Here is a 54,210-nt window from a genome sequence, read left to right as displayed (position 1 = left end):
CCTGATGACCATAGCAAGTCGGTCCCACCCCTTCCCATCCCGAACAGGACCGTGAAACGACTTTGCGCCGATGATAGTGCTGCAACCAGTGTGAAAGTAGGTTATCGTCAGGCTAGTTATAAAGCAAAGCCCGCTCAGTATCGACTGAGCGGGCTTTTTGCTTTTCTGCGTTCGAACGAACAAACATGAAAAAGGCGGGGCCGGGGCCCCGCCGGTCGCCCTGTCGGGGCGGTTTTAGACGCCCCAGAGGATGTCGGTATGCTGGTCGCGGGCAGAGCGCAGCATTTCCAGCAGCGGGAAGGCGCGCGTCGAGAAGCTCACGACTTCGATCGGCTCATGCTCGTTGTCCTCGGTTTCGCCATGGTGGGCCTGCACGTCGCGTTCGACCTGTTCCGACACCTGGTGTTTGCGGCTTTCTTCGATTTCGCCCTCGAGCAGCGCGACAGCGCGCGGCGCTTCTTCCGCGGTGATGACGCCGCGTTCCGTATCCTTGTGCAGCAGGTCCAGGATACGTTTTGCATGTTCCTGGTACATCAGGACATCAGGATAGGATTTACATTTAAAAGTAATCAACATAGCTCTGCCCACTGATTTGTTAGTGATTAAACGATAACACGTCTTGGAAATGCTTTCATCCCGCGCACGCACTCACGGACGTGGCCGACGAAAGAGCCAGGAAACGCCCAGCGTCGCCAGTGCACTGAGCGCCGCGAAGGATGCGCCGACGATGCTCCGATCGGATGGGCCGGTCGCGATCGACGCCAGGAACCAGGCCAGGGCGCCCCAGGACAGGCTGTTGAACATCCCGAGGATCGCGCTCAGGAAGTCGCCCTTCCCACGCGCCACATAATCGCTGCGCAGACCCGGCCGGCCGCACCAGTGCACGATCAAGGCAGCCGCGCACACCGCGCCGAGCACGGCCCCGGCCGCGCCCAGTCCGGCGAGCGGCGCGCGTACGATCAGCCACGTCACTGGCGCCAGCACCAGGAACAGGCAGGGCGACACCGCCGCCGCCAGCTTGGCGTTGCGCACCGTTCCCTGCGGTGCGGGCGAGAGGCGCAACAAGTCGGGCGCGTCTTCCGCCGACACGATAATCCAGGCCAGGGACGCCGTCAGTGAACTGCATAGCAGCGTCAGCCCGGCCGCGAGGGCGGGCAACTGCAGCTCGCTGCGTTTGAAGATGATGAAGAACAGCGGCAGCAGATAGATCAGCTGGAGCGCGACATGCGAGATGAGCTGCGGATCGCGCAGGATCAGGCGCCATTCCTTGAGCAGCATCGTCATGAACAGGCCGCGGCCAAAGCGCAAACGCAGGCCGCCCGCGGGCCGGCGCGCCGCGCGACTGGACGACGCGGCCTGCTGCAGGCCATGGACGAAGAACCGGTGTGTCCGCGCCGCGGTAAACAAGAAGGCTGCCGCCGCCACGGCCACGACGCCCAGCACCGGTAGTGGCTCGCCCAACAACGCACGGCCCGGCAACCATACCGGACTCCCGGCACCCAGCCCGCCGTCCTCGGCGAAGGCACGCGCAAACGCGGCCGCCGCGCGCGTCTCCATCGAGCGCGAAAGATGGGCGAACAGCTGGGACAGGATGAAGATCAGCGCACCGGCCAGGGCGCCGATCACCTGCGCGACGACGCGCGTGCGCTGCGCGCCAATGAGCCGCACCAGCCCGAGCGTCAGCAGCATGGCGGCGCAGGCGACGACTGTCGCGGCCCCCAGCAGGACCGGATAGACGGCGAGCCAGCCGACGTGGCCCAGCAGTGCGCCCGCGTGGGCGAAAGGCGCCAGAAAGAACAGGTAGAGGGCGGCCGTACCCGCGGCAACCGTGGCGAGGCGTACGGTGAAGATGCTGTGCGAGGGCAGGGGCGAGGACAGCAGCAGGTCGAGGTCGCCCCGTTCGAACAGCACCAGCACGCTCGACTTCAGGGCGCTGGAGAGCATGAAAGTCATGCTGCCGTACAGCAGTGCGCTCACGGCAACCAGTACCTGCGGGTCGCGCGGATCGATGCCGGCCGTGCGCGACACGACGAAAAAGGCGATCGCGTGCAGCGCCAGCCAGGCCAGCCCGATGAGCGCCAGCCCGGCCAGTCCGGGGCGCCGTTGCGACTTCTCCGATTTGGCGGATCCCGCGCTGAACCACCAGAGACGCAACTCGTGCCGGAACAGCCAAGGGATGCTACCCGGCGCTGCGCTCATGGCTGTGCGGTCAGCTGCAGGAACACATCCTCGAGGCTACCGCCGCTGGTGCGCTCGCGCAACTCGGCCAGCGTGCCTTCGGCGATCAGGCGGCCGTCGCGGATGATCCCGATGCGCTGCGCCAGCCGCTCCGCCACTTCGAGGATGTGGGTGGTGAGGATGACGGTGCCGCCCTTGGCCACGTGCGAGAGCAGCAGGTCCTTGACCTGGCGCGCGGCCGCCGCGTCGAGTCCGGTCAGCGGCTCGTCGAGGATGAGTAGTTCCGGTTCGTGGATCAGCGCGCCGGCCAGCGCCAGTTTCTGCTTCATCCCGCGCGAAAAGCCTTCGGTCAGCTCATGCGCGTGCGGGCTCAGGTCGAGCCAGTCGAGCAGCTCGCGTGCGCGCGGCTCGGCATCGCGCGCCGCCACGCCCCACAAGCCGGCCACGAACTCGAGGTATTCGGTGGGCTTGAGCTTCCCGTACAACATGGGGTCGTCGGGCAGGTAGGCCAGCTTGCGCTTGGCATCGAGCGGGGCCTGCGCCAGGTCGATGCCGAGCACCTCGATGCGGCCGGCATCGGGCGCCACCAGCCCGGTCACCATGCGCAGCGTCGTGGTCTTGCCGGCGCCGTTGGGGCCAAGCAGCGCGTACAGCTCGCCGCGGCGCACCTCCAGGTCCAGCCCGTCGACCGCCGGACGGCCGAAGGACTTCGACAGGCCGCTCGTGCGCAGGGCAGGGGAGGCCGTCATTGCGGCTTGAACGAGGACAGGAACTGCTCGGTTTGCTCGGGCGGCATGGCCCCCGGCTTGCCCAGCACGACCACCTGGTACACGCGCGTGCCTTTCGCAAGGAAGCGCCCGACCAGGCGCACCGGGCCGCCGTTGCCCTTGCCGACCGCGTCGACGTCGAGTGTCGCGCCGGCGGGCGCCGTGCCGCTTTCGTTCTTTCCCCCCGCATCGCCGGCCCCGATATTGCGCAGCAGGGCCTGGCGCATCGCGGGCAGGGTGGCCTGGGCCAGGGCCGCATCCGGCGCCACCGCGGTGCCGACGGCGAAGGTGCTGCCTTCCACCTCGGCGGCCGTCATCGTCATGTCGACCTGGATGCCGCCCAGGTCGATGGCGCGGGTGTGGGTCGCCGGCTTGGCGGGGAACAGCACCTTGAAGGCGCCGTCGGCGCTGGTGTAGTCGCGCCAGTTATACGTGGGCGAGCAACCCGCGAGCAGGAGCGCGGACAGCGAAACAAGGAAGCGTTGTTTGATGTGCATGCCACGATGGTAACAGGAGGCGTAGCCTGCGGATACTCCCTGGCTTCAGTGTTCCCTGAGCGCGCGCCGGTACTGGATCGCCTCCGCGACATGCTCGGCCGCCACGTCCTGCGCGCCGCCCAGGTCCGCCACGGTGCGCGCCACCTTGAGCACGCGGTGGTAGGCGCGCGCCGACCAGTGCAGCTGCTGCATCGCGCCGCGCAGCAGGCGCTCGCCGGCCGCGTCCGGGCGGCAGTAGCGCTCGATCTCGCGCGGCGCCAGGCCCTGGTTCGGCTTGCCCTGGCGCGCCAGTTGCCGCGCATGCGCCTGGGCGACACGTGCGGCGATCGCGGCGCTGCTCTCGCCATCTGCCTGGGCGCCGATGTGCTCGGCCGGCATGGCCGCCACTGCCAGCTGGATGTCGATACGGTCGAGCAGGGGGCCGGAGACGCGGTCCTGGTAACGCTGCGCGCTTTCTGGCGTGCAGCGGCATTTGCCGGACGCGTGCCCGAGCCAGCCGCAGGGGCAGGGGTTCATCGCCGCCACCAGTTGGAAGCGCGCCGGGAAGTCGGCCTGGCGGGCCGCGCGCGAGATCGTGATCTGGCCCGACTCGAGCGGCTCGCGCAGCACTTCCAGCACGCGGCGGTCGAACTCGGGCAATTCGTCGAGGAACAGCACGCCGTGGTGGGCCAGCGAGACCTCGCCGGGACGCGGCGGGCTGCCGCCGCCTACCAGCGCGACGCTCGATGCGCTGTGATGCGGGCTGCGAAACGGCCGCCGGCCCCAGCGCTGCGGCGAGAAGCTGCCGGCGATCGACTGCACCGCGGCCGAGGCCAGCGCTTCGTCTTCGCTCATCGGCGGCAGCAGGCCGGGAAAGCGCGAGGCCAGCATGCTTTTCCCCGCGCCCGGCGGCCCGATCAACAGGACCGAATGCGTGCCCGCGGCCGCCACTTCCAGGGCACGTTTGGCGCTCTGCTGGCCCTTCACTTCCGCGAAATCCGGATACTCGACCGACGCTAGCGGCGCCTGGGACTGGTGGCGCGCCAGCCGGGCAGCGCCGGCCCCGCGCACGAAGTGGGCGCACACCTCGAGCAGGGTGCGCGCCGGGTAGATCGCGGCATCGCTCACCAGCGCGGCCTCGTCGGCATTCGCCAGCGGCAGGATGAAGGCGCGCGCCTGTCCCGCGCTGTCGCGCCGCATGGCGAAGCTCATCGCCAGCGCGCCGCGGATGGGCCGCAGTTCGCCGGACAGCGACAGCTCGCCGGCGAACTCGTAGCGCGCCAGTGCCTCGACCGGAATCTGCTGCGACGCCGCCAGGATGCCGAGCGCGATCGCCAGGTCGAAGCGGCCGGACTCCTTGGGCAGGTCGGCCGGCGCCAGGTTGACGGTGATGCGGCGCGGGGGAATGGTAAAGCCCGAGTTCTGCAGCGCCGCGCGGACGCGGTCCTTGGCTTCGCGCACCTCGGCATCGGGAAGGCCGACAATGGTGAAGGCGGGCAGGCCGTTGGCCAGGTGGACTTCGACGCTGACGGCGGGAGCGTCCATGCCGGCGAGGGCGCGGCTTCGTAGCACGGCGAGACTCATGGGTTTCCTGGCAAGGTGGGACTTGCAGGATGGTGGCACCGCTGCGCAGGCGCCTCGTTGAGCGCACCCAAGCGTGCGCTCATCCAATACCGGCGCTTCAGACGTCGCGCAGGGTCACGACCGGCATGGTCAGTACGCGCTTGTCCTTGAAGAAAGAGATATCGAACAGGGCGGCCGCGCCGACCACCTCTTTGCCGATCTGGCGCAGCAGGGACGCCGCCGCTTCGATGGTGCCGCCGGTGGCCAGCACGTCATCCACGATCAGCACGCGCTGGCCCTTGATGCGTTCGGGCTGGATTTCGATGGTCGCGCTACCGTATTCGCGCTGGTAATCGATGCTGATCGACTTGCCGGGCAATTTACCAGCCTTGCGCGCCATGGCGAAGCCGACCTTGTGCTCGAGGGCAAGCGCACCGGCGATCATGAATCCGCGCGCATCCATGGACAGAATGAAGTCGAAGTGCAGGTCGTCAGTCCGCGCGTGCAGGGTGTCAATGGCGAGACGCCAATGTTCCGGGTTATCGAAAATGCAGCCGACGTCGATGAAATTGACGCCCGGTTCCGGGTAGTCCTGGAAGAATTCCAGTGGAACATCGTTGAAGTTGTTCATGTGAGGTGCTGGTGTGGGTGGGGCGAATGGGCTCGCATGCCAGGATTATCGCCGGTCTGGGGCGAAGCGGCGCGAACGCGTTCGCAATGGCCTGCCACGATCATGGCGCGAATGCTTATGCAGCCTGGATCAAGGTCGCCTTCTCGTTGTTCAGCAATGACAAAAAAACGTCATTCATTCCTGATTTCCCGTCGCTGGTCGCAAAAAGTCTGACATTGCTTTCAGCTATCTGTACATTATCTATACGGCAATATTTGCCTTGCCTCGTACCGCAGGCGTCAAGGCAGCGAACCATTCAACGGAACCCGGAGACCCAGCAGATGCTATCGATCAAGCAGCTCAACAAGACCTATGCCAATGGCGTCAAGGCCATCAACGATGTCAGCCTCGACATCCCCAACGGGATGTTCGGGCTGCTGGGGCCGAACGGCGCCGGCAAGTCCTCGCTGATGCGCACCATCGCCACGCTGCAGGATCCCGATAGCGGAAGCATCCATTTCCACGGCCTCGACGTCCTGAAGGACAAGGAAGGGCTGCGCCGCCAGCTCGGCTACCTGCCCCAGGACTTCGGCGTCTACCAGAAGGTCAGTGCCGAACGGCTGCTGAACCACTTCGCCGTCCTCAAGGGATTGACCGGCAAGGGCGAGCGCAAGGAAGCCGTCGAGGCGCTGCTACAGCAGACCAACCTCTGGGAAGCGCGCAAGCGCGCACTCGGCACCTATTCGGGCGGCATGCGCCAGCGCTTCGGCATCGCCCAGGCGCTGCTCGGCGCCCCGCGCCTGGTGATCGTCGACGAGCCCACCGCCGGCCTCGATCCGGATGAACGCAACCGCTTCCTGAACCTGCTGGCCAAGATCGGCGAGCAGGTGGTCGTCATCCTGTCCACCCACATCGTCGAGGACGTCACCGACCTGTGCCCGCGCATGGCCATGATCGCCAAGGGAACGGTGCTGCTGCAGGGCGAACCGCAGGCCGCCATCGACACCCTCCGGAACCACGTCTGGCGCCGCACCGTCAGCCAGGACGAGCTGGCGCTCTACCAGGAGCGTTTCAACGTGCTCTCCACCCGCCTGGTGGGCGGCCGCCCTCAGATCAACGTCTTCGCCGAGTCCCAGCCCGACGATGGCTTCGTCAGCGTCGAGCCGGACCTCGAAGACGTGTACTTCCTGCAGATCCGCAATGCCGGCCGCGCGGCGCCCGCCGCCAGCGCGGCATCGCCGGCAGCCGTGGCCGCACCCACCGTCGCGGCGTAAGGGGTGGCCATGTTGAGGGAATTCTTCAAGTTCGAACTGGCGACCCAGTTGCGCCAGCCGCTGCTCTGGGTATGCGCGCTGATCTTCGGCGCGCTGGCCTTCGGCGCCTCCACCACCGACGCGATCCAGGTCGGCGGCGCCATCGGCAACGTCAACCGCAACGCGCCGGTCGTGGTCGCGCAGATGCTCGGCGTCTTCAGCCTGATGTCGATGTTCGTCGTCACCATCTTCATCTCGGGCTCGGTGCTGCGCGACAGCGAGGTCGGCATCTCCGATATGCTGTTCGCGACACCCATGAAAAAGCGCGACTACCTGGTCGGCCGCTTCGCCGCCGGCCTGCTGGCCTGCCTGGTCATCTTCGCCGGCATCATCGTGGGCATGATGCTCGGCCCTTTGATGCCCTGGGTCGATGCGCAGCGTGTCGGCCCCTTCCCGGGCCACGCCTACCTGTGGGGACTGGCCGTGCTGGTGCTGCCGAACCTGCTCCTGATCGGCGCCCTCTTGATGCTGCTGGCCGCGACCACGCGCTCGATCATGCTGGTGTATGTGGGCGTGCTGGCCTTTATCGTCCTGTATATCGTTGCCGGCAACTTCACGTCGGACATCAACAACGAGTGGGTCGCCGTCCTGTCCGATCCGTTCGGCGGCAGGGCGCTGGCGCGCGCCACGCGCTACTTCTCCGCCGCGGAGCGCAACGCGGGCCTGCCCGGCATCGACGCTTACGTGCTGGCCAACCGGCTGCTGTGGAGCGCGGTCGCGCTGGTGCTGTTCGGCCTGACGCTCCTGCTCTTCAAGCCGCAGCGCGCCGGCACCGGCAAGCGCCTGTTCGGCAAGGCCAAGGCGCTGCCCCAGGCCACGCAGGCGCCGGCACATGTGAAGCTGCCGCGCATCGAGCCGCGTTTCGGGGCCTCCACGCGCTGGATCCAGTGCTGGCACATCCTCGCTTTTGACGCGGCCGCCGTGTTCAGGAGCGTGCCCTTCCTGGTCATGCTGCTGTTCAGCGTGCTCAACCTGGTGGGCGCGGCGAGCCAGATGGGCGAGATCTTCGGCACCACCGTGTATCCGAGGACCCACCTGATGGTCGAGCTGCTCAACGGCAGTTTCACCTTCATGCTGCTCATCATCGTCACCTTCTACGCGGGCGAATTGATCTTCAAGGAACGCCAGGCCAGGATCGCCGACGTGAACGACGCCATGCCGATGCCGAACTGGGCGCCGCTGGCGGCCAAGAGCCTGGCCCTGGTGGGTGTGGTCCTGGCCTTCCTGCTCACCGGTGTGCTGGCCGCGATCGTCATCCAGCTGGTCAAGGGCGGCGCGCCGGTCGAGCCGATGGTCTACCTGAAGGGCATGCTGATCGGCGGGCTTCCCTTCGTCCTGCTGGGACTGTTTGCGGTGGTGCTGCAGGTCGTGTCGAACAACAAGTTCATCGGCTACCTGCTGGTGATCCTGCTGATCGTGTTCCAGCTCGTGGCCAACGTCCTGCACTTCGAGCATAACCTGTACGACTTCGCTGGCCTGCCGCGCACCCCGTACTCCGACATGAACGGCTTCGGCCACTTCATCGAAGGGTGGGCCTGGTTCGCCGCGTACTGGAGCCTGTTCACCGTCGCGCTGCTGATCGTGGCCCAGGCTTTCTGGGTGCGCGGCCTGTCCTTCGCATGGCGCGAGCGCGTGCGCGAAGCGGGGCGGCGCCTGAAGGGCGGGGCCGGCGTGGCGCTGGCAACGTGCATCCTTGGGGTCTGCGCGCTGGGCGGATGGATCTTCCACAACACCAATACCCTGGCCAAGTACGAGGCAGGCGACGTCCGGATGGACAAGCAGGCCCGGTACGAGAAAGCCTATCGCCAGTACAAGGACCTGCCGCACGCCAAGGTGACCGACGTACGCGCCGCCGTGGACATCTACCCGGAACAGCGCCGCGTCATGATCCGGGGCAGCTACGTGTTGGAGAACAAGACCGGCAAGCCGGTCGACTCCCTGCCGTTGCAGGTCAACCCCGACGTCGTGACTACCTGGGGCGAGTTGCCGGCCCACCAGGTAGTGGTGAACGACAAGGAGTCCGGCTTCAGCATCCTGAAGCTGGCGCAGCCATTGCCGCCCGGCGCGCGCCTGCCGCTGGAATTCACCGTCGACGTGCGCCGTCCCGGCTTCACGAACGGTGGCGACGACGATGTGATCAACCTGAACGGGACCTTCTTCAACAACCGCGCCTTCTTCCCGCAGCTGGGCTACCAGCCAGGCGCCGAGCTGCAGGACCGCAACGAGCGCCGCAAGCGCGGCCTCGGCGAACCCGAGCGCATGGCCAAGCTGGAAAACACCGCGGCGCGCCAGCATTCGATGTTCGGACCGGAGGCGGACTGGATCAGTTTCGAGACCACGGTCTCGACCAGCGGCGACCAGATCGCGCTGGCGCCGGGCTACCTGCAGAAGTCGTGGAAGGAAAACGGCCGCAACTACTACCAGTACAAGATGGACCAGAAGATGATGCCTTTCTTCGCCTATCTCTCGGCCGACTGGCAGGTGAAGAAGGGCGACTGGAATGGCATCCCGATCGAGGTCTACCACGACCGCAAGCATGCGTACAACGTGGACCGGATGATCATGGCCACCCGGAAGTCGCTGGACTACTTCACCGCCCAGTTTACGCCCTACCAGCACAAGCAGGTGCGCATCCTGGAGTTCCCCAACTACCAGACCTTCGCCCAGTCGTTCGCCAACACCATCCCGTTCTCGGAGTCGATCGGCTTCATCGCCGACCTGCGCGACAAGGAAGCCATCGACTATGTGTTCTACGTGACGGCGCACGAAATGGCGCACCAGTGGTGGGGCCACCAGGTCACTGCCGCCAACGTGCAGGGCGCGAGCATGCTGATCGAGTCGCTGTCGCAGTACTCGGCGCTGATGGTGATGGAAAAGGAGTACGGACGCCACCAGATGCGCCGCTTCCTGCGCTATGAGCTCGACCGTTACCTCAGCTCGCGCGGCAGCGAACGGATCGAGGAGCTGCCCTTGTACAAGGTGGAGAACCAGGATTACATCCATTACCGCAAGGGCAGCCTGGTGTTCTACCGCCTGCGCGACGAGATCGGCGAGGCGGCGCTGAACCGCGCGCTGAAGCGCTTCTTGCAGGACAAGGGCTACCAGGAGTCGCCGTTCACGACTTCAAGCGAGCTGCTCGACTATATCCGCGCCGAGGCGCCGGCGGACAAGCATGCCTTGATCGCCGACCTGTTCGAGAAGATCGTCTTCTACGATAACCGCATCCTCGATGCGAAGGCGGTCAAGCGCGCCGACGGCCAGTGGGACGTGACCATGCAGCTGCACCTGGCGAAGATGGAAGCCGACGGTCGCGGCAAGGAAACGCCGCGCGCCTACGACGAGCCGGTGGAGATCGGCGTGTTCGCCCGCGCCGCCGGCGCCAAGGAGCAGGACGAGCGCGTGCTGCTGCTGGAAAAGCGCATGCTCAAGGGCGACAAGCCGGTGGTGACCGTCACGGTCAAGGAGAGGCCCTTCGAGGTCGGGGTCGATCCCTACAACAAGATGATCGACCGTGTGTCGCGCGACAACCGCAAGGCGGTCAGCGTCGACTGAAGGCAGGGCTGACGCGCGCTGGGCGCGCAGCCCTTTTCTCTGGTAACCAGAATAAGGACAGCATGGACATTGCAGTGTCATTCGGCGACCAGCTTGAACAGGACGAGGTGATCCGGCTGTACCGCGCCAACGGCTGGTCGTCGGCGGAGAAGCCGGCGCAGCTGATGGCCGCGCTACGCAACTCGCATGCGCTGGTAACCGCGCGCGTCAAGGGCGAACTGGTCGGACTCGGCAACGCGATTTCCGACGGCCACCTGGTCGTCTACTTTCCTCACATGCTGGTGCATCCCGCCCAGCAGGGGAAGGGCGTCGGGCGCCTGATGATGGAAGCCCTGCTGGTCAGGTATGCCGGTTTCCACCAGATGATGCTGACCGCCGACGGGGCGGCGATCGACTTCTACAAGGCGCTGGGTTTCGAACGGGCCGGCAAGACCGAACCGATGTGGATCTACGCGGGCAGCGAGCATTGAGCATCGCTGTGTCGCTACCCGTGCGTGACCGGGAACCGCAATTCGTTGACGAAAACCTGCAACTGGCGACATGACTGCACAAGCTGTGCGGGGTTGCGCGTATCTTGGCCTTGTTTCTTTCCATTCGGGCCAAGCATGGACATCTCGCTGCCGCACCTGTCGAATCTTGCCGCGCACATCGCTGCCGGCATCGCCGCGATCGGCCTTGGCGCGGCCATCCTGGCGAGCTCCAAGGGCACACTGCTCCATCGCCGGCGCGGACGCCTGTTCGTCGCACTGACCCTGGTCGTGTGTGCCAGCGGTGCGATCGGCAACCTGTTCTTCCGCTTCACGCCACTCTTTGCCGTGCTCACCGTGCTGGTGACCTATCAGCTGCTGAGCGGCTGGCACGTCGTCTACACCAGGGCGGAAGGCCCTGACCGGATCGACGTCCTGCTGGCCGCCTGCGCCGTGGCCTGGACCGCCGTCCTGCTGCCGTCCCTGCTGTCGAGCGGCGCCAGGGCGGACGCGGCGCCGGTGGTCGTCCACGCGTCGCTCGGCGGACTTGCCCTGCTGCTGGCCTACGATAGCGCGCGCTGGTGCTTTCCCCGGCACTGGCACGCATCGCTGTGGCGCTACGAGCATATCTACAAGCTGGTGGCCTCGCTGTTCGGGATGCTGTCGGCAGCGGCGGGCAACCTGGTCAGGATCGGCCAGCCCTGGTCGCAACTGCTGCCATCCGTGCTGGGCATGCTGGCGATCGCAGTGCTCATTTGGAGAGACTACGGCGCCCGCGTCAGACGATGACCAGCGGATTCTTCGTCACCGCCACCGCCACGATGTAGGCGAAGCAGGCCAGCGCGCTCACGAAGGCCGCCGTACGCACGCTCTGGGTCCGGCCGCGCTTGAGCGCAATGGTGCCGAGCACGACGTAGGCCACCAGGCCCACCACCTTGGCCGTCAGCCACGGCATCTGGCCCGGATACTGATGGCTCACCACCGCCAGGCCGATGGCGCTGGCGAGCAGCAGGGTGTCGACCACGTGCGGGACGATCCTGGCCCAGCGCTGCTGCAGGCGCGGCGAATCGCGCAGCATCCAGATGCCGCGGACCAGGAACAGCAGGCCGCTCAGGGCCACGAAAGTGACGTGCAGGTGCTTGAGTGCGATGTAAGGCATGGCGGGTTCAGGAGTTGGCAACCCGCCCAGTATGCCTCAGGTAGCCGCGCGCGGGTCGGCCGCGAACGGACGTTCGCGATAATCGAAATAATCGAAATCGGCATGCAGGCCTGTTCCGGCCATGTCCTGGCAGGCCATGCCGACGAAGGCCCCGGTGAAATTCGGCTGTCCCGGCGCCGATGCCTCGTCCGACAGGATGCTGGCATCGAACTGCTGCGGCAGCCATCGCCATTCTTCCCCCGGCAGGCGGTAGCCGAACAGCAGCCGCTCCTCGTCGACCTCCACGCGCAGCGCCACCGGCCGGCCTGCCGGCACGGGAATCGGCGCGCTGAAGGCATCGGACTGCATGTGGTTCGGCAGGCTGCTCATCACGCGCAGGTGCCTGCCCAGGTCCTCGTCGTGGCTCAGGTACAGGTAATGGAACTTGGCCGCGCCGTAGTAGCACACCAGGCCCGCCGCTTGCTGGTAGTGCTGCGGTTCGAAATCCACCACCGTGCCGGCGCTGTAGCAATGCGCCGTCTGCCGCCGCACCACCAGGGCCTGGCGGAACTGGCTGCCGATCGACTCGCGCCCGAACAGGCGCAGGTGGCCCGGGCGGGCGTCCAGGCTGAAAATCTCATCAGGCCACGGGGTGCGCAGCCACTGGAAGGCGAGCGGCAGCCGCGGGCCGTCGAAGTCTTCGCGTACGGGGTCGATAGGGAAGCGGTGCTCCGGGAGTGGCGGCGCCTCCATCCGCAGTTCGGGCGTGCCGCGGCCGTCGCGGGTGCGCAGCCAGCCGTCCTCGCCCCAGACCATCGGCTGGATCGCCGTCTCGCGCCCCAGCGTGCAGGTGCCGCGGTTGCGCAGCGGACGGCCGCACAGGTAGACCATCCAGGTCTCGCCATCCGGCGTGTCGACCAGGTCCGCATGGCCCGCGCGCTGCAGCGGCGCGTCCGGCCGGTTGCGCGAGCTGAGGATGCTCACGTCCGGGTGCAGCTCGTAGGGCCCGCGCAAGCTGCGCGAGCGCGCCATCGTCACGCCATGGTTCCAGCCGGTGCCGCCTTCCGCGGTGAGCAGGTAGTAGTAGCCACTGCGCTGGTACAGGTGCGGCGCCTCGGTCAGGCCGTGCGCCGTGCCTTTGAATATATTCTCGCGCTGTCCGACCAGCTTACGCTCCGCCACCGAATACTCCTGCAGCACGATGCCGGCGAAGCGATTGCCGCCGGGCCGGTGGTCCCACAGCTGGTTGAGCAGGTACTTGCGGCCGTCGTCGTCGTGGAACAGCGAGGGGTCGAAGCCGCTGCTGTTCAGGTACACCGGATCCGACCAGGGACCGTCGATGCTCGGGCTGGTCACGAGATAGTTGTGGAAGTCGCGCAAGGAGGCGCTGCCGGTCGCGCCGCCGGTGGAGGTGCGGCCGTAGCGCTTGACGTCGGTGTAGATCAGCCAGAACAGGCCGTCGGCATAGGTGAGGCAGGGCGCCCACACGCCGCAGGAGTCGGGCGCGCCGAGCATGTTCAACTGGCTGGCGCGGTTCAATGGACGGCTTGCCAGCCGCCAGTTGGCCAGGTCGCGCGAATGGTGGATCTGCACGCCCGGATACCACTCGAAGGTGGAGGTGGCGACGTAGAAATCCTCGCCCACGCGCACGATCGACGGGTCGGGGTTGAAGCCGGGCAGGATCGGGTTCTGGATCATGCTGTTTCCTTGACGGGAAGGTCGACGTGGCTTGGTTCGCGCACGATGGTCCACAGGAGCACGGCGGCGACCAGGTCCAGCACCGCCAGGCTGACGAAGAAGGGCGTGTAGCCCACGCTGCTCATCAGGCCGCCGATCAGGAGCGAGAAGATCAGGAGGCCCAGGTTGCCGAAGGTGCCGCACATGCCGGCGACGGTGGCCACTTCGTTGCGGCGGAACAGGTCGGAGGACATGGTGATCACCGTGACCGACAGGGTCTGGTGCGCGAAGCCCGCGAGGCTGAGCAGGGCGATCGCGGCATAGGCGTCGTCCACGAAACCGACGAACGCCACCCCCATCATCATGATCGCGCCCAGCGTGAAGGCGCCGCGCCGCGCGTTGATCAGGCGTACGCCGCGCTTTTGCAGCCACAGCACCACGGTGGGGCCGAACAGGCAGCCCAGGTCGGCCGCAAGGAAGGGCAGCCAGGCGAACATGGCGATCTGCTTCAGGTCGAAGCCGCGCACCGTGGTCAGGTACAGGGGCACCCAGAAGGCCAGCGTGCCCCAGGCCGGATCGGCGAGAAAGCGCGGCAGCGCGATGCCCCAGAAGTTGCGCTGCTTGAGGATGCTGGACATGGAAGGGCGCTTGCCGTCGCCCTCCAGGTGTCGCTCCTGGCCCGCGGCGATGTGCTCTGCCTCGGCTTTTGACAGGCGGCGGTGGCGCGCCGGGGCATCGTAGAGCAGCAGCCAGATCGCCACCCACACCAGGCCGAGCGCGCCGGTGATCACGAAGGCGGACTGCCAGTTGTAGTGCAGGATGGCCCACACCACCAGCGGCGGCGCCAGCATCGAGCCGAACGAGGCGCCGATGTTGTAGATGCCGCCCGCCATGCCGCGCTCCTTGGCCGGGAACCATTCCGACACCGCCTTCATCCCGGCCGGGTTGGCCGAACCTTCCGCCAGTCCCAGCAGGCCGCGCAGCACCGCCAGCGTCTGCCAGTTGGTGGCGAAACCGTGCAGCATGCAGATGATCGACCAGGCCACCGCGAACATCGCATAGCCGAACTTCAGGCCGATCACGTCAAGCACATAGCCGCACAAGGGCTGCAGCATGATCGCGCCCTGGAAGGCCGCCGTGATGTACGAGTATTCGGCGGTGCTGATGTCCAGTTCCTTCAGCACCGTGGGCGCGGCCACGGCCAGCGAACTGCGGGTGAGGTAGTTGATGACCGCCCCCAGCATGACCAGGCCGATCATCCACCAGCGCAGCCCCTTGATCTTCCGAGTGAACATGTTTGCGCAACCATTTTATTGGGTTGCCAACCATATCACACTATTCTAGAGAAATGTTAGCGCAATCTTTCTGGCCAGCCGTCGCTCGGAATGGATCCCATGTGCTTCGCATGGCAAGGTGGCGATCTCCTGCTGGACAGGAGCGAGGTCGCAAGGCCCTCAGCCGCATTCCCCCACGTAGTGGCACTCGTCGCAGCGGGTGCAACCATCGACCTTGCGCAGCGCCCGCGCGCCGCATTCCGGGCACCTGGCGCCGCTGAACGTGGGCAGGGCGCCCGAGCTGGTCGGCGGCTGCGGTTCGGCATCGCGCGCCGCGCCCTCGCCGCGTTCGGCGAAGCGGCGCGCCAGCTCCGGCACCGGCACCTGGTTGCCCCAGGCATCCAGGAAGCCGCGCCGGATCAGCACGCGCTGCAGCATGAAGGCGATCGCAGCCACTTCCGAGTCGTGGTAAACCGGCACCTGGGTGCCGTCCTCGCGGGTCAAGTGGCCGCAGCGCACCGGGCCCTTCTCCCAGACCACGTCGCGCATGTCGGCCAGCGCCCGCGCGATCGGCCCGCCGGCGCGCGCCACCATCGACAGCAGGCGCATCGAGGCCGTGATCCATTGCTGGCCGCCGGTACGCTGGTTCGAGGGCATGAAGAATTCGAAGGGGCGCTCGACCGTCACCTTGCGGCCTTCGTGCACGCCGTCGGCGCGGATGAAGCTGACGGTGAGGTAGGCGGTCTTGCGGCCTTCCTGGGTCGCGTATTCGATCTTCGAGGTCACCGATTCCAGCTCGCCCAGCGGGCGCCGCTCGAAGCGCTTCTGCAGCGGGTCGTCGTCGGGCGGGGCGGCCTGCGGCGCTTGCGGCGCCGCCGACAGCACGCTGCCCAGCACCGTGTTCGGCCGGTAGGTCGCCAGCCCCTTCAGGCCCGCATGCCAGGCCTGGCTGTACAGGTCGCGGAAGTCCTCGAAGGGATAGTCTTCGGGCACGTTGACGGTCTTCGAGATCGCGGTGTCGACGAAAGGCTGGACCGCCTGCACCATGCGCAGGTGGTCGAGCGCGCGCATCTCGAGCGCCGTCACGAATTGCGGCGGCAGCGACGACATGTCGTGCCCCATCTGGCGGTACAGGCGCCAGGCATGGTCTTCCACCTCGTAGCTGCGCATCGAGCCGTCCGGCATGCGTTTCTTGCGCTGGTAGGTCCAGGAGTAGGGCGGCTCGATGCCGTTCGAGGCGTTGTCGGCGAAGGCCAGCGAGATGGTGCCGGTCGGCGCGATCGACAGCAGGTGCGAATTGCGGATTCCGTAGTTGCGGATCGCGTCGCGCAGCCAGTCGGGCAGGCGTTCCACGAACTGGCCGTCCAGGTACTGCTCCGCGTCGAACAGCGGGAAGGGCCCTTTTTCGCGCGCCAGCGCGACCGAGGTCGCGTACGCCGCGTCGCGCAGCGTCTCGGCGATGCGCGCCGCCATGGCGCGGCCTTCGTCGGAATCGTAGCGCAGGCCCAGCATGACCAGGGCGCTGCCCAATCCCAGGAAACCGAGGCCGATGCGGCGCTTGGCTTGTGATTCGGCGGCCTGCTGCGGCAGCGGCCACTCGGTCGCGTCCAGCACCAGGTCGAGCATGCGCACGCCCACCGAGGCCACTTCGCACATGCGCTCGAAATCGAAGGACGGATTGGCGCCGAAGGGATCGTCCACGAAGACCGTGAGGTTGACCGAACCGAGGTCGCAGCAGCCGTAGGCGGGCAGGGGCTGCTCGCCGCAGGGATTGGTGGCGCGCAGCTCTTCCGCGTACCAGAGATTGTTCTCGTCATTCATGCGGTCGACGAACAGCACGCCCGGCTCGGCGTGGTCGTAGGTCGAGGCGACGATCTTGTCCCATAGCGCACGGGCGCGGACCTGGCGATAGACCCAGAGGCCATCCTCGCGGCGGTAGGCCTGGGCCGCATCTTCATCGCCCGGCTCGGCGCGGTGCACCAGCTCGAACAGCTCGTCGCCTTCCAGCGCGCGCATGAATTCGTCGGTCACGCCGACCGAAATGTTGAAGTTGGTGAGCCCACCTTCGTCCTTGGCGGCGATGAAGCGTTCGATGTCGGGATGGTCGATGCGCAGCACGCCCATCTGGGCGCCGCGCCGGGCGCCGGCCGACTCCACCGTGCGGCAGGATGCGTCGAACACTTCCATGTACGAGACCGGGCCCGAGGCGCGCGAGCGGGTGCCGCGCACCTTGCTGCCCAGCGGGCGGATCGCGCTGAAGTCGTAGCCGACACCGCCGCCGCGGCGCATGGTTTCCGCCGCTTCGGACAGGGCGGTGTAGATGCCGGGCAGGCCGTCCTCGCTGCCGGAGATGGAGTCGCCCACCGGCTGGACGAAGCAGTTGATGAGGGTGGCCTGCAGTCCCAGGCCGGCGGCCGAGTTGATGCGGCCGGCCGGAACGAAGCCCTGTTCCTGGGCCCACAGGAAGCGCGCCTCGAAATCGGCGCGCCATTCCTCCGGCTCGAGCGCCGCCAGCGCGCGCGCCACGCGCCGGCGCACGTCCAGGATGCTGGTCTCTTCGCCCTTGGCGTATTTTTCGCGCAGGACGTCCAGCGAGACCTCCTGCGGCGCCATCGCAGCGCCTGCCGGCCGGTCGACCGCATTCATGGCGCGGGAATCAAGGCTTGTCGAGGATGACGTGCGGCGCGGACGGATCGGTGGCGCCGGGGAGGGCGTCGCCGGCAGCCGGCGCGGCCGGCGTGGAGGAAGCCGCCGTGCCGACGGCGCCGCCCTGGGCGGCCAGGCGCGCTTCCAGTTCCACCACGCGCAGCTCGAGCGCTTCGAGCTTGGCGCGGGTCTTGGCCAGCACCTGGGCCTGGATGTCGAACTCTTCGCGGGTGACGAGGTCGAGCTTCGAGAAGCCCTGGGTCATCATTGCCTTGACGTTTTTCTCGATGTCCTTGGCCGGCGTGCTCTCCAGCGCCTGGTTGATCTTGCCCTGGATGTCATTGAAGAAGCTGTTCATGTCCATTTCCTTTCAGTCGGATCGCACTGCACCACGACAGTGCGCTGCACTCCGCTTTTGGTGCGCCGCGCCACGGCACATGCCTGGCGCTGGGGTTTCCCCGGTTATTCGAATCGCAAATGGGGCGGATGGCTGAGAAAACAAGCACTCCAGCAGCATTCCGGCGCCGTTTCGATGGGTTTTTTGAGCTGGCACGCATCCTGCTAAAGAGTTGTCAGGCGTGGTGCAATCCAGATTGTAAACCGCAACGGCCCGCGTCACGGTTCAGCCGTCGAACGCAGCCGTTGAAAATAAGGGGAATGTCATGAAGTGCAACACTATCGCAGCAACCGCCACCTGGGCCGTGCTGGCCTTGTCGAGTGTTCCTGCGTTTGCGCAAGAAGCTGCACCTGAACATCAGATCAGCTACAACGCCGCCATCACCAGCGACTACCGTTACCGCGGCCTGTCGCAAACCCGGTTGGATCCGGCGCTGCAGGGCGGCGTCGACTACGTGCACGGCCCGACCGGCCTGTACGTGGGCACCTGGCTGTCCACCATCAAATGGACCAAGGACCTCGGCGGCGACGGCGACATCGAATGGGACGTCTACGGCGGCAAGCGCGGCCAGCTCAGCGAGAACGTGAGCTACGACGTCGGCGGCCTGTACTACTGGTATCCGTCGAACGATTTGCAACCGCGCGCCAACACCTTCGAACTGTATGCGCGCCTGGGATTCGGTCCGGCCTACGTCAAGTATTCGCACTCGACCACCAACCTGTTCGGCACCGCCAACAGCAAGCACAGCGGCTACCTGGACCTGGGCGCCGACATCGACGTCCACGACGGCGTCATCCTCAACCTGCATGCCGGGCGCCAGGAAGTGAACAACAACAGCATCTATTCGTACACCGACTACAAGGTGGGCTTGAGCAAGGACTTCGGCCTGGCCACCGTGTCGCTGGCCTGGGTCAAGGGCAATACCAAGGCCTACCGCAGCCCGCAAGGCGAGAACCTGGGCAAGTCCTCGGCCGTGCTGACCGTGTCCAAGACTTTCTGAAACACATTTTGAACGAGACTGAGGTATCACCATGAAAATGATTACCGCCATTATCAAGCCCTTCAAGCTGGACGAAGTCCGCGAAGCGCTGTCGGAGATCAACGTACAGGGCATGACCGTAACCGAAGTGAAGGGCTTCGGCCGCCAGAAAGGCCATACCGAGCTGTATCGCGGCGCCGAGTACGTGGTCGACTTCCTCCCGAAGATCAAGATCGAGGCGGCGGTGGACGACGCCGTGCTCGAGCAGGTGATCGACGCCATCTCGGGCGCCGCCCGCACCGGCAAGATCGGTGACGGCAAGATCTTCGTGGCCGAGTTGGAGCAGGTCATCCGTATCCGTACCGGCGAGACCGGCAACGACGCACTCTAAGGGGAAACCGCATGAAGCATATCTTCACCAAAGTCTTCGCCGGCCTCGCATGTGCCGGCGTGGCGCTGCCGGCGCTCGCCGCGCCCACCGTCAACAAGGGCGACACCGCCTGGATGTTTGTCGCCACGCTGCTGGTGATCATGATGTCGATCCCGGGCCTGGCGCTGTTCTACGGCGGCCTGGTGCGCGCCAAGAACATGCTGTCGGTGCTGATGCAGGTGTTCATGGTGTTCTCGCTGATCATCGTCCTGTGGTGCCTGTACGGCTACTCGTTGGCCTTCACCCAGGGCAATGCCTTCATCGGCGGCTTCGACCGGGTCTTCCTGAACGGTATCTACGACGCCGCGGCCGGCAGCTTCAGCCAGGCCGCCACCTTCAGCAAGGAAACCATGATCCCCGAGTTCATCTTCGTGGCCTTCCAGGGCACCTTCGCCGCCATCACCTGCGGCCTGATCGTCGGCGCCTTCGCCGAGCGCGTGCGCTTTTCGGCGGTGCTGCTGTTCATGGTGATCTGGTTCACGTTCGGCTACCTGCCGGTGGCCCACATGGTCTGGTTCTGGGCCGGTCCGGACGCGATCACCGATGCAGCCTCGCTGGCGACCGTCACCGAGAATGCGGGCTTCCTGTGGCAGCACGGCGCGCTCGACTTCGCCGGCGGCACGGTGGTGCACATCAACGCGGCGGTGGCCGGCCTGGTCGGCGCCTACGTGATCGGCAAGCGCATCGGCCTGGGACGCGAATCGATGGCTCCGCACTCGCTGACCATGACCATGATCGGCGCCTCGCTGCTGTGGGTGGGCTGGTTCGGCTTCAACGCCGGCTCGGCGCTGGAAGCGGGCGACGTGGCCGCGCTGGCCTTCATCAACACCCTGCTGGCGACCGCCGCGGCGGCCGTGTCCTGGATGTTCGGCGAGTGGGCCTTCAAGCGCAAGCCTTCGCTGCTGGGCGCGGTATCCGGCGCGGTCTCGGGCCTGGTGGCGATCACCCCGGGCGCCGGCTTCGTCGGCCCGATGGGCGCCCTGGTGATGGGCCTGCTGGCCGGCGTGGTCTGCCTGTGGGGCGTGACCGGCCTGAAACGCCTGCTGGGCGCCGATGACTCTCTCGACGTGTTCGGCGTGCACGGCGTGGGCGGCATCCTGGGCGCGCTGCTGACCGGCGTGTTCGCGGCGCCGCAGCTGGGCGGGCAGGGCGTCTGGGACTATGTCGCCAACAAGGCTTCGCTGGACTACTCGATCGCCGGGCAGCTCTTGGTGCAGGCCGAGGCGGTCGGCGTCACCATCGTGTGGTCGGCGCTGGTGGCCTTCGTCGCCTTCAAGCTGGTCGACGTGCTGGTGGGCCTGCGGGTGCCGGCCGACGCCGAGCGCGAGGGGCTGGACATCACCAGCCATGGGGAGTCGGCTTACCACCTGTAAGCGCGTCGTTTCCCGGGAAGGCGCCCGCTTGGGCGCCTTTTTGCGTTTATGGCAAGTATGCGGACTTTAAACAAGGATATTCGTCCATATCTGAGGCTACCGATATAATTCGAACAAAAGCGCCTAACAAAACCTCCAAGGCTGCGTTGCACCGTCTTGCCGTACAAGTGTACTGTCTTCGACGGTGCGCCTTGCCCCGAAGGTTTTGTTAAGCGCTCCAAGCCACTACTAGGACGTCCACACCATGGTTCCGCACCTCGCCACCGCCCTGACCGGTCCCCTCCTGGACCTGGAAAAGAAGATTCTCGAAGCCACGCCCGCCATCGAGCGCTGGTTCCGCCTCGAGTGGCAGGAGCACACGCCGCCGTTCTATTGTTCGGTGGACCTGCGCAATGCGGGCTACAAGCTGGCGCCGGTCGACACCAACCTGTTCCCGGGCGGCTTCAACAACCTGTCGACCGAGATGCTGCCGCTCACGGTGCAAGCCGCCATGGCAGCGATCGATAAATATTGCCCAGATGCACGTAACCTCTTGATGATCCCCGAGGTCCATACGCGCAATCCGATGTACCTGCAGAACGTGGCGCGCCTGATGCAGATCTTCCGCCAGACCGGCCTGCACGTGCGCCTCGGCTCGCTGTCGCCGGACGTCACCCAGCCGACCCCGCTGGCGCTGCCGGACGGAAACATGCTGGTGGTGGAGCCGCTGGTGCGCTCGCCCAACGGCCGCCGCGTCGGCCTGGCCGATTTCGATCCCTGCACCATCCTGCTGAACAACGACCTGTCGGCCGGTATCCCCTCGATCCTGGAGAACATCCACGAGCAGTCACTGCTGCCGCCGCTGCACGCCGGCTGGGCGCTGCGCCGCAAGAGCAACCATTTCAAGGCCTTCGACGAAGTGGCCAAGAAGTTCGGCAAGCTGATCGAGATCGATCCCTGGCTGGTCAACCCGCTGCACAGCAAGGTCGGCGAGGTCGACCTGCAGCAGGACGTGGGCACCGAGCAGTTGGCCGATGCCGTTTCGGCCCTGCTTTCGAAGATCAAGAAGAAGTACAAGGAATACGGCATGAAGGAGCAGAAGCCCTTCGTGATCGTCAAGCCCGACGCCGGCACCTATGGCATGGGCGTCATGACGGTGAAGGACGCCAGCGAGGTGCGCGACCTGAGCCGCGCCCAGCGCAACAAGATGACCGTCATCAAGGACGGCGTGGCCGTCACCGACATGATCGTACAGGAAGGCGTGCCGACCTTCGAAACCATCAACGATGCGGTGGCCGAGCCGGTGGTGTACATGATCGACCGCTACGTGGTAGGCGGCTTCTACCGCGTGCACGCCGAGCGCGGCATCGACCAGAACCTGAACGCGCCGGGCTCGCAGTACGTGCCGCTGGCTTTTGCCCAGCAGCATGCGGTGCCGGACCCCAAGGCCAAGCCGGGCACGGCGGCGCCCAACCGCTTCTACGTGTACGGCGTGGTGGCACGCCTGGGCTTGCTGGCGGCCTCGCTCGAGCTGGAGCGCACCGACCCGAACCCGGAAGTCTACTGAGCAGCAAAAATCGTAGGGTGGGCGGCTCTACCGGTCGATACGCTCAGCCAATGGCGTATCTGCCGCCCGCGCGTTCAACTCTCCCATGATCAGGGTGGACGGCTGTTCGAAAGCTGCTTGAACGCGTGTGCGGCATTGAAGCTGCGGGCTGAGCAGGGCGTCGGGTAGCGCGTGATCTGGTCCACTGGACCAGATCACCCCTACGACAGCCATCGCCGACCGGCATGAAGCTCATTCGCCTTTCTGCACCATGTAGATGAAGTGCGAGCGCAGCGGCGGGAGCACGGCCGCCAGCAGGTCGGGCAGCATCCAGGGCCCGCGCGCCAGGACGCGGTGGATCGGCGGCGCCAGCATCAGGCTGCGAAAGCGGCTGCTGGCCGCGGGCCAGAAGCTGTCGAGCTCGGCCCGCGTCACCTTGCGTACGTCGCGGTTGCGCGGATTGTCATAGCGGAAGTCGAACACGAGGCACCAGCCGCCCGGCCGCAGTGCGCGCCACATCTGGTCCGCCAGTTCGCGCCGCTGCGCCGGGTCGAGGATCGAGGAAAACACGGTCTGCGCCGAGACCAGGTCGAAGTCGCGCAAGCCCATCGTGTCGAGCGTGCCGAGACGCCACTGGACGCCGCCGGCGGTGACGTGGCGTGCCCGCTCGAGCCGGTCCGGCTGGACTTCGATGCCGGTGAGCCGGGCGGGATCGGCGCCCCAGTCGATCAGCTGGCGCAGGAAACCGCCGCTGCCGCAGCCGACGTCGAGCACGCGCAGGCGGGACAAGTCGCCGCCAACCGTGTCGGTGAGGAGGGCGGCGAATACGCGCGAGCGCGCGGCCACCTGCTGAACGATTTCCGGCCGGTGCCAGGCGTAGCGATCGAGCGCCGCGCCGCCATGCCAGCGCCGGTACACGGCCTTGATGCGGTCCTGTTCAGCCTGTTTGTCTGTGTGCGCATCCATTTGCCCATGGTGGCGCAGGCCATTGCGGTATGACTTGAGCTGCCTCATATTGCTCGGCTGAGGATGCACAAGTTGCAAGCCGGAATTTGGACTATGCACCGCACTGGTGCGAGATGGGGCCTGCCAAAGCAGGGCCCGTCCGCGAGGTTTCGCGTTTCCGGCTAAAATCGAGGCATTGCCCGCAATGGATGCCCCATGAAAATCGCCTTCCTCGCCGACCCGCTCTCCACGTTCAAGATCTACAAGGATTCGACTTTCGCGATGATGCGCGAAGCCGCCCGGCGCGGCCATGCCATCTACGCCTTCGAGCAGCGCGACATGGTGCTGGAAGAGGGCGTGGTGACGGCGGTCGTCACGCGCATCCACCTCACCGGCGAGGCCGACGAATGGTACCGCGCCGAGCGCCCCGAAAGCGTGCAGCTGCCGGCGTTCGATGCCGTCATCGAACGCAAGGATCCGCCCTTCGACATGGAGTACGTGTACGGCACCTACCTGCTCGAGCTGGCCGAGCGCCAGGGCGCGCGCGTGTTCAACCGCCCGGGCGCGATCCGCGACCACAACGAGAAGCTCACCATCGGCCAATTCAGCCAGTACACCTCGCCGACCCTGGTGAGCTCGAACCCGGCGCGCCTGCGCGCCTTCCACGAGAAGCACGGCGACGTGATCTTCAAGCCGCTCGACGGCATGGGCGGCGCCGGCATCTTCCGGGTCAAGGACGACGGCATGAACCTGGGTTCGGTGATCGAGTCGCTGACCGCCAACGGCAAGCACACGATCATGGCCCAGAAATTCATCCCGGCCATCAAGCAGGGCGACAAGCGGGTGCTGGTCATCGACGGCAAGCCGGTGCCCTTCACGCTGGCCCGCATCCCGCAAGGGAATGAAGTGCGCGGCAACCTGGCCGCGGGCGGCCTGGGCGTGGCGCAGCCGATCACCGCGCGCGAGCGCGAGATCGCCGAAGCCATCGGCCCGGAACTGGCGGCACGCGGCTTATTGCTGGTAGGATTGGATGTGATCGGCGATTTCCTGACCGAAGTGAACGTCACCAGCCCGACCTGCTTCCAGGAGATCGCCGACCAGACCGGATTCGACGTGGCCGCGATGTTCATCGATGCGGTCGAACAGAGGCTTACTGGCAGCACCTTCGAGAAACACTGACATGGTTGGCATCCTGCTGATGACCCACGCTCCGCTGGGCCAGGCATTCATCTCCGCGGTGGCCCACGTATTCCGTGGCCCTACCGAGCGCTTCGAGGCGATCGACGTGACCGCCGACCAGGACCTGCACGAGGTGAACTGCCTCGCCAAGGAGGCGATCGCGCGCCTGGACGAGGGCGACGGCGTGCTGGTCATCACCGACATCAAGGGCGGCACCCCGTCCAACTGCTGCAACTCGCTGGCCGACGCCGGCCACGTGGAAGTCATCGCCGGCATCAGCCTGCCGATGCTGCTGCGAGCGATCACCTATCGCCGCGACACCCTCGACGTGGTGGTGGAAATGGCCCTGGCCGGCGCCCAGAACGGCGCCGTGCGGGTCGACAACCGGATCCGCGTCGGATCGAGCTGAACACAACTTCACGACATATCACGATATTCTGGCCACGGGCACATAACGAGAACATGATTCAACAGGAATTAGAGATCATCAACAAGCTGGGCCTGCATGCCCGCGCCTCCGCCAAATTCACCCAACTGGCCGCCAAGTTCAAGAGCGACGTCTGGCTCACCCGTAACGGCCGCCGTATCAATGCCAAGTCGATCATGGGCGTCATGATGCTCGCCGCCGGCAAGGGCGCCAAGGTGCTGCTCGAAGCCGACGGTCCTGACGAGGAAGCCTGCATCGCCGCGCTGTCGGGCCTGATCAACGACAAATTCGGCGAAGGCGAGTAATGCCGCGCGAAGCGGCAGCTCCCCGCCACACGGGATCCTCGATGGCATCGTTCACGCTCCATGGCATTCCGGTCTCGCGCGGCATCTCGATCGGCCGCGCGCACCTGCTCACGCCGGCCGCGCTCGACGTCAAGCATTACCTGGTCCCGGAAGAACAGGTCGAGGCCGAGGTCCAGCGCCTGCAGCACGCCATCGCCGAAGTGCACCGCGGCCTGCAGGCCCTGTGGACCGAACTGCCCAAGGACGCCCCCACCGAACTGGGCGCCTTCATCGACGTGCACGCGCTGATCCTGTCCGATCCGATGATCTCGGAGGCGCCGCTCGACATCATTCGCACCCGCCACTACAACGCCGAGTGGGCGCTGGTGACCCAGAACGACGAGCTCTCGGCCCAGTTCGACGAGATCGAGGACGAGTACCTGCGCGAGCGCAAGCACGATATCCAGCAGGTGGCCGAGCGGGTGCTGAAGGTCCTGATGGGCACCGCTCTCGAGATCCCGCCGCCGCTGGCAGGGGAGGACCATGTGCCTCCGCAGATGATCGTGGTGGCCCACGACATCTCGCCGGCCGACATGCTGGCCTTCCGCGACCGCGACGGCGCGACCCGCTCCTTCATCGGCTTCGTCACCGATGTCGGCGGCCAGAACTCGCACACCGCGATCGTCGCGCGCTCGCTCGACATCCCGGCGGTGGTCGGCATGAGCCAGGCCTCGCGCCTGGTCGAGCAGGACGACTGGGTGATCGTCGACGGCGACGCCGGCGTGGTGATCTGCAACCCGAGCCAGCTGGTGCTGGAACAGTACCGGGCGCGCCAGGCCGCCCTGATCAAGGCGCGCAAGCGCCTGCGCAAGCTCAAGAAGACCCCGGCGGTGACCAAGGACGGCACCCCGGTCACGCTGTTGGCCAACATCGAGCTGCCGGACGACTGCCCGGCGGCGCTGGAAGCCGGGGCGGCGGGCGTCGGCCTGTTCCGCTCCGAGTTCCTGTTCATGGGCCGCAGCCATGGGCTCGGGCACGGGCTGAAGATCCCGAGCGAGGACGAGCAGTTCGAGCAGTACCGCAAGGCGGTGGTGGCCATGAAGGGCCGCCCGGTGACCATCCGCACCCTCGACGTCGGCGCCGACAAGCCGCTCGACCCGACCGAGCACACGGCGCTCAACCCTGCGCTGGGCCTGCGCGCTATCCGCTACTGCCTGGCCGAGCCCCAGCTGTTCCTGACCCAGCTGCGCGCGATCCTGCGCGCCTCATGCTACGGGAAGGTGCGGATCCTGATCCCGATGCTGGCGCACGCCTTCGAGATCGACCAGACGCTCTCCATGATCGAGCAGGCCAAGGCCCAGCTGCGCGAAGAGAACGTCAAGTACGATCCGGGGGTGGAAGTGGGCGCCATGATCGAGATCCCCGCCGCCGCGCTGGCGCTGCCGATGTTCGTCAAGCGCATGCACTTCCTGTCGATCGGCACCAACGACCTGATCCAGTACCTGCTGGCGATCGACCGCGTCGACTACGAAGTGGCGCACCTGTACAATCCGCTGCACCCGGCGGTCCTGAACCTGATTGCCCAGACCATCGCCACCGGCCAGAAGGCCGGCCTGGACGTCGCCGTGTGCGGCGAGATGGCCGGCGACACCAAGCTCACCCGTCTGCTGCTGGGCATGGGCCTGCGCGAATTCTCGATGCACCCGGCGCAGCTGCTGTCGGTGAAGCAGGAAATCCTCAACAGCGACCTCTCGGCGATCACCACGCGCACGCGCCGCATCCTGCGTTCGATCGAGCCGAACGAGATCGCCAGCGCGGTCGAGCAGTTGCAAACACTCTGACAGAAACACCTTCACAGCTTCCATGGGATCGATCGGAAACGTTACACCACAGGCGATGCACTTCGCCGAGCCGCTGCGCCTGCAAAGCGGCGCCAGCATCGGCGACTACACGCTGATGTATGAAACCTATGGCACCCTGAACGCCGACAAGTCGAACGCGGTCCTGATCTGCCACGCGCTGAACGCCTCGCACCACGTGGCGGGCACCTATGCCGACAAGCCCAAGAGCCAGGGCTGGTGGGACAACATGGTCGGGCCGGGCAAGCCGGTCGACACCGATCGCTTCTTCGTCATCGGCGTGAACAACCTCGGCTCCTGCTTCGGTTCGACCGGGCCGATGCACGCCAATCCGGCCACCGGCAAGCCCTACGGCGCGGCCTTCCCGCTGCTGACGGTGGAAGACTGGGTGGCGGCGCAGGCGCGCCTGGCCGACCGCCTCGGCATCGAGCAGTTTGCCGCCGTGATGGGCGGCTCGCTGGGCGGCATGCAGGCCCTGTCGTGGAGCATCATGTTCCCCGAGCGCCTGCGCCACTGCATCGTGATCGCCTCCACGCCCAAGCTGTCGGCCCAGAACATCGCCTTCAACGACGTGGCGCGCCAGGCCATCCTCACCGACCCGGACTACCACGGCGGCGACTTCTACGAACACGGCGTGGTGCCGAAGAACGGCCTGAAGGTGGCGCGCATGGTCGGCCACATCACCTACCTGTCGAACGACGACATGGCGGAGAAGTTCGGCCGCAAGCTGCGCAACGCGGCCGAGACCAACGACTACAAATTCGATTTCGGCATCGACTTCGAGATCGAGTCCTACCTGCGCTACCAGGGCGACAAATTCTCGGAATACTTCGACGCCAACACCTACCTGCTCATCACCAAGGCGCTCGACTACTTCGACCCGGCGCGCGCCCACGGCGGCGACCTGGCCAAGACGCTGGCGGGAACCAAAGCCCAGTTCCTGGTCGCTTCCTTCACCACCGACTGGCGCTTCTCGCCCGAGCGCAGCCGCGAGATCGTGGAGGCGCTGCTGTCGAACCGGCGCAAGGTGACCTATGCCGAGATCGACGCGCCGCACGGCCACGACGCCTTCCTGCTGGAAGATGCGCGCTACATGGGGGTGGTGCGCGCCTACTACGACCGCATCGCGCTCGAACTGGCCGGCAAGGAGGCCGCATGAAGCTCAATGACCTGAACGTCCTGCGGCCCGACCTGGCCTTCATCGCCGACTGGGTGCGCGAGCGCGCCCATGTGCTGGACGTCGGCTGCGGCGACGGCGCCATGCTGCGCTACCTGGAACTGAGCAAGGGCTGCAGCGGCTACGGCGTCGAGATCGCCGACGACAAGGTGCTCGAGAGCACCCAGCGCGGCATCAGCGTGATCCAGCACGACATGGAGCAGGGCCTCGACCTGTTCCGCGACAATGCTTTTGACGTGGTGCTGTGCCTGTCCTCGCTGCAGATGATGCAGCACGTCGAGGCGCGCCTGCGCGACATCGTGCGGGTCGGCCAGGAAGCCATCGTGTCCTTCCCGAACTTCGCCTACTGGCCGCACCGCGTGGCGCTGGTCAAGGGCCGCATGCCGGTCTCGCGTACCTTGCCGTACCAGTGGTTCGACACGCCCAACGTGCGCTACGCCACCATCCACGATTTCAAGGACCTGGCCGAGAAGTGCGGGCTGGAAGTGCTGGAGTTCGTGGCCCTGGCCGAAGGCAAGCCGGTGCGCTTCCTGCCCAATCTGCGCGGCAGCCTGGCGGTGTTTCGACTACGCAAGAAATCGGGCGTCGTGGACTGATTTCGCGTGCGCTTATGTGCGGTGGCGGCTAGTCGAGCGGACCGCTTTCCGCGATGATCGGCGCTATTGCGGTCTCAACCGGTTACTTTCTTTGGAGATAGTGCTGCTAAGAACGGCCTATCGGTGACGAAATGACAAAACTTAAACATTTGGCTGCCGGCCTCTCCTTGATCGCCGCATTCGGCACGGCCGGCGTCGGCACCGCCCTCGCGCAGGATGGACGCAACACGACAGTCCAGGACGGCATCGAAGTCAGGCCACTGTCGCGCCTGAGCAAGTTCGTTCCGGCGGAACAACTCAACGAAGCGGCAGCGCAGCAATACGCGCAGATGATGAGCCAGGCGCAACAGAAGGGCGTGCTGCTGCCGGCCTCGCATCCGGAAGTCCAGCGCCTGCGCGCCATCGCCAAGCGGATCATCCCGCATACGGCGCGCTGGAACCAGGACGCGACCCAGTGGCAGTGGCAGGTCAACCTGATCGATTCGAAGGACGTCAACGCCTTCTGCATGCCGGGCGGCCGCATCGGTTTCTTCACCGGCATCCTGACCTCGCTGAAGCTGACCGACGATGAAGTGGCCGCCGTGATGGGGCACGAGATCGCCCACGCGCTGCGCGAGCACAGCCGCGAAAAGATGGCCAAGCAGGGCCTGACCAACATGGGCGCGCGCGTCGGCGGCGCCCTGATCTCGGGCATCTTCGGCATCGATCCGGGCATTACCGGCACGCTCGCCAACTATGGCGCCCAGTTCGCCGGCCTGAAATTCTCGCGCGACGACGAGCGCGAGGCCGACCTGGTGGGCCTGGACATCTCCTCGCGCGCCGGCTACGACCCGCGCGCCGGCATCGCCTTGTGGCGCAAGATGGCGGCGCTGGGCCAGCGCGCCCCGATCGAGCTGCTCTCGACCCACCCAGGCGGGGAGAGCCGCATCAAGGACATGGAAAGGCACATGAACGTGCTGCTGCCGGTGTATGCGCGCGCCAAGGGCACGACCGTCAACAAGCTGCCGCCTTACCAGACCAATGTGGCCCTGCGTTGACGAGCGGGGTTGATGGGTAAGAGCAGGAAAGGCCACCAGGCCGAAGCCAACGCCTACGTGCCGCTGCCGACGCGCGATGGCGTCGCGCCCAGCTACCTGTGGATCACCGACACCCGCGCCGGCGGCATGCTGCGCTTCCTTGCCGAGCGCTTTCCCGACGTCTCGGAAGCCGCCTGGGCGAGCCGCCTGGCGCGTGGCGAGATCGTCGATGCGAAAGGGGCGGCGCTCGCCGCCGACAGCCCGGTGCGCCAGGGCATGCGCATCTGGTACTACCGCGAGCTGGAACAAGCCGAAACCCCGATCCCGTTCCGGGAACGGGTGCTGTTCCAGGACGAGCATCTCCTGGTGGCCGACAAGCCGCACTTCCTGCCGACCATCCCTACCGGGCGCTTCCTGCACGAGACCCTCCTGGTGCGCCTGAAGAAGCAGTTCGATTTGCCGCACCTGGTGCCGATCCACCGGCTCGACCGCGAAACCGCGGGCGTGGTGATCTTCTCGCACAACCCGCAGTCGCGCGGCGCCTACCAGTCGATGTTCCAGAAGCGGGTGGTCAAGAAGGTTTACGAGGCCCTGGCGCGCCCGATCGAGGGCCGCGAATTCCCCTTCACCTATCGCAGCCGCATGCAGGATGCGGAGCAGTTCTTCGTGAGCGCCGAAGTGCCGGGCGAGCCGAATTCGGAAACCCTGATCGAGCTGGTCGAGCGGCGCGGCGAGCTGGCGCACTACCGGCTGCACCCGCACACCGGCCGTAAGCACCAGCTGCGCCTGCACCTGTCGGCGCTCGGCGCGCCGATCCTGAACGACGCTTTCTACCCGGTGGCGCTGCCGTGCAAGGGCGACGATTTCAGCGCGCCGCTGCAGCTGCTGGCGCGCTCCATCGCTTTCGAGGATCCGCTGAGCGGCCAGCCGCGCCGCTTCGAAAGCAGCTTCCGGCTCGACTGGCCTTGAGGCGCGTCCGGGCCGCTCAGGAACCGATGCCCGGCAGGTCGACCACCCACTGCGGCGAGCCGATGATGGCCACGTTTCCCGCGATGTCCAGCACGGCCTCGTTGTTCATGTGCAGGTTGTAGAGACCGGTCATCGAGATCCTGAAGTTCAGGACCGAATCCGGACCGGCCGCGCTGTCGCTGGTGTACCAGTTGTTGCTGCTGCCGCTGAAGTTCAGCAGGTCGCTGGCGGCCTGCACCAGCTTGAACAGGCCGGTCGGGGTGAACACGATCTGTTCGCTGAAGCCGAGCCTGAATTCGCGCGCGTTCTTGTTGCTGTCGAAACCGGTCACCGTCGGGCCGGTGGTATCGATCACCAGGTTGAAGGCAGGCGAGGCGAGGCTGACATTGCCCGCCGCGTCGACCTGCCTGGCCGTGATGGCGTAGCTGCCGTCGGCGCTGAACTTGTCGGCATCGCGCACGGTCAGCGTCCAGTTGCCCGCCTCATCCGCGATCTTGCGGCCGATTTCGCGGCTGCCGGCGTACAGGACGATCGTGGCGCCGGCTTGCGCGCCGCTGCCGTTGAAGGTCGGCGTGGCGACCTTGGTGATGTTGTCGGTGTTCGAGCGTCCGCTGTCGCTCGCCGCATCCAGGTCCGGGAGCGCCAGCCTTGCCGGCGCGGTGGTATCGATCCTCAGCGTGAACGATTCCGAATAGCCGCTCTTGTTTCCCGCGGCGTCGTACTGCTTCAGGGCGACGCTATGGTGGCCGTCGCCGAGGACGGTGCTGGTGATGGTCCAGTTGCCCAGGGCGTCGGTGACGGTGCTGCCCACTTCGCGCTCGTTCGCGAACAGCGCGACGACGCTGTTGGCCATCGCCCCGCTGCCCTGGAAAGTGGGAGTCGCGTCGCGCGTGATGCCGTCGCTGTCCGAGAGGCCGGTGTCGCTCGCGGCGACCAGCCGTGGCCCGGGAGGCGCGCTGTCCGGGCCGGTGAGGTCGATCACGACGTCGAGCGCCGGCGATTCGGCGCCGAGGTTGCCGGCCTGGTCGACCGGGCGCAGCGTGAAGCTGTACTTGCCTTCATCGAGCGGGGAGTCGACCCAGGCGGTCCAGTTGCCGGCGGCGTCGCTGTAGCCGCTGCCATATTCGGTCGCCCCGACGAACATCCTGACCTGCGTGTGCGGCTCCGCGCCGCCGCCTTGCAGGACGACCCAACGCTCCTTCGTGATGCCGTCGCTGTCCGAGATGCCGGTGTCGCTGGCGAGAACGGCCTTGGGCAGGGCGCCGGGTCCGGCCGTGTCGATCCTCAGTTCCAGCACCGACGATGCGGCGCTGAGGTTGCCGGCGCGGTCGACCTGCCTGGCCGTGATGCCGTGCGTGCCGTCGGACAGCGGGGTCGTGGAACCGAGGGTCGCGAACCACAGGCCGGCGGCATCGGCGGTGGCCGTCGCCAACAGGGTCGCGCCGTCATAAATCTGGACGCCTGCATGGGCCTCGGCCACGCCGCTCAGCGTGGGCGTGTTGTCGTTCGTGATGCGATCCCCGATCGTGCCCGTATCGCTGCCGCTGGCCAGTGCCGGTTCGGCGGGCGCCACCGCCGCGACGGTGTCGATCGTCAGCGTCAAGGGCGCGGAAGCGGCGCTGCGCTGGCCGCCGGCGTCCACCTGCCGGACCGTGATGTCGCGCGTGCCGTCCGCCAGCGGCGCCGCCGTGCCGAGCCTCAGGGTCCAGTTGCCCTCGGCAGTCGCCGCGGCGGTGCCGAGCAGGGTCGTCCCTTCGTAGACCTCGACCGTGGCATTGGCCAAGGCGGTGCCGGACAGGGTGGGCGAGTTGTCGCTGGTGATGCCGTCGCCGGCCGTGCCCGAATCGCTGGCCGACACCAGCACCGGCGCCGCCGGCGCCGCCGGGACGGCCGGCCCGGCGCTCGTGCCGCCGCTGATCGTCAGCGCCAGGCCCGCCGAGGCGTCGCTGGTGTTGCCGGCGCGGTCGACCTGCCTGACCCTGATGTCGTGCAGGCCATCCGTGAGCGGCGCGGCCGACCCGATGCTTGCGCTCCAGGCGCCGGCAGCATCCGCGACGGCGGTGCCGAGCAGGGTGCCGCCGTCGTAGATCTCGACCGTGGCATGGGCTTGCGCAGTGCCGGACAGGGTAGGCGAATTGTCGCTGGTGATGCCGTCGCCGACCGTGCCGGAGTCGCTGCCGGCATCCAGCACGGGCGCCGCCGGCGCCACCGGAATCCCGGTGTCGATCGTCAGCGTCAGCGCGGCGGAGGCGGCGCTGGTGTTACCGGCACGGTCGCGCTGGACGACGGTGAGCTCGTGCACGCCGTCCGCCAGCGGGATGATCGATCCGATGCTCCATGCGCCGGCGGCGTCGGCGGTGGTGCTGCCGAGCCAGGTCGTGCCTGAGTAGATGCCGATGCGCGCATGGGCCTCCCCCTTGCCGTGCAGGGCGGGGGAGGCGTCGTTGGTGATGTTGTCGCCCAGCGTGCCGGAATCGCTTGCCGCGGCCAGCGTGGGGGCGGACGGGGCTGCGGGGGCGATGGTGTCGACCACGAGGCCGATCTTGCTGCCGCTGCCGTTGTGGATGCCGCCGCTGAAGTCGATATGGGCGGCGTCGAGCAGCTTGCCGGACAAGTCGGCCACCTTGCCGGCCAGCCGCGAGGTGTCGGCAATGCGCAGGCTGGCGACGTCGTCGCCGGCTTCGACCGTGTAGGTGAACAGCATCTCGTTGCCGTACACCTCGTCGAACGTGGCGTGCTTGCCGTTGCTGAGGATGAGCGAGGGTGCGCTGTCGCCCGCCACTTTCACCGGCTCGCTGAAGCTGACGTGGAACTGGATCTGTTCCCCGGCACGGTAGTAGGCGTCGGCGGCATGCACGGTGACGCGCCCGGCGCTGGGCAGGTGGCCGTCGTCGGTGTGGAAACGGATCTCGTGTTCGCCGAGCGGATTGCCGGCCATGTCGGTCAGCGTGCGCGGCAGGACGATGGCATAGCCGGTGTCGGGCATCATCCGGTGCACCGCGGCGGGAATGCGCAGGGTGAGGCCGTCCTCCGACAGCCAGCCGGCGTCGAAGGGGATGCTGCGATGGCCGTCGCCGATCCAGATCGTCAGTGCGTCGTCCCTCTCGTCGGGGCCGTCGGTCCCGGCATCGGCCGCCCAGTGCAGCGCTTCGGTGAAGCCGATCACCAGGTCGGCATCGAGGTCGATGTCGACGTCGCCCCCGGGCGCGCTCTTCACGCCGGGCGCTTCGGTGTCCACCGTGATGGTGCGTGTCGCCGCCGGGCTGGCATGGCCGTTGCCGACGACGCGCGCCTGGATCGTGTTCGGTCCGTCATGGAAAAGATGGGCGGGCTGCTCGCCCGCGCGCTCGCTTTCGCTGTCGTAGCGCCAGGTGGTGATCCCGTTTTCGGTGGAAAAGCTGATCGTCGACGGGGCGACCGTGCGCTCGTTGATGATCAGTTCCAGGTGCTCGCCCTCGTCGATGGTGCCGATCAGGGTGCCGGAAACGACCTGGCGCGGGTCGCTGGTGAGGCCGTCGCTCGCGCTGGCGCCCTTGTCATGGACCAGCAGGATGCGGGCGCCGACATGGGAGTCGACCACGGTGTCGACCGCATACGGCGCGGACGTGACGGTGCCGCTGTGCGGCAACGCGCCGCGCGGTTCGACGGCGGCCAGGTTCAGGCGCACGACGTTGGACGCGGAATCGACGCTGTCGTCCTGCGCCAGGCGGAAGCGCCAGGCCAGGCCGTCCTCGCTGCGCGCGACGTACTCGACCCGCGCATGTTCGGCGCTGAAGACCGCGGCAAGGGGCACCTCGTCGACCGCATGCGAGAAGGAGACGAGCATCTCGAGCGGCGCGCCGGCCTTCAGCACACCGTCCGCGATCGACACGGTCGCGCCCAGGCCCGGCGGCGGCTCGCTGGCCGGCGTGGTGAAGGCGGCGCTGCCCGGCAGCGTGATGGCCCCGAGCGGCTTGCCGTCGCCGAGCAGCGTGCCGGCGCCCATGTAGACGTTCAGCGCGGCGCCGGCAGGCAGCCCGGCGCCGCTGAACTTCAGCTGGTGCTGATCGACGATGCTCACCTGGTCGAGCGACAGCGTTTTCGTGAACGTGGCGCCCACCACGCGCAGCCCGGGCTCGCCCGTGACGCGGTCGATCGCGGTCTGCACCGCGCCGTCGGTGACGAAGATCGCGCCACTGCCCTTGCTGATGGCGGCCGCAAAACGCAGGATCACCCCATCGGCGGTCCAGGCGGTGTCGATCGGGAGTAAGGAGGTAGTGGGCGTGGGCATGGGATGGCAGGCGCTTATTGTTGTTATGTCAACTAAACATTCCGGTTGGAAAGTTACCAGACGGATAGTATCAACAAACAGGCATGCCATTTCGCCAAAGCTGCCGAAATGCTGTGTTTCACATCATTTCGGCAGCGAATCCCCCGGAATGGGGGGCGGACGGCGGACAGGATTCAGAAGCTAAGCTTATAAATCCTTGTGAACTATTAGAGATCGTAATCAATGATCAGCGGGGCGTGGTCGCTGAAGCGTTCGTCCTTGTAGATCGAGACGGTCTTGGCGCGCGCCGCGATGCCCGGGGTGGCGACGTGGTAGTCGATGCGCCAGCCCACGTTCTTGGCATAGGCCTGGCCGCGGTTGCTCCACCAGGTGTAGTCGGCGGCCTCCGGCGCCAGCCGGCGGTGCACGTCCACCAGGCCGATCTCGTCGAAGATGCGGGTCATCCAGGCGCGCTCTTCCGGCAGGAAGCCGGAGTTCTTCTGGTTGCTCTTCCAGTTCTTGAGGTCGATTTCCTTGTGCGCGATGTTCCAGTCGCCGCAGATCACCACTTCGCGGCCCTCAGCCTTCAGTTCCTGCAGGTGCGGCAGGAACACTTCCATGAAGCGGAACTTGGCCAGCTGGCGCTCCGGCGACGAGGAGCCGGACGGGCAATAGACCGAGATCACGGTGAGATTGCCGAAGTCGCAGCGGGTGTAACGGCCTTCGGCGTCGAATTCCATGCAGCCGAAGCCGATGCGCTTGTTATCCGGCGCCGTGCGGCTGTACACGCCGGTGCCCGAGTAGCCCTTCTTCTCCGCGTAATGGAAGTGGCCATGGTAGCCGTGGGGCGAGAGGAATTCCTCGGTCATGTCGGCCTGCTGCGCCTTGAGTTCCTGCACGCAGATGAAATCGGCGGACTGGGTGGCGAGCCAGTTGAAGAAACCTTTCTTGTGGGCGGAACGGATACCGTTCAGGTTCGCGGAAATAATTCGTGGCATGGATCGTGTTGGATAAAAAAGACGGCCGGCTTGCGGCCAGATGCATCCGACAGTGTAGCGCGTTTTGTATCCACCCGGAACTTGATGCTTATCGAAATTCCGTTAGGAAATATTGCGGTGCAGCATGTTAAATTCATCGCCTGATCGATTGGCGACTTTCACTGCACTTGGACAAGTATTCATGGAAACCGATAGGCAAGCTGCTTGCGCACACAAGGATGAGCATCACATTGTCCGGTTCTATGCCGACGAGGACGCGTTGCTGGCCGAGGCCGCGGATTTCGTCGGCGCTGCCCTGGCCCTGCGCGGTGCCGGTATCGTGATCGCGACCCCGGCTCATCGCACCGGCATCCGGGACCTGCTGGCCGGCGCGGGAGCGGGCGAGATCCGGTTTCTCGACGCCGGGGACACCCTTGCGCACTTGCTGGTCGATGGCTGGCCGGACGAACCGCGCTTTCGCGCCGTGTTCGCGCCGCTGCTGGCCCAGGCTGCGGCGGGCCCCGGTCCGGTGCATGTGTTCGTCGAGATGGCCGCGCTGCTGTGCGCCCAGGGCCGCTACCAGGCCGCAGTGCGGCTCGAGCAGTTGTCGGATCTGCTGTGTGCCGAATATCGCCTGGGCCTGTTTTGTGCCTACCCGTGGCGCCTGTTCCCGGACGCAGTCCAGGCCCAGGTATTCGAGGATATCTGCGCCGGCCATGGTCGTGCCTGCGGCAGCACGGTGCATGGCGCCGATCTGGATCTCAAGGGACGCTCGCTCGAACAGGCACGCCGCGAACAGAAGGAGACTGCGCCGGGGAGCGAGCCGCTCGCCCCCCGGCAGGAAGAACCGGGCGAAGCCGCCGAAGGCCTGCACCGCGTGGCTCCCGACGGCACCATCCTGTGGGCCAACCGCGCCGAACTGCAGATGCTCGGCTACCGCTGGGAAGAATACGTCGGCCGCCATATCGCCAATTTCCATGTCGACGTCGAGATCGTCGATCTGATCCTGGACACCTTGCTGTCGGGCGGCGTCCTGGTCGACCAGTCGGCGCGGCTGCGCTGCAAGGACGGCGGCATTCGCCATGTGCGGATGCGTTCGAGCAGCTGTTTCAAGGATGGCAAGCTGCGCTACAGCGCCTGTACGACGCGCGAGGACACCGGGCACGCCGAGCGCCCCACGACAGCGGCGCAGCGCAACCGGCATCGGCCCGACACGCCCGTCGCGGTGGCCATTTTCATGGCGCCCGAACTGCGCTTTCGCCACGCGAACCGGCGCTTCTGCGAGCTGTTCGGCCAGCGCGATCTGGTCGGCAAACGCCTGGTCGAGGCCTTGCCGCAGCTGCGCTACGGCGTGGTCGAAGCGGCGCTGGAGCACGTGTTCGAGACCGGCCGGCCCTGGGGTGAAAAAGCGCTGGGGCTGGTGTTGGCGGACGCGGGCGGCATGCCGGTCGAGCGCTTTTTCGACATCGACCTGGAGGCCCTGTGCCGGGCCGGCGGCGAGCGCCACGGCGTGATGGCCGTGGTCGTCGACGTGACCGGGCATGTGCGCATGCGCCGTGCGGGCAAGGCGGTGGCGCCGCAAGCGCCGGCCGCTACCGGGCAGGCGGGACCCTGCCAGCCTGGGGCGGAGTGAGTCGACCGGGCCGGCACCGCTTCAGGCGCGCGGTTTACAATACGCGCTTTCGAACCAACAGGAGAAGCACGTGAGCGATCTGCGCCAGGAGTTTATTTCGTTTTCGGTGAAGGCCGAGGTATTGCGCTTCGGTGAATTCACCACCAAGGCAGGGCGCCAGTCGCCGTACTTCTTCAACGCCGGCCTGTTCCATGACGGCGCGACGCTGGGCCAGTTGGCCCAGTTCTACGCCCAAACCCTGCTCGATTCGGGGGTGGAGTACGACATGCTGTTCGGCCCGGCCTACAAGGGCATCACGCTGGCCAGCGCGACCGCGGTGGCGCTGGCCGCCAAGGGCCGCAACACTTCCTTCGCCTACAACCGCAAGGAAGCCAAGGACCACGGCGAGGGCGGCACCATCGTCGGCGCCAAGCTGGCGGGCAAGGTGGTCATCATCGACGACGTGATCTCGGCGGGCACCTCGGTGCGCGAATCGGTCGACATGATCCGCGCCGCCGGCGCCGAACCGGCCGCGGTGCTGATCGCGCTCGACCGCATGGAGCGTTCCGGCAAGGACGGCGCGCTGTCCGAGCTGTCGGCGGTGCAGCAGGTGTCGAAGGAATTCGGCATCCCGGTGATCTCGATCGCCAACCTGGACGACCTGTTCACCTATCTCTCGAATGCTGGCGGCGCCGAACTGGGCGCGCACAAGGAAGCGGTGGCGGCCTACCGCACGCGCTACGGCGTCTGAACGGGAACGGGGTCGGGTTCGATTGTGATGAACAAGGCCTTGCCCATGGTGCTGCCCGGCTTCCACGGTGGATTGATCACCGTGATGCCGTGCACGCCGAGCCGCGCGAAGCCCTCGGGCGAGTAGGTCCAGCCAAGGATGTCGGGATCGGCATCGTAGCGCTGCTGGTGGCGCGCCTGCTGGCCCAGCGTGGACAGGTCTTCGCGCACGCCGAGCGAGCGCAGGAAGGCGCGCTCCTTTTCCCCGTCGGCATGGATGTCTTTGTACAGATCGTCCACAAAGGCCTTGCGCTCGGCAGGCGGCATCGCTTCGATCATTTTCTGAAGGCTTGCGCTGAATCCGACCTTTCCGCTGCTTGGCCCGCCGTGGTAGCCGATCAGCGCGAAATTGCTGACCGTCTTGCGCTGCGCCGCGGGAAACACATAGTTTGCGCAGGAAGACAGGCAGAACTCCATCACCTTGATGTCGAGCCGGCGCTCGCGCACCCAGCGCCCGAGTGCCATGCCGGTGTTCACCTCGCCGCCCTTGCTGCGGATCGACAGCACGGTTGGCTTGTCCGCCAAGCCCTCGTATAGCGCGAACAGGCGCTTGTTCGCGTCCTCGTCCAGATAGCCGACGTAATTCAGTTCGCCATTGTCGAGATAGACCTGAGTCGTTTCGGTGGCATGCGCGCGTGGGGCCATTGCGAGCAAGGAAAGCAAGGCGAGAAAAGCGGTGCGGCGCATCGGTGCCTTTCGAGAGAAGAGCATCGATTATAGAAAACGCTCGCCCTCGAAAACTCACCAATTCCCACGCATTCACACTCCCGTCTGGCCATGAAAAAACCGGGGCAAGCCCCGGTTTGTCGTGGTGGCGGAGACGAAACTCAGCCTGCCAGCTTCTTCTTCAGCAGCTCGGTCACCTGGGCCGGATTGGCCTTGCCCTTCGAGGCCTTCATGGTCTGGCCGATCAGGGCGTTGATCGCGGCTTCCTTGCCGGCGCGGTACTGCTCGACCGACTTGGCGTTCGCAGCCAGCACCTCGTCGACGATCGCTTCCAGGGCGCCCGTGTCGGAGATCTGCTTCAGGCCCTTCTGCTCGATCACGGCGTCGGCCAGGTTCTCGTCCTGCGATTTGGCTTCCCACATGGCGGCGAAGACTTCCTTGCCTGCCTTGTTCGAGATGGTGCCATCGGCGATGCGCTTGAGCAAGAGGGCCAGCTGGGCTGCGCTGACTGGCGAGTCATCCAGTTCGACGCCTTCGCGGTTCAGGGTCGACGAAACGTCGCCCATCATCCAGTTGGCGGCGGCTTTCGCGTTCTCCTTGCCGGCCGCAAGCACCACGGCCTCGTAGTAGGTCGCCATCGATTTCGACGAGGTCAGCACCAGGCTGTCGTATTCCGGCAGGCCGTATTCGCCGGTGAAGCGCGCGCGCAGGGCGCCCGGCAGTTCCGGCATGTCGGCTTTCACGCGCTCGATCCAGTCCTGGCCGATGACGAGCGGCGGCAGGTCCGGGTCCGGGAAGTAGCGGTAGTCCTGCGCGTCTTCCTTGGTGCGCATGGAGCGGGTTTCCTTCTTGTCCGGGTCCCACAGGCGGGTCGCCTGGATCACCTTGCCGCCGTCTTCGATCAGCTCGATCTGGCGCCGCACTTCGTAGTGGATGGCTTCTTCCATGAAGCGGAAGGAGTTCAGGTTCTTGATCTCGCAGCGGGTGCCGAATTCCTTCTGGCCCATCGGGCGCACCGAGACGTTGACGTCGCAGCGGAAGGAACCTTCCTGCATGTTGCCGTCGCAGACGCCCAGCCACACCACCAGCGAGTGCAGGGCCTTGGCATACGCCACGGCTTCGGCGGCGCTGCGCATCTCCGGCTCGGACACGATCTCGAGCAGCGGCGTGCCGGCGCGGTTCAGGTCGATGCCGCTCATGCCGGCATAGTCCTCGTGCAGCGATTTGCCGGCATCCTCTTCCAGGTGCGCCCGGGTCAGGTTGACGGTCTTGGTCTCCAGCTTGCCGTCCTTTTCAAAGGCGAAGCTGATCGTGCCGCCCTGGACCACCGGGTCTTCGAACTGGCTGATCTGGTAGCCCTTCGGCAGGTCGGGGTAAAAGTAGTTCTTGCGGGCGAACACCGACTGCGGCGCGATTTTTGCGCCGACCGCCAGGCCGAAGCGGATCGCGCGCTCGACGGCGCCGCGGTTCAGCACCGGCAGCACGCCCGGCAGCGCCAGGTCGACCGGGCTGGCCTGGGTGTTCGGCTCGGCGCCGAAGCGGATCGAGCTGCCGCTGAAGATTTTCGAGTTGGTCGTGAGCTGCACGTGGTTCTCAAGACCGATGACGACTTCCCATTGCATGTTGTGTTCTCTTTTCTGTTCGCTGCGCGCCGGCTGCGTGTTGCTGTTGTTCTGGGCCGGGGCTGGTTGAACGCGCGGACGGCGAAGCCGTCCACCCTAGGTGTTCGTGGTGCTCAAACGCCTTCCGGGGCGCGCGTATGCCAGTCGGTCACTTGCTGGTACTGGTGCGCGATGTTCAGCAGCTTGGCTTCATTGAAGTAGTTGCCGATGATTTGCAGGCCGACCGGGCGCTTGGCGTTCTTTTCTCCCTGGCCGAAGCCGACCGGGATCGACATGCCCGGCAGGCCCGCCAGGCTGGTCGACAGGGTGTAGATGTCGGCCAGGTAGTTCGCCACCGGGTCGTTCGCCTTCGATCCGAGATCCCAGGCCACCGTCGGCGCCACCGGGCCCATGATCACGTCGCACTTGTCGGCGAACGCGGCCTGGAAGTCGTCGGCGATCAGGCGGCGGATCTTTTGCGCCTGCACGTAGTAGGCGTCGTAGTAGCCGTGGCACAGCACGTAGGTGCCGACCATGATGCGGCGCTGGACCTCGGGGCCGAAGCCTTCGGCGCGGGTTTTGCGGTACATGTCCTGCAGATCCTTGTACTCCGCGGCGCGGTGGCCGTAGCGCACGCCGTCGAAGCGCGACAGGTTCGACGAGGCTTCGGCCGGGGCGATGATGTAGTAGGTCGGGATCGACAAGGCGGTCTTGGGCAGCGAGATCTCGACCAGCGAAGCGCCCAGCTTGACGAATTCGTCCAGCGCGGCGCGCACCGCCTGCTCCACGTCCTGCGCCAGGCCTTCGCCGAAGTATTCCTTCGGCACGCCAATGCGCAGGCCGTTCAGGGGCTTGTTCAGGTCGCGGGTGTAGTCTTCCGCCACGTTGCCCTGTTCGACCGTCAGGCTGGTCGAGTCGCGCTCGTCGAAGCCGATCATGTCGTTCAGCAGCAACGCGCAATCCTCGGCGGTCTGGGCGATCGGGCCGCCCTGGTCCAGCGAGGATGCGAAAGCGATCATGCCGAAGCGCGACACGCGGCCGTAGGTCGGCTTGATGCCGGTGACGCCGCAGAAGGCGGCCGGCTGGCGGATCGAGCCGCCGGTGTCGGTGGCTGTGGCGGCCGGCGCCAGGCGCGCGGCGATCGCGGCGGCCGAGCCGCCCGAGGAGCCGCCCGGCACCGCCAGCGGATCCCAGGGATTCTTTACCGCGCCGAAGGCCGAGTTCTCGTTGGCCGAGCCCATCGCGAATTCGTCGAGGTTGACCTTGCCCAGGGTGACCATGCCGGCGCGGTTGAAGCGCTCGACCACGGTCGCGTCGAACGGGCTTTCATAATTGGCCAGCATCTTCGAGCCGGCCGTGGTGCGCCAGCCACGGGTGACAAAAATGTCCTTGTGCGCGATCGGCACGCCGGTCAGGGCGCCGGCCGTGCCGTCGGCGATGCGCGCGTCGGCGGCGGCCGCCTGGGCCAGGGTGCGCTCGCGGTCCAGGTGCAGGAAGGCGTTGTGGCTGCTCGCTTCGATGCGGTCGAGGTAGTGCTTGGCGAGTTCGACGCTCGAGACCTGCTTCGATTGCAGGAGCGCGGACAGCTCTTTGATGGTCTTGTTGTGCATGTGCGTTCTTCTGAAAAAGCGGGTTGCGTGGATTACTCGATGACCTTCGGCACCAGGTACAGGCCGTCCTGGGCCTTCGGCGCCGGCGCCTGGTAATCCTCGCGGCGGTTCTCTTCGGTCACCACGTCGTCGCGCAGGCGCAGCGGCAGCGCCATGATGCTGGAGAGCGGCTGCGACAATGGCGCAACACCGGTCGTGTCCACCGCCTGCATCTGTTCGGCCAGGGCGAAGATGCCGTTCAACTCGGCCAGCGCGGTTTGCGCGTGGGCTTCGTCCATCTCGAGCTGGGCCAGGTTGGCGATGCGTTTTACGTCTGAAAGTGTCAGGGACATGGCAAGGGCGCGGCCTTGAAACCGCGTGCAAAATGTGGTTGGGCTAATAACGAAAGTTGGCAGGCGGTCAGCGAACGGTTCGCTACGTCCGATAAAACCTTGGTAACACCGCCGATCTCGCCATTGGAAATGGGGGGCAAAAGCACCCGTTTTCAGCATTTAATCGACAAATTATAAGGTAGAATGGCGGGCTAATGCGCTGTCGGGCTGCGAGACCGCCCGCCGCAGGAAAGACCGCGAGGCACTAGAGCGTCTAACAAAGCCTCCAGGGCAAGGCGCATCGTCGCAGGCAGTACGCATGTACGGCAAGACGATGCAACGCCGCCATGGGGGTTTTGTTAGGCGCTCGGCAAGCGCGGCGAGGATATCCCGATCAATTATCACGCGCGCCCCGCGCGCCATCAGGACACACATGTTTGGTTCTTTACGCAGCTACTTCTCGAATGACCTGGCGATCGACCTCGGTACCGCCAACACCCTGATCTACGTGCGCGGCCTGGGCATCGTCCTGGACGAGCCGTCGGTCGTCGCGATCCGCCAGGAGGGCGGCCCGAACGGCAAGAAGACGATCCAGGCGGTCGGCAAGGAAGCCAAGCAGATGCTGGGCAAGGTGCCGGGCAACATAGAAGCCATCCGCCCGATGAAGGACGGCGTGATCGCCGACTTCACCGTCACCGAGCAGATGCTCAAGCAGTTCATCCGCATGGTGCACGATTCGAAATTCTTCCGCCCGTCGCCGCGCATCATCATCTGCGTGCCCTGCGGTTCGACCCAGGTCGAGCGCCGCGCGATCCGCGAGTCGGCCCTCGGCGCCGGCGCCTCGCAGGTCTACCTGATCGAGGAGCCGATGGCGGCCGCGATCGGCGCCGGCCTGCCGGTTTCGGACGCGACCGGCTCGATGGTGGTCGACATCGGCGGCGGCACCACCGAAGTCGGCATCATCTCGCTGGGCGGCATGGTCTACAAGGGTTCGGTGCGCGTGGGCGGCGACAAGTTCGACGAAGCCATCGTCAACTACATCCGCCGCAACTACGGCATGCTGATCGGCGAACAGACCGCCGAAGCGATCAAGAAGGCAATAGGGTCCGCTTTCCCGGGTTCGGAAGTCAAGGAAATGGAAGTCAAGGGCCGCAACCTGTCCGAAGGCATCCCGCGCTCGTTCACGATCTCCTCGAACGAGATCCTGGAAGCCCTGACCGACCCGCTCAATAACATCGTCTCGGCCGTCAAGAACGGGCTGGAGCAGGCTCCGCCGGAACTGGGCGCCGACATCGCCGAGAAGGGCATGATGCTGACCGGCGGCGGCGCCCTGCTGCGCGACCTCGACCGCCTGCTGATGGAAGAGACCGGCCTGCCGGTGCTGGTGGCCGAAGATCCGCTGACCTGCGTGGTGCGCGGTTCCGGCATGGCGCTCGAGCGCATGGACAAGCTGGGCTCGATCTTCTCCTACGAGTAATCATCCAACATCACCGATAAGAGCGGCGCGGCCGATGTCGCAGCGGGCAGGGCGTGCGGACGATCCGCGCGCGTCTGCCCGCGTTGACATTCGCAGCGCCGACTAGACAGGACGCCAACAGGGCATGCAATACAGTCCTCCGCCGCTTTTCAAACAGGGCGCCCCCGCGCGGGTGAAAGCGATCGTCTTCGCGCTGATCTCGGTGCTGCTCCTGGTGGTCGACGCCCGCTACCAGGCCCTGGCCTCGGTGCGGCAGGTGGCCGCCACCGTCCTCTACCCCCTGCAGATGGCCGCCCTGATGCCGCGCGAGGCGCTCGGCAACATGGCCGGCTACTTCTCCTCGATTTCCTCGCTCCAGAAGGAAGTGAACCAGCTCAAGACCCAGCAACTGGCGCAGTCGCGCCTGCTGCAGCAGGCCCAGCTCCAGATGGCCGAGAACGCGCAATTGCGCCGCCTGATGGATGCGAAGCAGCACCTGCCGGTCCAGGCCCAGATGACCGAGATCCTGTACGACGCGCGCGACCCGTCGACGCGCCGCATCGTGATCGACCGCGGCTCGCGCCATGACGTCGTGCCCGGCCTGCCGGTGATCGACCATGCCGGCGTGGTCGGCCAGGTCACGCGCGTGTTCCCGTTCACCTCCGAGGTCACGCTGCTGACCGACAGGGACCAGGCGATCCCGGTGCAGGTGCTGCGCAGCGGCCTGCGCAGCATTGCCTACGGCCGCGGCCAGTCCGGCCTGCTCGACCTGCGCTTCGTGGTGGCCAATGCCGACATCCAGGTGGGCGACATCCTGGTGACCTCGGGCCTGGACGGCATGTATCCGGCCGGCCTGGCGGTGGCCAAGGTGGTGCAGGTCGAAAGCGTGGCCGGCGGCACCTTCGGGCGCGTGGTCGGCCAGCCGCTGGGCGGCATCGACCGCAACCGCCAGCTCCTGGTCATCATGTCGCAGTCGAATTTGCCGCCCAAGCCAAAGGCCGCGACGCAGGGCGCCACTGCGCGGCGCAAGCTGCCGGACATGGCGCCGATCCCGGCGCCGCCATTGGCGCCTGCGCCGCTGCCGCCGCAGGGCGCGCCCGCGCAGCCTGCGCCGGGCGCAGGCATTCCGGCTGCCGCTCCTGCACAGCAGGCCGGCGCGGCGCCTGCGGCCACGGCGCCGCCGCCGGTGCGCACTCCTCCTGCGCAATCCGCCACCGTCACCCCGGGCGCCGCCCCGGCCGCCAGGGCAGGGGGCGCCACGCCGCCGGCCACAGCCGTCCGCCCGGCCAACAGGGAGGGCCAATAATGCCCGGTAACCGTCCGCATTACATCCTGCTGCCCGTCAGCCCGCTGTTCATCACCTTCAGCCTGGTCTGCGCCTTCATGCTCAACCTGCTGCCGCTGGGCCGCTGGGTCGGCGCGCCCGACTTCGTCGCGCTGGTGCTCGTGTTCTGGGGCATCCACCAGCCGCGCAAGGTCGGCATCGGGGTCGCCTTCGTCATGGGCCTGCTGATGGACGTGCACGACGCCAGCCTGCTGGGCGAGAATGCGCTCGCCTACACCTTGCTGTCCTACCTGGCCATCATGATCCACCGCCGCGTGCTGTGGTTCCGCCTGACCACCCAGGCCATGCACGTGCTGCCGCTGCTGCTGCTGGCGCAGGCGGTGCAGTTCTTCGTCCACTTCACCGCCTCGGGCCGTTTTCCCGGCGTGCTGTACTTCGGCGAGAGCATCGTCGCCGTCGCCCTGTGGCCGGTGATTACCTGGCTGCTGCTGGCGCCGCAGCGCCGCGCCGTCGACCGCGACCATACCCGCCCGATCTGACCGACCCGAACCGAGCTTTCTGCGCTGTGACCGAATTCAAGGACAACGACCGCGAGATCCACCACTTCCGCATGCGTCTGACGGCGCTGGTGGCGCTCGTCTTCATCTGCTTCGGCCTGCTGGTGGCGCGCCTGGTCTGGTTGCAGGTGCTGCGCTACGACCAGTTCTCGGCGCAGGCCGAGGGCAACCGCATCGCGCTGGTGCCCATCGTGCCCAACCGCGGCCTGATCGTCGATCGCAACGGCGTGGTCCTGGCGCGCAACTACTCGGCCTATACGCTCGAGATCACGCCGTCCAAGCTGCAGGCCAACATGGAGTCGGTGATCGACGAGCTGTCCAAGCTGATCGAGATCGACGCCCGCGACCGGCGCCGCTTCAAGCGCCTGCTGGAAGAGTCGCGCAGCTTCTCCAGCGTGCCGCTGCGCACCCGCCTGACCGACGACGAAGTGGCGCGCTTCACCGCGCAGCGCTTCCGCTTCCCGGGCGTGGAGGTGCAGGCGCGCCTGTTCCGCCAGTACCCGCTGGGCGAGACCGCCTCGCACGTGATCGGCTACATCGGCCGCATCAACCAGAAGGAACAGGCCCAGCTCGAGGAAGACGGCCTGGCCGCCAACTACAACGGCACCGAGCATATCGGCAAGGAAGGCCTGGAGAAGAAATACGAGAGCTACCTGCACGGCACCACCGGCTACGAGCGGGTCGAACGCACCGCCGGCGGGCGCGCCGTCCGCACCTTGTCGCGCACCCCGCCGACGCCGGGCAGCAACCTGATCCTGTCGATCGACATCGAGCTGCAGAAGGTGATCGAGGAAGCCTTCGGCGATCGGCGCGGCGCGCTGGTGGCGATCGAACCCGCCACCGGCGACGTGCTGGCCTACGTGTCGCGCCCCAGTTTCGACCCGAACCTGTTCGTGGACGGCATCGACACCCAGAGCTGGAACGAGCTGAACACCTCGCTCGACCGGCCGCTGATGAACCGCCCGCTGTCGGGCACCTATCCGCCCGCGTCGACCCTCAAGCCCTTCATGTCGCTCGCCGCCCTCGAGATGGGCCTGCGCAAGCCCTCGGACGCGATCCGCGACCCCGGCTTCTTCATCCTGGGCGGGCACCGCTTCCGCGACGTCAAGCCGGGCGGCCACGGCGTGGTCGACATGTACAAGTCGGTGGTGCAATCCTGCGATACCTACTACTACCAGCTCGGCAACGACATGGGCATCGATAATATCTCGGGCTTCATGAGGCAGTTCGGCTTCGGCGAGCTGACCGGCATCGACCTCGAGCACGAGAAGGCCGGCGTGCTCCCGTCCAAGCAATGGAAGGCAAAGCGTTTCGCCAAGAACCCCCGCGCCGGCAAGTGGGTAGGCGGCGACACCATCTCGGTCTCGATCGGGCAGGGCTACAACAACTACACCATGATCCAGCTGGCGCACGCGGTCTCGACCCTGGCCAACGACGGCATCGTGATGAAGCCGCACCTGGTCAAGCTGATCGAGGACGGGGCCACCAAGCAGCGCACCCAGACGGTGCCGAAGGAAACCCGCCGCATCCCGCTCAAGCAGGAAAACATCGACTTCATCAAGCGCACCATGGTCGGCGTGAACCACGAATCCTACGGCACGGGTTTCCGCGCCTTTGCCAATGCCGGCTACCTCTCGGGGGGGAAGACCGGTACCGCCCAGGTGATCGGCCTGAAGGGCGCCAAGTACAATGCCAACGCCATCGACGAGCGCCACCGCGACAACGCGCTCTACATCGGCTTCGCCCCGGCCGACAAGCCGACCATTGCGGTGGCGCTGATCGTCGAGAACGTCGGCTCCGGCGGCTCGACCGCGGCGCCGATCGCGCGCAAGGCATTCGACTACCACCTGCTGGGCAAGCGCCCGGCGCCTTCCACACCGGCCGATAAGCCGGCCGGCGCCGCACCCGTGCCAAGAGCCGCGCCGCCCGCCGCCCCCGCGGCCGCGCCGCCACCCGCGCCGGGTCCGGTCATCCAGGCAGCAGCGCCGGCGACGCCGGGCGTGCCAGCCACTCGAAAGGAATAAGCCATGGCGCACATTCCAGAACGCCGCTCGCTGCGGCGCCGCCTGCGTCCCTATTTCACGGTCTTCGACTGGCCACTCGGCCTGGTGCTGTTCGTCCTGATGATGACCAGCGTGATTACCATGACCTCGGCCGGCGCCGAGTTCCCCGACCGCGTCGAGCACCAGATCCGTAACTTCCTGCTGTCCTTCGCCGTCATGTGGATCGCGGCCAACGTGCCGCCGCAGACCCTGATGCGGCTCGCGGTGCCGATCTACACGGTCGGGGTCGCGCTGCTCATCGCGGTGGCCATGTTCGGCATCATCAAGAAGGGCGCGCGGCGCTGGCTGCACGTGGGCATCGACATCCAGCCTTCCGAGATCCTGAAGATCGCGACACCGCTGATGCTGGCCTGGTATTTCCAGCAGCGCGCCAATGCGAACACCTGGAAGACCTATACCGTGGCCGCCGTGCTCCTCTTGATCCCGTTCACCCTGATCGCGAAGCAGCCCGACCTCGGCACCGGGCTGATGGTGGCCGCGTCGGGATTCTACGTGATCTTCCTGGCCGGCCTGCCATGGAAGGTCATCATCGCGCTGGCCGTGTCGGGCGCCGCGTCACTCCCGATCGCCTGGTCGATGCTGCACGACTACCAGCGCGAGCGGGTGATGACCCTGATCGACCCCACTTCCGACCCGCTGGGCAAGGGTTTCCACATCATCCAGTCGGAGATCGCGATCGGCTCCGGCGGCCTGTTCGGGAAAGGGTATCTGCAGGGCACGCAGGGCGCCCTGGAATTCGTGCCCGAGCAGACCACCGACTTCGTGTTCGCCGTGTATTCGGAAGAATTCGGCCTGGTCGGCAACCTGTTCCTGTTGTTCGTCTACCTGCTCCTGATCGGGCGCGGGCTGATGATCGCCGCGAATGCGCCGAACACCTTCTCGCGCCTGCTGGCCGGCGCGATCACGATGATGTTCTTCACTTATGCTTTCGTCAACATGGGCATGGTGATTGGTATCCTGCCCGTCGTCGGAGTTCCGCTACCTTTCATGAGCTATGGCGGAACAGCCTTCATTACGCTCGGCCTCGGCGCTGGTATATTGATGAGTATTCAAAGACATCGTAAACTAGTGCAAACGTAATTTAACAAGGACGCGCATGGCCGTTCCAAGAAAACAACTTGTCACGGTCATCGCATTGGCCTTGTTCGTCACCGGCTGCAGCACCACCGACACCGGTGAGCGCAAGAGCCTGATCCCGCTGCCGTGGAAGCATCCCAAGGCGAAGGTGGGAGACTTGCCCAAGCTGCCGCCGGCCAATTCCGGGCGCGGCGGCTACTACAAGGACGACGGCCCCGGCCCGAATCCCCCGCCGGGCCTGATGGACCTGCCCGACGCGGTCGTCAAGGCCGAACCTTATTCGCGCTGGGCCAACCGTCCCTATTCGGTGTTCGGCCAGAGCTATACCCCGATCCTGCACCAGGATCCCTTCGTGCAGCGCGGCGTCGCCAGCTGGTACGGCATCAAGTTCCACGGCCAGAAGACCTCGTCCGGCGAACTCTACGACATGTACAAGATGACGGCGGCGCACCCGACGCTGCCGATTCCGTCCTACGCGCGCATCACCAGCGTCGAGTCCGGCAAGTCGGTGGTGGTGCGCATCAACGACCGCGGCCCCTTCCACGCCAGCCGCATCGTCGACGTCTCGTACACGGCGGCCCTCAAGCTCGGCCTGCTGGGCAAGGGCAGCCACGAGGTCGAACTCGAGCGCCTGTTTCCGGACGATCCGATTCAAATGGCCTCGGAGCGCCGCAGCGCCACCTCGGCGGCGCAGTCGGCGCCGCCGGAAATCGCCGCCCTGATGCTGGAAGACCGGGTGCGCACCGACAGCGCGGCGGTGGCCGAGGTGGTGCCCAAGCTGGTCCCGCGCGGCAGCTTCTACGTCCAGCTCGGCGCCTACAGCCGCTCCGGCACCGCGGAAGCGATGAGCGAGCGGCTGATCGGCGCCGGGGTCGAAGTCGGCAAGCTCGAAGTGGTCAAGGTGGGGGCGGTCAACCGCCTGTATGGCGGACCGTTCGGCAGCCGCGAGGATGCGGCGGCGGCGGCACGCTCGGTGCCGTCCTCGTTCGGGCTCAAGCCGATCGTCGTCAAGCGATAAGCGTTATCGCGCAAGCATGTAGGGTGGACGGCGCCGCCGGCCACCCCACGAAAGCGTTTATGTACGGACAACGGTGTCCCCAGGCCGGGCAGCGGCCGGCACCCACGTGCACCCCCGCGAAATCGTCGGCGATGCCTGCCACGCGGCTGCGCTCATCAAGCGTCAGGTCGCGGAACTGCCAGGCCGCGCGCGTGCCCTGCGGACCGCGCGGCAGCACCCGCACGCCGCGGACGCCCTGCTTGCCCAGCGCCGCCACCAGGCCCTGCGCCGCCGCCTCGGTCTTGAACACGCCGAGCGACACCGACCACTTGAGCGGCGAATCACCCTGCATCACGAAAAAGTTCGCGACGCCTTTCTCCCTCAGTTCGGCGGCGCGGCGCTCGGCGCCCTCCTTGCCGCCGTTCGGCGGCAGGTAGACCAGATGGCTGGTGATTTCCTGGAAGGGGACGCTGGTGCGCGTGGCGCGTTGGCCCAGTTCGAGGCCGGCGATGCGGGTGCCGAAGCGGCGCGCATCGGCGGCCGTGAAGGCGCCGGCCTGGGTGCAGGCAATCGTCTCGAGCGCCGGCGCGGGGGCGGGGGCGGGCGCCGCCTCGGCGGCTTGCGGCTCCGGCGCGGCCGGGGGCGCGGCGATCTCGGCGGCCGCGCGTGCTTCCTGCGCGGTGAGCATGACCATGCGCTCGGGAGCCAGCTGGTTCCTGAGGCGCTGCGGCTCGCGTTCCCCGCCTTCGAGCTTGCCGAGGTAGCCCTGGCCATAGGCCAGCAGCAGGGCGTTCAGCGCCAGCAATGCCCAGAATACGAATTTCATCGAGTGCGCTCCTTCATCCTCGGGCGGCTGCCGCATGCAGGCCGACCAGCACGATGTTATCGACCAGCAGGCAGGAGAACTTGAGGACCGGCGCGACGGTGGGCGCCGCGCCGCCGGAAACGATGCACGCCGTGGCGGCGTGGGCCGCGCAGGCGCGCTCGATGGCGCCGGCCTGGGCCGACAGGACGCCGGAGACGATCGCGTCGTCGGTGTTGTCGCCGAAGAGCGGTGGCGGGGCTGCGCCGGGCGTCACCTGGGGCAGTTGCGCCGTATTGCGGGCCAGCGAGCCGGCCATCAGGGCCAGGCCCGGCAGGATCATGCCGCCGATGAAGCGGCCATCCCTTGTCACGGCGTCGACCGTGGTCGCGGTGCCGCAGGTCGCCACGATCACGTCCTGCCCAGGCGCCAGCGCACGCGCGCCGATGGCGGCGGCGAAGCGGTCGCAGCCCAGCTGGACCGGGTTGCGGTAGCCGTTGCGCAGGCCCGCGCGCTCCGCGGTCGAGGCGAACCACTCGACCGCGATTCCCGCCGGCAGCGCCCGCGCAATGCGCTCGCGCACCTCGGCGCCGGCCACGTTCGAGACCAGCGCCCGGCTCACGCCGGCCCGCCGCCAGGCCGCGGCCGCGCCGTCGAGCCCGGCGTGCGAGACCGCATCGAGCAGGGTCCAGGCGCCCAGCGCGGCGCCCGGCGCCGCGACCGCCCATTTGATGCGGGTATTGCCGGCGTCGATCAGCAGCAGGCTCATTCTTTCACCCGCAGCGACACGTCGCCCGCCAGCACGGTGGTGCGTCCTTCGGCCGTGTCCAGCAGCAGGCGGCCGGCATCGTCGACGCCCGCCGCCAGGCCTTCCTGCAGCAGCTTGCCGTCGTCGAGGATGACGACCGTGCGGCCCTGCCAGGCATGGCGCAGGTTCCAGCGCGCGCTGAAGGCGCCGAAGCCTTGCTGCGCGAACAGGCGCAGCGCGTCGGCCAGCGCGTCGAGCAGGGCGGCCACCAGCACGTCGCGGTCCATGCGCGCCAGCCAGGGCGCGCCGGCCGCGCTGCGGCCGAGGAGGGCTTCCACGTCGTCCGGCATGATGAGATTCAGGCCGACGCCGATCACGGCCCAGGTGCCGCCGCCAGGAGCGGACTGGGTCTCGATCAGGATCCCGGCCAGCTTGTCGCCGTCCTTGAGCACGTCGTTCGGCCACTTGAGCTGGACCTGCACGCCGAGCCGTCCCAGCGCGTCGCCCAGCGCCACGCCGACCGCCAGCGGCAGGCCGGAGAGCATCTGCGGGCCGCCCTCGAACTTCCAGGCCAGCGAAAAGGTCAGCGAATTCTCGCTCGACGAGAGCCAGCTGCGGCCGGCGCGCCCGCGGCCCGCGGTCTGGTGCTCGGCGACCAGCAGCACCGGCTCGGCCAGTTGCGCGGCGCGCGCCAGCAGGTCGGCGTTGGTTGAGCCGGTTTCCGGCACGACTTCGACGCGCACGCCGGCACGGGACAAGGAGAAGATGCTGGCGGCGTTCATGCCCGTTCCCGCCCTTCACCGGCCCTTTGCTTGGTCGGGGCGCGCGCGAACGCGCGATCGAACAAGGCGTTCGGCAGCAGGCGCAGCAGCTTGGCCACGAGGCCCATCTGCCAGGGCAGCACGCGGTAGCTGGAACCGCGCGCGATGACGTCGACCGCTGCGGCGGCGAAGCGCTCGGCGGGCATCAGGAAGGGCATGGGAAAACGGTTGTTGCGTGTCATGGGCGTATCGATATAGCCGGGGGCGATGGTGACCACCTTGATGCCGGATGCGCGCAGTTCCAGGCGCAGCGATTCGCAGTAGCTGTGCACCGCGGCCTTGGAGGCGCAATAGGCGCCGGCGCCGCGCATGCCGCGGATGCCCGCGACGCTGCCGATCCCGACCAGGCGGCGCGGACCGTGCTGGGCTTTCATGCTGTCGATGAAAGGCGCGAAGGTGGCGACGGTGGCGTTCACGTTGGTCGCGAACACGGCGTCGAACATCCCGAGGTCGGCGGGGCGCTCGGTGAGCGTGCCATGCGAGATGCCGGCGCTGGCGATCACGATGTCGGCGCCACCCATGGCCGCGATGAAGTCGGCCGCGGCGGCGGCCAGCGCCTCGCGGTCGGTGACGTCGGCGGCATAGATGCGGTGGCGTTCGGGATGGGGAAGGCTGGCGGCGAGTTCTTCCAGCGCCGGACGGCGCCGCGCCAGCAGGCCGAGGGACGCGCCGCGCGCCGCGTATTCGCGCGCCAGCGCCGCGCCGATGCCGCTCGAGGCGCCGGTGATGAACACCCGGCCCGGCAGGGTCATTTCTTGTCCGCTTTGGCCCGCGCGACCAGCATGTCCATCACTTGCAGGGTGCCTTGCAGGGCGTCGTCGCCGCTGATCTTGCCGGATTCGCCGACCATGCCGGGCGAGGTCAGGAAGCGGCCGTCGATCGCGATCATCGGCCAGTGGGTGATGCGGTAGGCTTCCATCATCGCCTGCGCGCGGCGCAGCTTGGCCTGCACGCCGAAGGAGCGGTAGGTGTCGATGAATCTGGCGCGCTCGATGCCGGCGCGGCTGGCCCAGTCGAACACCTGCTCGTCCTGGGTGAAGCCGACGCGTTCGACGTGGTAGGCGTTGAAGACCTTGCCGTGGAACTGCTCGAGCAGGCCGAGCGACTCGAGCGTGAAGAACAGGCGCTGCTGGGCCGCCACCTGCGCGCCGCGCGCCACGTGCACGCGCCGCAGCACGATGTCGTCGCCCTGTTTCCTGACCCAGTCGGCCAGGTAGGGCTCGAAGGTGTAGCAGTGCGGGCAGTAATAGGCGAAGAACTCGATGACCTCGATCTTGCCTGGGCCGTCGGTCGGCTGGGCTTCCGGCAGGAGCTGGTACTCGGCGCCTTCCCTGGGCGAGGCCGGGGAGGCGGCGGCAGTACCGGCAACAAGCGCGGGGGCGGCAAGCAGGGCGGCGCGGCAGATCAGGCGGCGAAGCGGGTTCATGCGGTTCCTCGGCTGGGGTAGCAAGGCTTAGCGCTGGTTGCGGACGATGGCGACGTCGATGCCGCTGTCGAGCAGCTTGGCGCGCGCCTTGTTCATCGCTTCCGGTCCGTTGTAGGGGCCGACGCGCACCCGGTGCAGCACGCCGCTGTCGGTGCTGCGGTCGGTGATCGCGGCTTCGAAGCCGAGCAGCGCCAGCTTGGCGCGGGTGTTCTCGGCGTCCGACATCTCGCGGAAGGCGCCTGCCTGCAGGTAGTAGATGTAGCCGTCGCCGCCGGCGGCCGGCGCCGCCGCAGCGGCCGCCGGGGCTGCTGGAGCAGCGGCAGGCGCGGCCGGCGCGGCGGCGCCG

47 protein-coding genes, 1 rRNA gene and 1 pseudogene are annotated in these 54,210 nt (G+C 66.8%); 25 read left to right on the top strand and 24 right to left on the bottom strand.

Going from position 1 to position 54,210, the window contains the following annotated elements; all coding sequences use genetic code 11:
• Positions 1-113: ribosomal RNA gene (gene rrf, locus ACK4S9_RS17785) — 5S ribosomal RNA — on the top strand.
• Between the two features lie 121 nt (positions 114-234).
• Here rrf and ACK4S9_RS17780 read toward each other — a convergent pair.
• The 6 genes from ACK4S9_RS17780 to ACK4S9_RS17755 form a co-directional block, all read right to left on the bottom strand.
• On the bottom strand, positions 235-576 hold the full coding sequence (locus tag ACK4S9_RS17780; RefSeq protein ID WP_409728365.1) for a DUF1840 domain-containing protein: 342 nt from the start codon (positions 574-576) through the stop codon (positions 235-237).
• 72 nt (positions 577-648) lie between these two features.
• Positions 649-2,199, bottom strand: coding sequence for a putative ABC transporter permease subunit (locus tag ACK4S9_RS17775; protein WP_409728362.1), 1,551 nt, complete (start codon positions 2,197-2,199; stop codon positions 649-651).
• Complete coding sequence (locus ACK4S9_RS17770; protein WP_409728359.1) at positions 2,196-2,927, bottom strand: ABC transporter ATP-binding protein; 732 nt, start codon at positions 2,925-2,927, stop codon at positions 2,196-2,198. Before ACK4S9_RS17770 ends, ACK4S9_RS17775 begins: the two co-directional genes overlap by 4 nt.
• Positions 2,924-3,442, bottom strand: coding sequence for a hypothetical protein (locus ACK4S9_RS17765; RefSeq protein WP_409728356.1), 519 nt, complete (start codon positions 3,440-3,442; stop codon positions 2,924-2,926). Before ACK4S9_RS17765 ends, ACK4S9_RS17770 begins: the two co-directional genes overlap by 4 nt.
• Positions 3,443-3,487: 45 nt before the next feature.
• Entirely contained in the window at positions 3,488-5,005 is a 1,518-nt protein-coding gene (locus ACK4S9_RS17760; RefSeq protein WP_409728353.1) for a YifB family Mg chelatase-like AAA ATPase, read from the bottom strand.
• Positions 5,006-5,102: 97 nt separating this feature from the next.
• Positions 5,103-5,615: an adenine phosphoribosyltransferase gene (locus ACK4S9_RS17755; protein ID WP_409728350.1), complete on the bottom strand. Its 513-nt coding sequence runs from the start codon at positions 5,613-5,615 to the stop codon at positions 5,103-5,105.
• A 320-nt stretch (positions 5,616-5,935) separates the two neighbouring features.
• On the opposite strand from ACK4S9_RS17755, the gene ACK4S9_RS17750 reads away from it, so the two are divergent.
• The 4 genes from ACK4S9_RS17750 to ACK4S9_RS17735 all read left to right on the top strand — a co-directional run bounded on the left by ACK4S9_RS17750 (position 5,936) and on the right by ACK4S9_RS17735 (position 11,715).
• Entirely contained in the window at positions 5,936-6,868 is a 933-nt protein-coding gene (locus tag ACK4S9_RS17750; RefSeq protein ID WP_409728347.1) for an ABC transporter ATP-binding protein, read from the top strand.
• A gap of 9 nt (positions 6,869-6,877) precedes the next feature.
• Positions 6,878-10,459 (top strand): M1 family aminopeptidase, encoded by a 3,582-nt coding sequence (locus ACK4S9_RS17745; RefSeq protein WP_409728344.1) that lies wholly within the window; start codon positions 6,878-6,880, stop codon positions 10,457-10,459.
• Between the two features lie 62 nt (positions 10,460-10,521).
• Entirely contained in the window at positions 10,522-10,929 is a 408-nt protein-coding gene (locus tag ACK4S9_RS17740) for a GNAT family N-acetyltransferase (RefSeq protein WP_409728340.1), read from the top strand.
• Between the two features lie 135 nt (positions 10,930-11,064).
• The gene (locus ACK4S9_RS17735; protein WP_409728337.1) at positions 11,065-11,715 is read left to right on the top strand and encodes a hypothetical protein; all 651 of its coding nucleotides are present in this window, start codon (positions 11,065-11,067) and stop codon (positions 11,713-11,715) included.
• Here ACK4S9_RS17735 and ACK4S9_RS17730 read toward each other — a convergent pair.
• The 5 genes and pseudogenes from ACK4S9_RS17730 to ACK4S9_RS17710 form a co-directional block, all read right to left on the bottom strand.
• A complete protein-coding gene (locus ACK4S9_RS17730; RefSeq protein ID WP_409728334.1) occupies positions 11,705-12,085 on the bottom strand; it encodes a SirB2 family protein in 381 nt (126 codons plus the stop codon). The genes ACK4S9_RS17735 and ACK4S9_RS17730 overlap by 11 nt on opposite strands.
• Positions 12,086-12,121: 36 nt before the next feature.
• On the bottom strand, positions 12,122-13,762 hold the full coding sequence (locus ACK4S9_RS17725; RefSeq protein ID WP_409728331.1) for a glycoside hydrolase family 43 protein: 1,641 nt from the start codon (positions 13,760-13,762) through the stop codon (positions 12,122-12,124).
• Positions 13,759-15,036 (bottom strand): MFS transporter, encoded by a 1,278-nt coding sequence (locus ACK4S9_RS17720; protein ID WP_409728328.1) that lies wholly within the window; start codon positions 15,034-15,036, stop codon positions 13,759-13,761. Before ACK4S9_RS17720 ends, ACK4S9_RS17725 begins: the two co-directional genes overlap by 4 nt.
• 159 nt (positions 15,037-15,195) lie before the next feature.
• The gene (locus tag ACK4S9_RS17715) at positions 15,196-17,661 is read right to left on the bottom strand and encodes an adenosylcobalamin-dependent ribonucleoside-diphosphate reductase (RefSeq protein WP_409728325.1); all 2,466 of its coding nucleotides are present in this window, start codon (positions 17,659-17,661) and stop codon (positions 15,196-15,198) included.
• Between the two features lie 136 nt (positions 17,662-17,797).
• Positions 17,798-18,025: pseudogene (locus ACK4S9_RS17710) on the bottom strand (accessory factor UbiK family protein); the annotation flags it as partial.
• Between the two features lie 298 nt (positions 18,026-18,323).
• On the opposite strand from ACK4S9_RS17710, the gene ACK4S9_RS17705 reads away from it, so the two are divergent.
• From ACK4S9_RS17705 to gshA, 4 genes are all read left to right on the top strand, one after another.
• Complete coding sequence (locus tag ACK4S9_RS17705; protein ID WP_409728322.1) at positions 18,324-19,058, top strand: TorF family putative porin; 735 nt, start codon at positions 18,324-18,326, stop codon at positions 19,056-19,058.
• Positions 19,059-19,089: 31 nt separating this feature from the next.
• Positions 19,090-19,428, top strand: a complete 339-nt coding sequence (glnK, locus tag ACK4S9_RS17700; RefSeq protein WP_277486675.1) for a P-II family nitrogen regulator — start codon at positions 19,090-19,092, stop codon at positions 19,426-19,428.
• Positions 19,429-19,439: 11 nt separating this feature from the next.
• Entirely contained in the window at positions 19,440-20,840 is a 1,401-nt protein-coding gene (gene amt / locus ACK4S9_RS17695) for an ammonium transporter (protein WP_409728319.1), read from the top strand.
• 244 nt (positions 20,841-21,084) lie between these two features.
• Positions 21,085-22,386 carry a glutamate--cysteine ligase gene (gshA, locus tag ACK4S9_RS17690; protein ID WP_409728316.1) on the top strand — a complete coding sequence of 434 codons (1,302 nt, stop codon included), beginning with the start codon at positions 21,085-21,087 and terminating at the stop codon, positions 22,384-22,386.
• Between the two features lie 231 nt (positions 22,387-22,617).
• Here gshA and ACK4S9_RS17685 read toward each other — a convergent pair whose 3' ends face one another.
• Positions 22,618-23,331: a class I SAM-dependent methyltransferase gene (locus tag ACK4S9_RS17685; protein WP_409728313.1), complete on the bottom strand. Its 714-nt coding sequence runs from the start codon at positions 23,329-23,331 to the stop codon at positions 22,618-22,620.
• A 195-nt stretch (positions 23,332-23,526) separates the two neighbouring features.
• Between ACK4S9_RS17685 and gshB the strand changes: the two genes are divergently transcribed.
• The 8 genes from gshB (at position 23,527) to ACK4S9_RS17645 (ending at position 30,817) form a co-directional block, all read left to right on the top strand.
• Positions 23,527-24,489 (top strand): glutathione synthase, encoded by a 963-nt coding sequence (gene gshB / locus ACK4S9_RS17680; RefSeq protein ID WP_409728311.1) that lies wholly within the window; start codon positions 23,527-23,529, stop codon positions 24,487-24,489.
• Between the two features lies 1 nt (position 24,490).
• Positions 24,491-24,898: a PTS sugar transporter subunit IIA gene (locus tag ACK4S9_RS17675; RefSeq protein WP_027865871.1), complete on the top strand. Its 408-nt coding sequence runs from the start codon at positions 24,491-24,493 to the stop codon at positions 24,896-24,898.
• 53 nt (positions 24,899-24,951) lie between these two features.
• Positions 24,952-25,221, top strand: a complete 270-nt coding sequence (locus ACK4S9_RS17670) for an HPr family phosphocarrier protein (RefSeq protein WP_369092278.1) — start codon at positions 24,952-24,954, stop codon at positions 25,219-25,221.
• Between the two features lie 41 nt (positions 25,222-25,262).
• Positions 25,263-27,041, top strand: a complete 1,779-nt coding sequence (ptsP, locus tag ACK4S9_RS17665) for a phosphoenolpyruvate--protein phosphotransferase (protein ID WP_409728307.1) — start codon at positions 25,263-25,265, stop codon at positions 27,039-27,041.
• 22 nt (positions 27,042-27,063) lie between these two features.
• On the top strand, positions 27,064-28,218 hold the full coding sequence (locus tag ACK4S9_RS17660; RefSeq protein ID WP_409728304.1) for a homoserine O-acetyltransferase: 1,155 nt from the start codon (positions 27,064-27,066) through the stop codon (positions 28,216-28,218).
• A complete protein-coding gene (gene metW / locus ACK4S9_RS17655; RefSeq protein WP_409728301.1) occupies positions 28,215-28,832 on the top strand; it encodes a methionine biosynthesis protein MetW in 618 nt (205 codons plus the stop codon). The genes ACK4S9_RS17660 and metW overlap by 4 nt, the downstream gene beginning before the upstream one ends.
• Positions 28,833-28,963: 131 nt before the next feature.
• Positions 28,964-29,869: a M48 family metallopeptidase gene (locus ACK4S9_RS17650; RefSeq protein WP_409728299.1), complete on the top strand. Its 906-nt coding sequence runs from the start codon at positions 28,964-28,966 to the stop codon at positions 29,867-29,869.
• Positions 29,870-29,881: 12 nt separating this feature from the next.
• Positions 29,882-30,817 carry a pseudouridine synthase gene (locus tag ACK4S9_RS17645; RefSeq protein ID WP_409728296.1) on the top strand — a complete coding sequence of 312 codons (936 nt, stop codon included), beginning with the start codon at positions 29,882-29,884 and terminating at the stop codon, positions 30,815-30,817.
• Positions 30,818-30,833: 16 nt separating this feature from the next.
• On the opposite strand, the gene ACK4S9_RS17640 is transcribed toward ACK4S9_RS17645, so the two are convergent.
• The gene (locus ACK4S9_RS17640) at positions 30,834-35,087 is read right to left on the bottom strand and encodes an Ig-like domain-containing protein (RefSeq protein ID WP_409728293.1); all 4,254 of its coding nucleotides are present in this window, start codon (positions 35,085-35,087) and stop codon (positions 30,834-30,836) included.
• A 206-nt stretch (positions 35,088-35,293) separates the two neighbouring features.
• Positions 35,294-36,064, bottom strand: a complete 771-nt coding sequence (locus ACK4S9_RS17635; protein WP_409728291.1) for an exodeoxyribonuclease III — start codon at positions 36,062-36,064, stop codon at positions 35,294-35,296.
• A 181-nt stretch (positions 36,065-36,245) separates the two neighbouring features.
• On the opposite strand from ACK4S9_RS17635, the gene ACK4S9_RS17630 reads away from it, so the two are divergent.
• Complete coding sequence (locus tag ACK4S9_RS17630; RefSeq protein ID WP_409728288.1) at positions 36,246-37,676, top strand: PAS domain-containing protein; 1,431 nt, start codon at positions 36,246-36,248, stop codon at positions 37,674-37,676.
• A gap of 70 nt (positions 37,677-37,746) precedes the next feature.
• A complete protein-coding gene (gene pyrE / locus ACK4S9_RS17625) occupies positions 37,747-38,406 on the top strand; it encodes an orotate phosphoribosyltransferase (protein WP_409728285.1) in 660 nt (219 codons plus the stop codon).
• Here pyrE and ACK4S9_RS17620 read toward each other — a convergent pair.
• The 4 genes from ACK4S9_RS17620 to gatC form a co-directional block, all read right to left on the bottom strand.
• Positions 38,394-39,131: a hypothetical protein gene (locus tag ACK4S9_RS17620; RefSeq protein WP_409728282.1), complete on the bottom strand. Its 738-nt coding sequence runs from the start codon at positions 39,129-39,131 to the stop codon at positions 38,394-38,396. The two genes, pyrE and ACK4S9_RS17620, sit on opposite strands and share 13 nt — an antisense overlap.
• A gap of 140 nt (positions 39,132-39,271) precedes the next feature.
• Positions 39,272-40,732, bottom strand: coding sequence for an Asp-tRNA(Asn)/Glu-tRNA(Gln) amidotransferase subunit GatB (gene gatB / locus ACK4S9_RS17615; protein WP_409728279.1), 1,461 nt, complete (start codon positions 40,730-40,732; stop codon positions 39,272-39,274).
• Positions 40,733-40,845: 113 nt separating this feature from the next.
• Entirely contained in the window at positions 40,846-42,321 is a 1,476-nt protein-coding gene (gatA, locus tag ACK4S9_RS17610) for an Asp-tRNA(Asn)/Glu-tRNA(Gln) amidotransferase subunit GatA (RefSeq protein ID WP_409728276.1), read from the bottom strand.
• A 32-nt stretch (positions 42,322-42,353) separates the two neighbouring features.
• Complete coding sequence (gene gatC, locus ACK4S9_RS17605) at positions 42,354-42,653, bottom strand: Asp-tRNA(Asn)/Glu-tRNA(Gln) amidotransferase subunit GatC (RefSeq protein WP_409728273.1); 300 nt, start codon at positions 42,651-42,653, stop codon at positions 42,354-42,356.
• A gap of 412 nt (positions 42,654-43,065) precedes the next feature.
• On the opposite strand from gatC, the gene ACK4S9_RS17600 reads away from it, so the two are divergent.
• The 6 genes from ACK4S9_RS17600 (at position 43,066) to ACK4S9_RS17575 (ending at position 50,088) form a co-directional block, all read left to right on the top strand.
• On the top strand, positions 43,066-44,109 hold the full coding sequence (locus ACK4S9_RS17600; protein ID WP_027865858.1) for a rod shape-determining protein: 1,044 nt from the start codon (positions 43,066-43,068) through the stop codon (positions 44,107-44,109).
• A 172-nt stretch (positions 44,110-44,281) separates the two neighbouring features.
• Positions 44,282-45,394: a rod shape-determining protein MreC gene (gene mreC / locus ACK4S9_RS17595; protein ID WP_409728270.1), complete on the top strand. Its 1,113-nt coding sequence runs from the start codon at positions 44,282-44,284 to the stop codon at positions 45,392-45,394.
• The gene (gene mreD / locus ACK4S9_RS17590; RefSeq protein WP_409728267.1) at positions 45,394-45,912 is read left to right on the top strand and encodes a rod shape-determining protein MreD; all 519 of its coding nucleotides are present in this window, start codon (positions 45,394-45,396) and stop codon (positions 45,910-45,912) included. Before mreC ends, mreD begins: the two co-directional genes overlap by 1 nt.
• Positions 45,913-45,938: 26 nt before the next feature.
• A complete protein-coding gene (gene mrdA / locus ACK4S9_RS17585; RefSeq protein ID WP_409728264.1) occupies positions 45,939-47,954 on the top strand; it encodes a penicillin-binding protein 2 in 2,016 nt (671 codons plus the stop codon).
• Between the two features lie 3 nt (positions 47,955-47,957).
• Complete coding sequence (gene rodA, locus ACK4S9_RS17580) at positions 47,958-49,073, top strand: rod shape-determining protein RodA (RefSeq protein WP_409728262.1); 1,116 nt, start codon at positions 47,958-47,960, stop codon at positions 49,071-49,073.
• Between the two features lie 16 nt (positions 49,074-49,089).
• Positions 49,090-50,088, top strand: coding sequence for a septal ring lytic transglycosylase RlpA family protein (locus ACK4S9_RS17575; protein WP_409728259.1), 999 nt, complete (start codon positions 49,090-49,092; stop codon positions 50,086-50,088).
• Here the strand turns inward: ACK4S9_RS17575 and ACK4S9_RS17570 are convergent.
• From ACK4S9_RS17570 to ACK4S9_RS17545, 6 genes are all read right to left on the bottom strand, one after another.
• Entirely contained in the window at positions 50,078-50,893 is an 816-nt protein-coding gene (locus ACK4S9_RS17570) for an SPOR domain-containing protein (protein WP_409728256.1), read from the bottom strand. The genes ACK4S9_RS17575 and ACK4S9_RS17570 overlap by 11 nt on opposite strands.
• Positions 50,894-50,906: 13 nt before the next feature.
• Positions 50,907-51,638 carry a type III pantothenate kinase gene (locus tag ACK4S9_RS17565; protein WP_409728253.1) on the bottom strand — a complete coding sequence of 244 codons (732 nt, stop codon included), beginning with the start codon at positions 51,636-51,638 and terminating at the stop codon, positions 50,907-50,909.
• Entirely contained in the window at positions 51,635-52,399 is a 765-nt protein-coding gene (locus ACK4S9_RS17560) for a biotin--[acetyl-CoA-carboxylase] ligase (protein WP_409728250.1), read from the bottom strand. Before ACK4S9_RS17560 ends, ACK4S9_RS17565 begins: the two co-directional genes overlap by 4 nt.
• On the bottom strand, positions 52,396-53,190 hold the full coding sequence (locus tag ACK4S9_RS17555) for an SDR family oxidoreductase (protein ID WP_409728247.1): 795 nt from the start codon (positions 53,188-53,190) through the stop codon (positions 52,396-52,398). Before ACK4S9_RS17555 ends, ACK4S9_RS17560 begins: the two co-directional genes overlap by 4 nt.
• Positions 53,187-53,864: a thiol:disulfide interchange protein DsbA/DsbL gene (locus tag ACK4S9_RS17550; protein WP_409728244.1), complete on the bottom strand. Its 678-nt coding sequence runs from the start codon at positions 53,862-53,864 to the stop codon at positions 53,187-53,189. Before ACK4S9_RS17550 ends, ACK4S9_RS17555 begins: the two co-directional genes overlap by 4 nt.
• Before the next feature lie 27 nt (positions 53,865-53,891).
• The coding region (locus ACK4S9_RS17545; protein ID WP_409728242.1) for an SPOR domain-containing protein at positions 53,892-54,210 on the bottom strand (319 nt) is incomplete at its 5' end.

This window comes from Massilia sp., assembly GCF_046293535.1.
GTDB lineage: Bacteria > Pseudomonadota > Gammaproteobacteria > Burkholderiales > Burkholderiaceae_D > Telluria.
Note: the sequence above shows the minus strand (reverse complement) of the source record. Positions and strands in the feature narration are given on the sequence as shown.

Coding starts and splice junctions, on each gene's coding strand:
- ACK4S9_RS17780 (WP_409728365.1), bottom strand. CDS start 576: ATGTTGATTACTTTTAAATGTAAATCCTATCCTGATGTCCTGATGTAC.
- ACK4S9_RS17775 (WP_409728362.1), bottom strand. CDS start 2,199: ATGAGCGCAGCGCCGGGTAGCATCCCTTGGCTGTTCCGGCACGAGTTG.
- ACK4S9_RS17770 (WP_409728359.1), bottom strand. CDS start 2,927: ATGACGGCCTCCCCTGCCCTGCGCACGAGCGGCCTGTCGAAGTCCTTC.
- ACK4S9_RS17765 (WP_409728356.1), bottom strand. CDS start 3,442: ATGCACATCAAACAACGCTTCCTTGTTTCGCTGTCCGCGCTCCTGCTC.
- ACK4S9_RS17760 (WP_409728353.1), bottom strand. CDS start 5,005: ATGAGTCTCGCCGTGCTACGAAGCCGCGCCCTCGCCGGCATGGACGCT.
- ACK4S9_RS17755 (WP_409728350.1), bottom strand. CDS start 5,615: ATGAACAACTTCAACGATGTTCCACTGGAATTCTTCCAGGACTACCCG.
- ACK4S9_RS17750 (WP_409728347.1), top strand. CDS start 5,936: ATGCTATCGATCAAGCAGCTCAACAAGACCTATGCCAATGGCGTCAAG.
- ACK4S9_RS17745 (WP_409728344.1), top strand. CDS start 6,878: ATGTTGAGGGAATTCTTCAAGTTCGAACTGGCGACCCAGTTGCGCCAG.
- ACK4S9_RS17740 (WP_409728340.1), top strand. CDS start 10,522: ATGGACATTGCAGTGTCATTCGGCGACCAGCTTGAACAGGACGAGGTG.
- ACK4S9_RS17735 (WP_409728337.1), top strand. CDS start 11,065: ATGGACATCTCGCTGCCGCACCTGTCGAATCTTGCCGCGCACATCGCT.
- ACK4S9_RS17730 (WP_409728334.1), bottom strand. CDS start 12,085: ATGCCTTACATCGCACTCAAGCACCTGCACGTCACTTTCGTGGCCCTG.
- ACK4S9_RS17725 (WP_409728331.1), bottom strand. CDS start 13,762: ATGATCCAGAACCCGATCCTGCCCGGCTTCAACCCCGACCCGTCGATC.
- ACK4S9_RS17720 (WP_409728328.1), bottom strand. CDS start 15,036: ATGTTCACTCGGAAGATCAAGGGGCTGCGCTGGTGGATGATCGGCCTG.
- ACK4S9_RS17715 (WP_409728325.1), bottom strand. CDS start 17,661: ATGAATGCGGTCGACCGGCCGGCAGGCGCTGCGATGGCGCCGCAGGAG.
- ACK4S9_RS17705 (WP_409728322.1), top strand. CDS start 18,324: ATGAAGTGCAACACTATCGCAGCAACCGCCACCTGGGCCGTGCTGGCC.
- glnK (WP_277486675.1), top strand. CDS start 19,090: ATGAAAATGATTACCGCCATTATCAAGCCCTTCAAGCTGGACGAAGTC.
- amt (WP_409728319.1), top strand. CDS start 19,440: ATGAAGCATATCTTCACCAAAGTCTTCGCCGGCCTCGCATGTGCCGGC.
- gshA (WP_409728316.1), top strand. CDS start 21,085: ATGGTTCCGCACCTCGCCACCGCCCTGACCGGTCCCCTCCTGGACCTG.
- ACK4S9_RS17685 (WP_409728313.1), bottom strand. CDS start 23,331: ATGGATGCGCACACAGACAAACAGGCTGAACAGGACCGCATCAAGGCC.
- gshB (WP_409728311.1), top strand. CDS start 23,527: ATGAAAATCGCCTTCCTCGCCGACCCGCTCTCCACGTTCAAGATCTAC.
- ACK4S9_RS17675 (WP_027865871.1), top strand. CDS start 24,491: ATGGTTGGCATCCTGCTGATGACCCACGCTCCGCTGGGCCAGGCATTC.
- ACK4S9_RS17670 (WP_369092278.1), top strand. CDS start 24,952: ATGATTCAACAGGAATTAGAGATCATCAACAAGCTGGGCCTGCATGCC.
- ptsP (WP_409728307.1), top strand. CDS start 25,263: ATGGCATCGTTCACGCTCCATGGCATTCCGGTCTCGCGCGGCATCTCG.
- ACK4S9_RS17660 (WP_409728304.1), top strand. CDS start 27,064: ATGGGATCGATCGGAAACGTTACACCACAGGCGATGCACTTCGCCGAG.
- metW (WP_409728301.1), top strand. CDS start 28,215: ATGAAGCTCAATGACCTGAACGTCCTGCGGCCCGACCTGGCCTTCATC.
- ACK4S9_RS17650 (WP_409728299.1), top strand. CDS start 28,964: ATGACAAAACTTAAACATTTGGCTGCCGGCCTCTCCTTGATCGCCGCA.
- ACK4S9_RS17645 (WP_409728296.1), top strand. CDS start 29,882: ATGGGTAAGAGCAGGAAAGGCCACCAGGCCGAAGCCAACGCCTACGTG.
- ACK4S9_RS17640 (WP_409728293.1), bottom strand. CDS start 35,087: ATGCCCACGCCCACTACCTCCTTACTCCCGATCGACACCGCCTGGACC.
- ACK4S9_RS17635 (WP_409728291.1), bottom strand. CDS start 36,064: ATGCCACGAATTATTTCCGCGAACCTGAACGGTATCCGTTCCGCCCAC.
- ACK4S9_RS17630 (WP_409728288.1), top strand. CDS start 36,246: ATGGAAACCGATAGGCAAGCTGCTTGCGCACACAAGGATGAGCATCAC.
- ACK4S9_RS17620 (WP_409728282.1), bottom strand. CDS start 39,131: ATGCGCCGCACCGCTTTTCTCGCCTTGCTTTCCTTGCTCGCAATGGCC.
- gatB (WP_409728279.1), bottom strand. CDS start 40,732: ATGCAATGGGAAGTCGTCATCGGTCTTGAGAACCACGTGCAGCTCACG.
- gatA (WP_409728276.1), bottom strand. CDS start 42,321: ATGCACAACAAGACCATCAAAGAGCTGTCCGCGCTCCTGCAATCGAAG.
- gatC (WP_409728273.1), bottom strand. CDS start 42,653: ATGTCCCTGACACTTTCAGACGTAAAACGCATCGCCAACCTGGCCCAG.
- ACK4S9_RS17600 (WP_027865858.1), top strand. CDS start 43,066: ATGTTTGGTTCTTTACGCAGCTACTTCTCGAATGACCTGGCGATCGAC.
- mreD (WP_409728267.1), top strand. CDS start 45,394: ATGCCCGGTAACCGTCCGCATTACATCCTGCTGCCCGTCAGCCCGCTG.
- rodA (WP_409728262.1), top strand. CDS start 47,958: ATGGCGCACATTCCAGAACGCCGCTCGCTGCGGCGCCGCCTGCGTCCC.
- ACK4S9_RS17575 (WP_409728259.1), top strand. CDS start 49,090: ATGGCCGTTCCAAGAAAACAACTTGTCACGGTCATCGCATTGGCCTTG.
- ACK4S9_RS17570 (WP_409728256.1), bottom strand. CDS start 50,893: ATGAAATTCGTATTCTGGGCATTGCTGGCGCTGAACGCCCTGCTGCTG.
- ACK4S9_RS17565 (WP_409728253.1), bottom strand. CDS start 51,638: ATGAGCCTGCTGCTGATCGACGCCGGCAATACCCGCATCAAATGGGCG.
- ACK4S9_RS17560 (WP_409728250.1), bottom strand. CDS start 52,399: ATGAACGCCGCCAGCATCTTCTCCTTGTCCCGTGCCGGCGTGCGCGTC.
- ACK4S9_RS17555 (WP_409728247.1), bottom strand. CDS start 53,190: ATGACCCTGCCGGGCCGGGTGTTCATCACCGGCGCCTCGAGCGGCATC.
- ACK4S9_RS17550 (WP_409728244.1), bottom strand. CDS start 53,864: ATGAACCCGCTTCGCCGCCTGATCTGCCGCGCCGCCCTGCTTGCCGCC.